At 29.1% G+C, this 57,671-nt stretch carries 53 protein-coding genes (2 of these 53 cut by a window edge); 34 read left to right on the top strand and 19 right to left on the bottom strand.

Features of this window, described 5'->3' with window-relative positions; genetic code table 11:
• The 6 genes from dnaX to BMY86_RS02630 form a co-directional block, all read left to right on the top strand.
• On the top strand, nt 1-875 hold the 3' portion of the coding sequence (dnaX, locus tag BMY86_RS02655; RefSeq protein ID WP_091464791.1) for a DNA polymerase III subunit gamma/tau. Its footprint begins 211 nt before the window's first position; 875 of the gene's 1,086 nt are visible here — the last part of the coding sequence; its start codon lies beyond the left edge, outside the window; its stop codon occupies nt 873-875.
• Nucleotides 876-1,279: 404 nt separating this feature from the next.
• Nucleotides 1,280-1,525: a hypothetical protein gene (locus BMY86_RS02650; RefSeq protein WP_091464789.1), complete on the top strand. Its 246-nt coding sequence runs from the start codon at nt 1,280-1,282 to the stop codon at nt 1,523-1,525.
• Between the two features lie 9 nt (nt 1,526-1,534).
• The gene (locus tag BMY86_RS02645; protein WP_091464787.1) at nt 1,535-3,163 is read left to right on the top strand and encodes an acyl-CoA carboxylase subunit beta; all 1,629 of its coding nucleotides are present in this window, start codon (nt 1,535-1,537) and stop codon (nt 3,161-3,163) included.
• Nucleotides 3,164-3,207: 44 nt separating this feature from the next.
• Nucleotides 3,208-3,651, top strand: a complete 444-nt coding sequence (locus BMY86_RS02640) for a DUF2059 domain-containing protein (RefSeq protein ID WP_091464784.1) — start codon at nt 3,208-3,210, stop codon at nt 3,649-3,651.
• A 64-nt stretch (nt 3,652-3,715) separates the two neighbouring features.
• The gene (locus BMY86_RS02635; RefSeq protein WP_091464782.1) at nt 3,716-5,341 is read left to right on the top strand and encodes a M1 family metallopeptidase; all 1,626 of its coding nucleotides are present in this window, start codon (nt 3,716-3,718) and stop codon (nt 5,339-5,341) included.
• A gap of 64 nt (nt 5,342-5,405) precedes the next feature.
• Entirely contained in the window at nt 5,406-5,831 is a 426-nt protein-coding gene (locus tag BMY86_RS02630; RefSeq protein ID WP_091464781.1) for a DoxX family protein, read from the top strand.
• 176 nt (nt 5,832-6,007) lie between these two features.
• Here the strand turns inward: BMY86_RS02630 and BMY86_RS02625 are convergent, their stop codons facing one another.
• Together BMY86_RS02625 and BMY86_RS02620 are read right to left on the bottom strand one after the other, a co-directional pair.
• Nucleotides 6,008-7,045, bottom strand: a complete 1,038-nt coding sequence (locus BMY86_RS02625; RefSeq protein ID WP_091464779.1) for an AMP-binding protein — start codon at nt 7,043-7,045, stop codon at nt 6,008-6,010.
• Nucleotides 7,046-7,966, bottom strand: coding sequence for a CPBP family intramembrane glutamic endopeptidase (locus BMY86_RS02620; protein ID WP_091464777.1), 921 nt, complete (start codon nt 7,964-7,966; stop codon nt 7,046-7,048).
• Between the two features lie 61 nt (nt 7,967-8,027).
• Between BMY86_RS02620 and arsC the strand changes: the two genes are divergently transcribed.
• On the top strand, nt 8,028-8,369 hold the full coding sequence (arsC, locus tag BMY86_RS02615; RefSeq protein WP_091464775.1) for an arsenate reductase (glutaredoxin): 342 nt from the start codon (nt 8,028-8,030) through the stop codon (nt 8,367-8,369).
• 78 nt (nt 8,370-8,447) lie between these two features.
• On the opposite strand, the gene BMY86_RS02610 is transcribed toward arsC, so the two are convergent.
• Nucleotides 8,448-9,506 (bottom strand): tetratricopeptide repeat protein, encoded by a 1,059-nt coding sequence (locus tag BMY86_RS02610; protein ID WP_091464772.1) that lies wholly within the window; start codon nt 9,504-9,506, stop codon nt 8,448-8,450.
• Nucleotides 9,507-9,720: 214 nt separating this feature from the next.
• Between BMY86_RS02610 and BMY86_RS02605 the strand changes: the two genes are divergently transcribed.
• Nucleotides 9,721-12,195, top strand: coding sequence for a TonB-dependent receptor (locus BMY86_RS02605; protein ID WP_091464769.1), 2,475 nt, complete (start codon nt 9,721-9,723; stop codon nt 12,193-12,195).
• A gap of 108 nt (nt 12,196-12,303) precedes the next feature.
• Here the strand turns inward: BMY86_RS02605 and BMY86_RS02600 are convergent, their stop codons facing one another.
• Nucleotides 12,304-12,474 (bottom strand): hypothetical protein, encoded by a 171-nt coding sequence (locus BMY86_RS02600; RefSeq protein ID WP_091464766.1) that lies wholly within the window; start codon nt 12,472-12,474, stop codon nt 12,304-12,306.
• Between the two features lie 144 nt (nt 12,475-12,618).
• Here BMY86_RS02600 and BMY86_RS02595 point away from each other — a divergent pair, with 144 nt between their 5' ends.
• From BMY86_RS02595 to BMY86_RS02570, 6 genes are all read left to right on the top strand, one after another.
• Complete coding sequence (locus BMY86_RS02595; RefSeq protein ID WP_091464764.1) at nt 12,619-13,974, top strand: hypothetical protein; 1,356 nt, start codon at nt 12,619-12,621, stop codon at nt 13,972-13,974.
• Between the two features lie 46 nt (nt 13,975-14,020).
• Entirely contained in the window at nt 14,021-14,791 is a 771-nt protein-coding gene (locus BMY86_RS02590) for a hypothetical protein (protein WP_091464761.1), read from the top strand.
• 100 nt (nt 14,792-14,891) lie between these two features.
• Nucleotides 14,892-15,755: a KPN_02809 family neutral zinc metallopeptidase gene (gene ypfJ / locus BMY86_RS02585; RefSeq protein ID WP_091464759.1), complete on the top strand. Its 864-nt coding sequence runs from the start codon at nt 14,892-14,894 to the stop codon at nt 15,753-15,755.
• 79 nt (nt 15,756-15,834) lie between these two features.
• The gene (locus BMY86_RS02580; RefSeq protein WP_091464757.1) at nt 15,835-16,623 is read left to right on the top strand and encodes a PhzF family phenazine biosynthesis protein; all 789 of its coding nucleotides are present in this window, start codon (nt 15,835-15,837) and stop codon (nt 16,621-16,623) included.
• Nucleotides 16,624-16,643: 20 nt separating this feature from the next.
• Nucleotides 16,644-17,318 (top strand): hypothetical protein, encoded by a 675-nt coding sequence (locus tag BMY86_RS02575; RefSeq protein WP_091464755.1) that lies wholly within the window; start codon nt 16,644-16,646, stop codon nt 17,316-17,318.
• Between the two features lie 72 nt (nt 17,319-17,390).
• Nucleotides 17,391-17,657, top strand: a complete 267-nt coding sequence (locus BMY86_RS02570; protein WP_091464752.1) for a hypothetical protein — start codon at nt 17,391-17,393, stop codon at nt 17,655-17,657.
• Nucleotides 17,658-17,709: 52 nt separating this feature from the next.
• Here the strand turns inward: BMY86_RS02570 and rho are convergent, their stop codons facing one another.
• Nucleotides 17,710-19,320, bottom strand: coding sequence for a transcription termination factor Rho (gene rho / locus BMY86_RS02565; protein WP_091464749.1), 1,611 nt, complete (start codon nt 19,318-19,320; stop codon nt 17,710-17,712).
• Between the two features lie 183 nt (nt 19,321-19,503).
• On the opposite strand from rho, the gene BMY86_RS02560 reads away from it, so the two are divergent.
• Nucleotides 19,504-19,914, top strand: a complete 411-nt coding sequence (locus BMY86_RS02560) for a DUF4293 domain-containing protein (RefSeq protein ID WP_091464746.1) — start codon at nt 19,504-19,506, stop codon at nt 19,912-19,914.
• A 159-nt stretch (nt 19,915-20,073) separates the two neighbouring features.
• On the opposite strand, the gene BMY86_RS02555 is transcribed toward BMY86_RS02560, so the two are convergent.
• On the bottom strand, nt 20,074-20,568 hold the full coding sequence (locus BMY86_RS02555; RefSeq protein ID WP_091464744.1) for a metallophosphoesterase family protein: 495 nt from the start codon (nt 20,566-20,568) through the stop codon (nt 20,074-20,076).
• Between the two features lie 149 nt (nt 20,569-20,717).
• On the opposite strand from BMY86_RS02555, the gene truA reads away from it, so the two are divergent.
• From truA to BMY86_RS02520, 7 genes are all read left to right on the top strand, one after another.
• Complete coding sequence (gene truA, locus BMY86_RS02550) at nt 20,718-21,452, top strand: tRNA pseudouridine(38-40) synthase TruA (RefSeq protein ID WP_091464741.1); 735 nt, start codon at nt 20,718-20,720, stop codon at nt 21,450-21,452.
• A gap of 22 nt (nt 21,453-21,474) precedes the next feature.
• Nucleotides 21,475-23,301 carry an ABC transporter ATP-binding protein gene (locus BMY86_RS02545; RefSeq protein WP_091464739.1) on the top strand — a complete coding sequence of 609 codons (1,827 nt, stop codon included), beginning with the start codon at nt 21,475-21,477 and terminating at the stop codon, nt 23,299-23,301.
• A 112-nt stretch (nt 23,302-23,413) separates the two neighbouring features.
• Nucleotides 23,414-24,802, top strand: a complete 1,389-nt coding sequence (gene lpdA / locus BMY86_RS02540) for a dihydrolipoyl dehydrogenase (protein ID WP_091464736.1) — start codon at nt 23,414-23,416, stop codon at nt 24,800-24,802.
• A gap of 202 nt (nt 24,803-25,004) precedes the next feature.
• Nucleotides 25,005-25,487, top strand: coding sequence for a hypothetical protein (locus BMY86_RS02535; RefSeq protein WP_091464734.1), 483 nt, complete (start codon nt 25,005-25,007; stop codon nt 25,485-25,487).
• A gap of 296 nt (nt 25,488-25,783) precedes the next feature.
• Nucleotides 25,784-27,685 carry an SPFH domain-containing protein gene (locus BMY86_RS02530; protein ID WP_091464732.1) on the top strand — a complete coding sequence of 634 codons (1,902 nt, stop codon included), beginning with the start codon at nt 25,784-25,786 and terminating at the stop codon, nt 27,683-27,685.
• A 78-nt stretch (nt 27,686-27,763) separates the two neighbouring features.
• Nucleotides 27,764-28,201, top strand: coding sequence for a VOC family protein (locus tag BMY86_RS02525; protein WP_091464730.1), 438 nt, complete (start codon nt 27,764-27,766; stop codon nt 28,199-28,201).
• Between the two features lie 6 nt (nt 28,202-28,207).
• The gene (locus tag BMY86_RS02520) at nt 28,208-28,639 is read left to right on the top strand and encodes an SRPBCC family protein (RefSeq protein WP_091464728.1); all 432 of its coding nucleotides are present in this window, start codon (nt 28,208-28,210) and stop codon (nt 28,637-28,639) included.
• Between the two features lie 32 nt (nt 28,640-28,671).
• On the opposite strand, the gene BMY86_RS02515 is transcribed toward BMY86_RS02520, so the two are convergent.
• Nucleotides 28,672-29,121 (bottom strand): hypothetical protein, encoded by a 450-nt coding sequence (locus tag BMY86_RS02515; protein ID WP_091464725.1) that lies wholly within the window; start codon nt 29,119-29,121, stop codon nt 28,672-28,674.
• Complete coding sequence (gene glmM, locus BMY86_RS02510) at nt 29,121-30,515, bottom strand: phosphoglucosamine mutase (RefSeq protein ID WP_091464723.1); 1,395 nt, start codon at nt 30,513-30,515, stop codon at nt 29,121-29,123. The genes BMY86_RS02515 and glmM overlap by 1 nt, the downstream gene beginning before the upstream one ends.
• 172 nt (nt 30,516-30,687) lie before the next feature.
• Between glmM and BMY86_RS02505 the strand changes: the two genes are divergently transcribed.
• From BMY86_RS02505 to BMY86_RS02485, 5 genes are all read left to right on the top strand, one after another.
• A complete protein-coding gene (locus BMY86_RS02505) occupies nt 30,688-31,299 on the top strand; it encodes an acyl carrier protein phosphodiesterase (RefSeq protein WP_091464720.1) in 612 nt (203 codons plus the stop codon).
• Nucleotides 31,300-31,305: 6 nt separating this feature from the next.
• The gene (locus BMY86_RS02500) at nt 31,306-31,974 is read left to right on the top strand and encodes a DNA alkylation repair protein (RefSeq protein WP_091464717.1); all 669 of its coding nucleotides are present in this window, start codon (nt 31,306-31,308) and stop codon (nt 31,972-31,974) included.
• 90 nt (nt 31,975-32,064) lie between these two features.
• Nucleotides 32,065-33,855, top strand: a complete 1,791-nt coding sequence (locus BMY86_RS02495; protein ID WP_177177120.1) for a chloride channel protein — start codon at nt 32,065-32,067, stop codon at nt 33,853-33,855.
• 20 nt (nt 33,856-33,875) lie between these two features.
• Nucleotides 33,876-34,712 carry a class I SAM-dependent methyltransferase gene (locus BMY86_RS02490; protein WP_091464712.1) on the top strand — a complete coding sequence of 279 codons (837 nt, stop codon included), beginning with the start codon at nt 33,876-33,878 and terminating at the stop codon, nt 34,710-34,712.
• A gap of 72 nt (nt 34,713-34,784) precedes the next feature.
• Nucleotides 34,785-35,402 carry a hypothetical protein gene (locus tag BMY86_RS02485; protein ID WP_091464709.1) on the top strand — a complete coding sequence of 206 codons (618 nt, stop codon included), beginning with the start codon at nt 34,785-34,787 and terminating at the stop codon, nt 35,400-35,402.
• A 5-nt stretch (nt 35,403-35,407) separates the two neighbouring features.
• Here BMY86_RS02485 and BMY86_RS02480 read toward each other — a convergent pair whose 3' ends face one another.
• From BMY86_RS02480 to BMY86_RS02445, 8 genes are all read right to left on the bottom strand, one after another.
• Nucleotides 35,408-36,172, bottom strand: coding sequence for an oxygenase MpaB family protein (locus BMY86_RS02480; protein WP_091464707.1), 765 nt, complete (start codon nt 36,170-36,172; stop codon nt 35,408-35,410).
• A gap of 206 nt (nt 36,173-36,378) precedes the next feature.
• Entirely contained in the window at nt 36,379-36,765 is a 387-nt protein-coding gene (locus tag BMY86_RS02475) for a methylglyoxal synthase (RefSeq protein WP_091464705.1), read from the bottom strand.
• Between the two features lie 15 nt (nt 36,766-36,780).
• A complete protein-coding gene (nhaD, locus tag BMY86_RS02470; protein WP_091464703.1) occupies nt 36,781-38,055 on the bottom strand; it encodes a sodium:proton antiporter NhaD in 1,275 nt (424 codons plus the stop codon).
• Nucleotides 38,052-39,323: a TIGR00341 family protein gene (locus BMY86_RS02465; protein ID WP_091464701.1), complete on the bottom strand. Its 1,272-nt coding sequence runs from the start codon at nt 39,321-39,323 to the stop codon at nt 38,052-38,054. Before BMY86_RS02465 ends, nhaD begins: the two co-directional genes overlap by 4 nt.
• Before the next feature lie 107 nt (nt 39,324-39,430).
• Complete coding sequence (locus BMY86_RS02460; protein ID WP_091464698.1) at nt 39,431-40,279, bottom strand: BadF/BadG/BcrA/BcrD ATPase family protein; 849 nt, start codon at nt 40,277-40,279, stop codon at nt 39,431-39,433.
• A gap of 106 nt (nt 40,280-40,385) precedes the next feature.
• On the bottom strand, nt 40,386-41,387 hold the full coding sequence (gene gap / locus BMY86_RS02455) for a type I glyceraldehyde-3-phosphate dehydrogenase (RefSeq protein ID WP_091464696.1): 1,002 nt from the start codon (nt 41,385-41,387) through the stop codon (nt 40,386-40,388).
• Nucleotides 41,388-41,595: 208 nt separating this feature from the next.
• Nucleotides 41,596-42,582: a 6-phosphofructokinase gene (pfkA, locus tag BMY86_RS02450; protein ID WP_091464694.1), complete on the bottom strand. Its 987-nt coding sequence runs from the start codon at nt 42,580-42,582 to the stop codon at nt 41,596-41,598.
• A gap of 131 nt (nt 42,583-42,713) precedes the next feature.
• Nucleotides 42,714-47,207, bottom strand: coding sequence for a translocation/assembly module TamB domain-containing protein (locus BMY86_RS02445; RefSeq protein WP_449404132.1), 4,494 nt, complete (start codon nt 47,205-47,207; stop codon nt 42,714-42,716).
• A 104-nt stretch (nt 47,208-47,311) separates the two neighbouring features.
• On the opposite strand from BMY86_RS02445, the gene tsaD reads away from it, so the two are divergent.
• The 7 genes from tsaD (at nt 47,312) to BMY86_RS02410 (ending at nt 53,976) form a co-directional block, all read left to right on the top strand.
• Nucleotides 47,312-48,346 (top strand): tRNA (adenosine(37)-N6)-threonylcarbamoyltransferase complex transferase subunit TsaD, encoded by a 1,035-nt coding sequence (gene tsaD, locus BMY86_RS02440; RefSeq protein ID WP_394332552.1) that lies wholly within the window; start codon nt 47,312-47,314, stop codon nt 48,344-48,346.
• 4 nt (nt 48,347-48,350) lie between these two features.
• The gene (locus tag BMY86_RS02435) at nt 48,351-49,055 is read left to right on the top strand and encodes a 16S rRNA (uracil(1498)-N(3))-methyltransferase (RefSeq protein WP_091465581.1); all 705 of its coding nucleotides are present in this window, start codon (nt 48,351-48,353) and stop codon (nt 49,053-49,055) included.
• The gene (locus tag BMY86_RS02430) at nt 49,048-49,689 is read left to right on the top strand and encodes a DUF4159 domain-containing protein (protein ID WP_091464692.1); all 642 of its coding nucleotides are present in this window, start codon (nt 49,048-49,050) and stop codon (nt 49,687-49,689) included. Before BMY86_RS02435 ends, BMY86_RS02430 begins: the two co-directional genes overlap by 8 nt.
• 400 nt (nt 49,690-50,089) lie before the next feature.
• Nucleotides 50,090-51,040, top strand: a complete 951-nt coding sequence (locus BMY86_RS02425; protein ID WP_091464690.1) for a zinc metalloprotease — start codon at nt 50,090-50,092, stop codon at nt 51,038-51,040.
• A 79-nt stretch (nt 51,041-51,119) separates the two neighbouring features.
• A complete protein-coding gene (locus BMY86_RS02420; protein ID WP_091464688.1) occupies nt 51,120-52,208 on the top strand; it encodes an AI-2E family transporter in 1,089 nt (362 codons plus the stop codon).
• Nucleotides 52,208-53,383 carry a THUMP-like domain-containing protein gene (locus BMY86_RS02415; RefSeq protein ID WP_091464686.1) on the top strand — a complete coding sequence of 392 codons (1,176 nt, stop codon included), beginning with the start codon at nt 52,208-52,210 and terminating at the stop codon, nt 53,381-53,383. The genes BMY86_RS02420 and BMY86_RS02415 overlap by 1 nt, the downstream gene beginning before the upstream one ends.
• An 8-nt stretch (nt 53,384-53,391) precedes the next feature.
• On the top strand, nt 53,392-53,976 hold the full coding sequence (locus BMY86_RS02410) for a hypothetical protein (RefSeq protein ID WP_091464684.1): 585 nt from the start codon (nt 53,392-53,394) through the stop codon (nt 53,974-53,976).
• Here the strand turns inward: BMY86_RS02410 and BMY86_RS02405 are convergent.
• The 3 genes in view from BMY86_RS02405 to ppk1 are tightly spaced (at most 6 nt apart) and all read right to left on the bottom strand, a layout consistent with a single transcriptional unit that may run on beyond the window.
• Nucleotides 53,973-54,968, bottom strand: a complete 996-nt coding sequence (locus tag BMY86_RS02405; RefSeq protein WP_091464682.1) for a hypothetical protein — start codon at nt 54,966-54,968, stop codon at nt 53,973-53,975. The two genes, BMY86_RS02410 and BMY86_RS02405, sit on opposite strands and share 4 nt — an antisense overlap.
• Entirely contained in the window at nt 54,969-55,859 is an 891-nt protein-coding gene (locus BMY86_RS02400) for a Ppx/GppA phosphatase family protein (protein ID WP_091464680.1), read from the bottom strand.
• Nucleotides 55,860-55,865: 6 nt separating this feature from the next.
• On the bottom strand, nt 55,866-57,671 hold the 3' portion of the coding sequence (gene ppk1, locus BMY86_RS02395; protein WP_091464678.1) for a polyphosphate kinase 1. It continues 291 nt past the right edge of the window; 1,806 of the gene's 2,097 nt are visible here — the last part of the coding sequence; its start codon lies off the right edge, out of view; the stop codon is at nt 55,866-55,868.

Below are 57,671 nucleotides of genomic sequence, written 5' to 3'. Positions count from 1 at the left end.
CGAATGAAGATTTTTCTTTCAATGTTTTCGAACTAGATGCTGCCTCTAATAATGGTGTAGATGATATCAGAAGTATTATCGATCAAGTTCGAATCCCACCACAAACAGGAAAATATAAAGTTTATATAATTGACGAGGTTCACATGCTTTCAACTTCTGCATTTAATGCGTTTTTGAAAACTTTAGAAGAACCACCAAAGCATGCTATTTTCATTTTAGCTACTACGGAAAAACACAAAATTCTTCCAACTATTTTATCTCGCTGTCAAATTTTCGATTTCAAAAGAATTACGATTAATGACACGAAAGAATATCTTATGGATATTGCACAAAATCAAAATGTGCAGTTCGAAGAAGAAGCGTTACGTATCATTTCTCAAAAAGCTGATGGTGCCATGCGTGATGCCTTATCAATTTTTGACCGTGTAGTTTCTTATTGTGGAAATAACTTAACACGTCAGGCTGTTGCTGAAAACTTAAACGTTTTAGATTACGATTACTACATTAAGGTAACCGATTTAATTTTGGAGAATAATATTCCAGAATTACTGTTAACCTATAATGATATTTTAGCAAAAGGATTTGACGGACATCATTTTATTGCTGGTTTAGCTTCTCATTTTAGAGATTTATTAGTTTGTAAAAACCCTGCTACTCTTTCACTTTTAGAAGTTAGCGAACAAACACAACAACAATTTTTAGTTCAAGCTCAAAAAGCATCTCAAGAGTTTTTATTAGCAGGAATTGAAATCGCAAACGAATGTGATTTAAAATATAAAGTAAGTCAAAATCAACGATTATTTGTTGAATTAACACTTATGCAATTGGCTTCATTAACACATGATGCCGAAAAAAAAAAGCTAAATACTTTATAATACCTTCTAATTTCTTTCAAAAAGGAAAAGAAATTCAGTCTGTAACACCTTCAATTCAACCCGAAATAATTTCTAATTCAGTTACAGAAACAGTAACAACTGAAACTATTCAACAAGTTGAACCAAAAATTGAAGTTGAAACAAAAATCGAACAAATCCAACAAAAGCCTACTCCTGCAATCGATTTAAGCAAAAGAGTTTCTTCGCTTTCAATTAAAGGATTAAAACAAAAAGCAGAAATTTCTAATCAATCCAAAGTTGAGCATTTACCAGTTGGTGAACATTTAGCAGATCCTTTCACTCAAGAAGATGCCGTAAAACATTGGAACGATTATATCGAAATTTTAGAAAATAAAGGTCGAAAACTTTTCGCTAGTTATATGCGATTGAGTAAACCTATATTAATGGGAACGAATATTTTGTTAGAATTCCCAAACGAAGGTTCTAAAGAAGATTTTGAAAATACCAATTCAGACTTATTAAGTTATTTAAAAACGAACCTTCGAAATTACGATATCAAAATAAAAATTACGGTTATTGAAACCTACAAACCAAAAGTAATTTATACCAACGAAGAAAAATACAAACATTTTAAGGAGTTAAATCCTACAATAGAATTATTTAGACAAACATTTGAATTAGACTTATAACATAACAACATGGACATTAATTTCAACAAAAACGAAGATCATAACAAATTATTAGTTTCAGACATGCTACAAAAATTTGCGAAAGTCAAATTAGGTGGTGGACAAAAACGTATTGATAAATTACATGCTGAAGGTAAAATGACAGCACGTGAACGTATTGATTATTTATTAGATGAAAAAGCTAACAATATTGAAATTGGTGGTTTTGTTGGAGATGGAATGTATGAAGAACACGGTGGTTGTCCTTCTGGTGGTGTTGTTGTAAAAATGGGTTACATCAAAGGAAAACAATGTATTGTTGTTGCAAATGATGCTACTGTAAAAGCAGGAGCTTGGTTTCCAATTACAGCTAAAAAGAATTTAAGAGCGCAAGAAATTGCAATGGAAAATCGTTTACCAATTATCTACTTGGTAGATTCTGCAGGTGTTTATTTACCAATGCAAGATGAAATTTTCCCTGATAAGGAACATTTCGGACGAATTTTCCGTAACAATGCCATAATGAGCAGTATGGGAATTACTCAAATTGCTGCCGTAATGGGAAGTTGTGTAGCTGGTGGTGCGTATTTACCAATTATGAGTGACGAAGCATTAATTGTAGATAAAACAGGAAGTATTTTCTTAGCAGGAAGTTATTTAGTAAAAGCTGCCATTGGTGAAACGATTGACAATGAAACTTTAGGTGGTGCCACTACACATTGTGAAATTTCTGGTGTAACGGATTTCAAAGCAAAAGACGATAAAGCAGCTTTAGATAGAATTAAAAATATTGTATCTAAAATGGGCGATTTTGACAAAGCAGGATTCAACAGAGAAAAACCAGTAAAACCAGCTTTAGAACAAAAAGATATTTACGGAATCTTACCAAAACTAAGAACTGAACAATACGACATGATGGAAATCATTAAGCGTTTAGTTGATAATTCTGAATTTGATGAATATAAAGCAGGTTACGGACAAACAATCATTACTGGTTATGCAAGAATTGATGGTTGGGCTGTTGGAATCGTAGCCAATCAACGTTTAGTTTCTAAAACTAAAAAAGGAGAAATACAGTTTGGTGGAGTAATTTATTCTGATTCTGCAGATAAAGCCACACGTTTTATTGCGAACTGTAACCAAAAGAAAATTCCATTAGTGTTTTTACAAGACGTTACCGGATTTATGGTTGGAAGTAAATCGGAACATGGTGGAATCATTAAAGATGGTGCGAAAATGGTAAATGCAGTTTCAAATTCAGTTGTGCCTAAATTTACAGTTGTTATTGGAAATTCATACGGAGCTGGAAATTATGCAATGTGTGGAAAAGCTTACGATCCACGATTAATTTTCGCATGGCCAAGTGCTGAATTAGCGGTAATGGGTGGAACTCAAGCTGCAAAAGTTTTAGCACAAATAGAAGCAGCATCTTTAAAAAGTAAAGGTGAAGTAGTTGATGAAGTAAAAGAAGCAGAATTATTCGAAAAGATAAAAGCAAAATATGATGCGCAAGTTTCTCCATATTATGCCGCATCTCGTTTATGGACAGATGCTATTATAGATCCTATAGATACAAGAACATGGATTTCAATGGGAATTGAAGCGGCAAACCACGCTCCTATTCAAAAACCATTTAATTTAGGAGTAATTCAAGTTTAATTGAAATCAATAATAGAATTTTACATTTTTAAAAAATTAAATTAATGAAAAAAATATTTTCAATTGTATTAATTGTTTTTTCAGTTTTTACATATTCTCAAAACAATACAAATACAAAAAAAGAAAAAATTAAACAACTAGTGGTGTTAACTGGATCTGGAAATTTAGGGGTTTCAATTGCCGATAACATGATTGAAATTTTTAAAAAAAATGCACCAAATATAGAAGATCAATTTTGGAATGAATTTAAAAAAGAAATCAAACCAGATGATTTAGTGAATTTAGTAGTTCCAATTTATGATAAACATTTTACAGAAAGTGAAATTGACGATTTAATCAAATTTTACAATACACCTGTTGGAAAAAAAATGATTTCAAAATTACCTGAAATCATGCAAGAATCTATGGAAGTAGGTCAAAGATGGGGTGAAGAAATTGGTGAAAAAGCATTAAAAAAACTTAAAGAAAAAGGATTATTAGAAGAATAATTTTACTTTCGTAACAAAACACAAAAATCTACTACTTATTAGTAGATTTTTTTTTTACAATTATATGAAAAAAGCACTTTTTATTGCCTCAATATTTTTTGGTTTTCAGCAAATTCAAGCTCAAAATTTTACACGTAAAGATTCTTTACAAGGTGGTTTACGTGAAGAACGTACTTGTTACGATGTTTTGAGATACGATTTAAATATCAAAATAAATCCAACTGAAAAATCAGTTGTTGGATATAATGAAATTAAATTCAAAATTGATGATGATACTCAAAAAATTCAAGTGGATTTATTCGATAATATGAAAATTGAATCTATTGTTTGGAACAATAAAAAGTTGAACTACAAAAGAGAATTTCACGCTGTATTTATTGATTTTTCTGAAGTATTAAAAAAAGGAACCACACATACAATTACTTTCAACTATTCTGGAAATCCACTAGTAGCAAAAAATGCACCTTGGGATGGTGGCTTTGTTTTCAATAAAGATAAAAAAGGAAATCCATGGATTGGAGTTGCAGTTCAAGGAACAGGCGCAAGTTTATGGTATCCTTGTAAAGATTCACAATCCGATGAACCCGACAATGGTGCTACTATAAAAGTCGCCGTTCCAAACGGATTAATGAATGTTTCTAACGGAAGATTTATAAGTTCAACCGATCTAAAAGATGGATATACGCGTTGGGATTGGGAAGTGAAAAACCCAATTAACAATTATGATATTACAGTAAATATTGCCGATTATGTTCATATTCATGATCATTATGAAGGATTGGATTTAGATTATTACGTATTGAGAGAAAATGAAGAAAAAGCGCGTAAACATTTTGATAATGATGTAAAACCAATGATGAATTGTTTTCAAAGTAAATTTGGAAAATACCCCTTTTATGAAGACGGATATAAATTAGTGGAAACTCCCTATTTAGGAATGGAACATCAAAGTGCTGTTGCATACGGAAATAAATACAAAAAAGGGTATTTAGGAATGGATTTATCGGGTACAGGTGCTGGAATGTTTTTCGATTATATTACGATTCACGAAACGGGTCACGAATGGTTTGGAAACAGTATCACCAGTAAAGATATTGCCGATATGTGGATTCATGAAGGATTTACAACCTATACTGAAACTGTTTTTATTGAATGTATGAAAGGTTACGACCAAGCTATGAAATATATAAACGGTCAAGCAAATAATGTTCGAAATGACAAACCAATAATTGCTCAATTTGGTGTAAATCGAGAAGGAAGTGGTGATATGTATTATAAAGGTTCACTCCTATTAAATACAATTCGCCATATCATAAATGATGATGTAAAATGGTGGAAATTATTATACAACTATTCTGAAACCTTTAAAAAACAAATTATTGATACTAAAACTGTTGTAGATTATTTTAATAAAGAAAGTGGAATCGATTTAACTTCTGTATTTAATCAATATTTAACAACTACAAATATTCCGCGTTTAGTATTATCTAAGTCAGGTAATAAACTAAATTATCAATGGGAAAATGTTATTCCAAATTTCAAAATGCCTATTGATATTATGATTAATGAAAAAACGATACGGTTAAATGCAACGACCTTTAAACAAGAATTAAAAGTTGAACGAAAAGTAGAATTAGAAAATGTAGAGGTTAAAACCAAACAATTTTTCGTTAGAGTTGAAAAAAAATAATTACAAAATCATCTTAATTCATTAATTTTTAGTAACTTAGACTATAATTTAAAATCTATTTTCTATGGCTACTAGTATTAAACAATTGAACAAATGGGCAAATGCTCATACTTCTTATCCTATAGATATGCTTAGAATAGCATTAGGAGTTTTTTTATTTTTAAAAGGGGTTTCATTCGTTAGCGACAGACATTATTTAAATGAAGTACTAAACACCTTCAATGGATTTGGTGGTGAAATGTTATTAATTCATTATGTAGGTTTTGCGCACATGATTGGTGGTTTTCTAATTGTGATTGGCTTTTTTACAAGATGGTCAATTTATGCACAATTACCTATAATTCTTTCAGCGGTTTTAATTAACTTTTTTGGAGAATTTAACCTCTCAAATTTCTTACAAGCCAGTATTGCATTTATGTTATGCTTGTTTTTCTCATTTTATGGAAGTGGAAAACATTCTGTTGATTATAACATGAAAATGGAACAATAAAAAAATTAAAAAAAAAATTGTGTAATTAATTTATTTTTAATAACTTAGCTTATCTTTTCGAAACAACTTATACTATTAGTTAGTTATAAAGTTATTATTGAGTGTCATTCTGGAAAAAAATCTACAAAAAGAGAATTTAATTACAACTAAGATTTTTTATTAGAGTGACACTTTTTTTATGCTCTATTTTCTAGGGTTTTCTTTCGATTTATCTTATTGGTTTCTGTTTCTGTAAATTGAGAAATAAACAGAATTTCTTTTGGAATCTCATATTTGGATAGTTCCGAAAAAATGGTTGTATCAATTTGAAATGATGATCCTTCGATTACCAAAATTACTTTTTCGCCAAACTTTTCATCCGGTAATGAACTAATAAAAAAACGATTGAAAATATGTTTGGCTAACTTCTCTTCAATTTCTTCTGGAAAAATTTTTACACCACCAGAATTAATCACATGATCAAAGCGACCTTTAAAAATAAACTCTTCATTTGAAATTAATTCTACAATATCATTAGTAATTATTTTTTCATCAGAAAGTTCTTTTGCTTCAATAACTAAACAATTTCTTTCATCTTTTGAAATAACAATATTTGGTAAAATTGAAAATGACTTCTCTCCTATTTTTTTAACGGCTATATGCGAGATGGTTTCTGTCATACCATACGTTTCATAAGCGTTACAATTTGTTTTTAAGATTTCTTTAGATAATTGATAATCAACTTTTGCTCCACCTATAATTAATGTTTTAATTTGATTCAATTTCTCTAATGATTCTTTTATTTGCATTGGAACCATCGCCACAAAATCATACGATTTATTTATTTCATTTAAAGGATTTGATGAAGGTTCTACGGTATCTAAATGCAATCCAAAAGTGATTGCCCTAACCAACATCATTTTTCCCGCAATATAATCGGCAGATAAACACAATAAAGCTGTACTTTTAGGTTGTAACTTAAAAAAGTTCACCGTTGCTTTTGCAGAAGCTATCATGGCGTCTTTTTGCAAAACAATTTGTTTTGGTTTACCTGTAGAACCAGAAGTTTTTACTAAAATAAAGGATTCGTTACTTAACCAGTCAATCAAGAATTTACCAATAGACTTTTCAAAAAGAGAACCGTTGTTTTTAAGAAATATAGCTTCTGCTAAAAGTTCTACATACGTAAAACTTTTACCATTTAATTTAAAATCTGGATGAATAATTGGTGTCATTTATTTTCCTATGGATTCAAGTTCTTCTAACTGGTAAGGTTTCACTTTTCCAAATAATTTTTCTTTCCAATTGTTCCAATTGTATTTTTTAGCAAAAATGAATAACAAAATAGGAAACACAATTAAAACTGGAATAAAAATTTGAAAACTAGCATTTGGTTCTGAAACATCTTTTAATACAGAATGTGTTTGAAAAGCCGACCAATCTGAAGTTACTAATAAAGCGCCAACTAAATTATTTGCGGCATGAAATCCTAATGCTAATTCCATCCCGTCATCCATTAAGGTTAAAATTCCTAAAAACAATCCAGTTCCTATATAATACACCATAATAATCATTCCTAGTTTTTCTACTTCCGGATTTGCAATATGCATAATACCGAATAAAATAGACGTTAAAAATAATGGAATCCATTTGGTTTTTGTCGCTAAACCTAGGCCTTGCATCATATGTCCTCGAAACAAATATTCTTCGAAACTTGTTTGAAATGGAATTAATAAAAGGGCTAAAACAAAGAAAATAATAAATTCTTTTGGTTTGAAATTCCAAACAAAATCACTTGGAGCCGAATAATAACTAATTAAAGTTGTAATAATAGTTATGATTGACCAAATAAAAAATGAAAAGAAAATTCTATTCCAATCAATTTTTGGTCGAGATGTTGTTAAAATTCTTGTGGTGTTATTTTGAATATACTTATTATAAAATAATACAATTCCGAACATTAACGCTAAAGGGGCAACCAATATAAAAAAGGCAGTATTTGCACCCATTTTAGCAATCATTTCTTCTAACATGGCATCGGTATCAGCGCCTTTTGTAGCAACGTAATTATATGCCATTAATCCTAAAAAAGCAAGAGGAATTGGCAAATAAGACAATAAGTTTAATTTATATTTTTGAAGTTGTTCGATGTACATATTCTTATTTTATTTGACTCGACTAAAGTACAATTATTACATTTGCAAAAAAAATATTTATATGATAACCATTTTACACAATAATCGTTGTTCGAAATCTAGAGAAGGACTTTGTTTTATCGAAGCTTTAAATCAGCCTTTTGAAATTATTAATTATTTAGATAAAGTTCCAACTTATAGTGAATTGGAAAGCATTATAAAAAAACTAAATATTAAACCAATTGAATTAGTGAGAATTAAAGAAAAAGATTGGACAGAAAATTTTAAAGGAAAAAATTTATCGGATAAAGAAATTATTGAAGCGATGATTAACTTTCCTAAATTAATTGAAAGACCTATTGTAATCAACGGAAATAAAGCGGTTATTGCAAGACCAACTGAAAAAATTAACGATATATTATAAAAAAAACGTGTGAAAATAAATTCACACGTTTTTTGTTTATAATTTTATTTTGAATAATTTTTATTTTTAAAAATTCAATTAATTATTCCACTTATAATTATTTGACCAATCATAAAAACTATTCAATTCTTTTTCATGACTATCCAACCAATTAATAACATATTCTTCTTCAGATGAAGCATATACTAAATATGAAAATGTTTCTATAAAATTGTTTTTTTGTAATTCAATAAAATAAGGAGCATAAAATTCCCAATAAAATCCTTTGTTTTTCTTTTTAGTTTCATTTAAAGAAGAACAAATCGTTCCTATTTTTCGAATAAACTTTTCTACTTCAGTTTTGTCTTTATATTTATCATCAAAATCTAAAGCAATATCCATAGTTGAAATTAAATCTGTTGAAGAAAAATCATTTTCAACAACTTTCCCTTTTCTTGAAGAATCTGAAACTACATTTAAATTTAAATTAATATTGATATTATTATCTCCCGTTTTTTCAACATTAGCTGTCATCAACTCTTTTAATAAACCTAAATTTTCAGCTGCTCTTTTAGATTGTGGTTCTACAACTAAAAATCTACAAAGCGCCATAATAGAAGGAATTCTTCTTTCTTTGATATTTTCAATTCTTCCAATTCCATTATGTGAACTAGCATGATTTGGATTAAAGGTTAATGCTTTTTGAAAACATACAATTGATTCATCAAATTTTTTTAAAATTGAATATGTAACTCCTTTATTAAAATACAATTGGTAATAATCTGGAAAAAGTTTCAATCCTTCATCATAAATTTCAATAGCTTCTTTGCTTTTATTTATGGCATCCAATGAATTCCCATAATTCACATAAACTGTTTTTAAAATAGTTGCTTTTGGATGTTTTTTTATGGCTAGTTTACATACTTCAATTGTTTCTTCTGACTTATTCAATGTCAATAAAGTATAAGATTTCTCTACCAAAGCAAATGCATTATCTTTATCAAGTTCTAATGCTTTATTATATTTTTCAATGGCTCCATTATATTCGCCTTTATCATGCAATTCAATACCTTCTTCAACTAATTTTTCAGCTGATTCTTTATTTTGTGAAAAAGATAGGTGACCAGAAAATAATAATAAGATTAAGATTTTTTTCATAATTATATTTAGTTAATGTTGTTACTTAATTTGATATTTTGGTAAGTTGACTCATATCTCAAATATATTAATTTTAATTTGTTTATTTAATTTGAAAGAAAATTATAACAAAAAATAAATTTTTCTCAAAAAAATCTTAAAATCATTTAACATACTTTTAATAATTAATTGGTTTCTGTAACACTACATTTGTACTGTAAAATGTTATACAATTATGTCAATAAAAAAATCTATTTTATTTTTTGCTTTTTTACTAGCAACCACAAGTGTTTTCTCACAAGCCAATTTTAAAAAAGTTAAACTTTCTGGTAAAGTTTTAGATAAGAAATCAACTGCTCCAATTGAATATGCGGTTATTACAATTTTAAAAACAGGAACAATAGAAATAGTAACTGGAGGAACTTCAGATGCTAATGGTGATTTTTCAATTGATTTAAATTCAGGGAATTATGATATAAAATTTGAATATTCTGGATATACTACTGTTGAAAAATTAAATCAAAATATTTCTTCTGATACGAATTTAGGAAATATCCTATTACAAGAAGATGCTAAAGTAATTGAAGAAGTTGTGATTCGCACAGAAAAAACAACAGTTGACATTAAACTAGACAAAAAAGTTTATAATGTTGGTCAGGATTTAATGGTAAAAGGCGGAACAGTTAGTGATGTATTAGATAACATTCCTAGTGTAGCCGTTGATGCTGAAGGAAATGTAAGTTTACGTGGAAACGAAAATGTTAGAGTTTTAATTGACGGAAAACCTTCCAATGCAATTAGTGTGGCAGATGCATTAAGAATTCTTCCTGCTGATGCTATTGATAAAGTAGAGGTAATTACCAATCCATCTGCTCGTTATGATGCTGAAGGTGGTGGTGGAATTGTAAACATCATCCTTAAAAAAGGAAAAAACAAAGGTTTAAACGGAACTGTAATTGCTACAGCTGGTGACCCAAAAAATAATGGACTTTCAGCTAATATCAATTCAAAAACAGATCATTACAATTTATTTACTACTATTGGTTATAACGATAGAAACAATCCTGGAAGAACAAAAATTAATCAAGAAAATTTTGATTCAAATGGTGATTTAGTTTCTTATGTTGAAGAAAGAAGAAATAATGATCGTTACTCTAAAGGTGTAAATGCAAACTTCGGAATGGAATTTTTCTTAAGCGAAGACAAAAAAACTACTTGGACAAACAGTCTTAATTACAGAAAAAATAACGGTAATAACTATGAAGATGTAAAGTATTTTAATTTCGATAATAATAGAGATTTTGTAAATACTAGACTTCGTGATAACAATTCTGATTCTAAAAATGAAGCAATTGAATTTAGTTCAAATTTCTTGAAAAACTTCAAAAAGAGTGGACACAAACTTACTATCGACGCTTCGATTTCATTAAATAAAGAAGATGATTTTACTAATATTTACGGAAGTATTTTGGAAACAAATTCGTTTGTATCGGATGAAAGAACTTCAAAATTAGGAAGACAAAATAGAAATTTATTCCAAACTGATTATGTGTTACCTATAAAAGAAAATACGCAATTTGAAGCGGGATACCGTGGTAGTTATACAAAGTCTTCAAGTGATTATCAAGTACAAGAAAGAGTAAATCAATTTGATCCTTATACGAATATTGCTGAGTTTACAAACAACTTCGAATACATTGAAAACGTAAGTGCTTTTTATACACAATTCGGAACAAAATTTTTTAATAAATTATCAGTTTTAGCTGGTTTACGTTTTGAAAATACAAACTTAGAAATCAACCAATTATTAACGAATGATTTCAACAAAAGAAACTATAATAATTTATTTCCAAGTTTCTTCTTAACGTATGAATTAAATGATGATGCTAATATCTCGTTAAACTATAGCAAAAGAATTAGTCGTCCAAGAGATCGTTTTATTAATCCTTTCTCTTCATACACCAGTAATATCAACTTAATGGTTGGTAATCCATATCTAAATCCTTCATTAACAGATGCATTTGATATTGGATTTTTAAGAAAATGGAAAGATGTAACTTTAAGTACTTCTGCTTATTATAATCATTCAACTGATGCATTTCAATTTGTTAGAAAAGAACGTGGAGATTTAATTAACGGAATTCCAGTTATTATCAATACGCCTTTTAACTTAGGTGAAGATAACAGATTAGGAATGGAAGTTACTGTAAACTATACTTTGAAAAAATGGTGGAAATTAAATTCTAATGTTAATTTCTTTTATAATGAAACTAAAGGTGATTACCAATACTACAACACTAGTAACAATTTAGTAGTTCAAAATTTCGATTACAAATCGAGTACTTGGACAACAAGATTAACTTCTAAAATTAATTTACCATATAAAATCGATTGGCAAACTAATGCTACTTACAATGCTGGACAAAAAACAGCCCAAGGTAAATCTAAAGGAGTTGCAAGTATGAATTTAGCTTTCAGTAGAGATATATTAAAAGAAAAAGGAACTATTTCGTTTAATGTTAATGATGTATTCAATTCTAGAAAAAGAATTCAAGATTTAAATTTACCAACAGTTAACTCTTACAGCGAAATGCAATGGAGAGTAAGACAAATCAGTTTTTCATTTACATACCGTTTCAACAAACAGAAAAACGAAAGAGAAAAACAACCAAAACGAGAACCACAAGAAGAAAATGGTGGTGAGTTCTAAAAAATAAAATCCTATTCCCCTTCTCTCTTTTGAGAAGGTTGGAATGTGGTTAAAATAAAAAAATCCCGATTAGTACTAATCGGGATTTTTTATTTACTGTTAAGAAAATTATTTTTCTTGTTCAGCCAATTTTTTTGCTTTCTTTTCTTTGATTAATTCAATGATAGAACCGCCAATCCAATATTGTACGAAACCTACCAAGAAAAACATTAACCAAAAACCAATAGTTAAAATGGTTAAGAAAAGAATAAAGCCTAAATACTGTTGAAATTCAAACATGTTTCCGGAATTTTATTTGTGAATTCTGTTCAAAGATAATTCTATTATTTATTTCTACAATAATTTGAAAGACTTTTTTACTAACTTTATGACAATAATTTTTAAATTTACTACGTTAGTTTATTAACTTCTAATCCATAAACTATGAAAAATCGAATCTATTTAACACTGACAACTTTAACTATTTCTTTATTCGGATTTTCTCAAGAACACTTTTCTGGAATTACAACTTCTAATCGAGGTGGATTGTTAAACGGAAGTATGAATCCGGCTGAACTTTCAAACATGAACATGAAGTTTGATGTTAATTTATTCAATACAAGTATTAATTATTCAAATAATAAATTAACATTTAGCGACTTAGTAAGTGGAGATAATTTAGAAGACAAATTTTTTAGCGGTACTGAATCTTCTAATGTAAGAATTGATGCCTTAATTTATGGTCCGGGTTTGGCTTATAAAAATGGAAATTGGACCTATGCAATAAGCACCGTTGCCAATATAAAAGCTAATATTATCAATGTTGATGTAGCTTTAGGAAACGCCATTCAAAATGGAAATTTAAGTGGAATTATTTCTCAAAATACAATTTCATCTACAGAAAATCAAAGAATAAATGCTACAACTTGGGGAGAAATAGATTTATCATTATCTAGAAAATTAATTGAAATATCTCGTCATCAAGTTAATGCAGGTGCAACTTTAAAACTTTTATTCCCAAGTGCTTATGCCAATTTTTCTGCCAGTAATTTACAAGGAACAATAAACAACACATTAGGTGATATTGAATTAGTAAATGCAACAGCACAAGTTAATTTAGCATATTCAGGCTTTTTAGGCAACGATTTTAATAATACATCTAACTATTCAAATTTCTTTAAACAAGGAATTAACGGTGTTGCTGCAGATATTGGAGGAACGTATACTTACAAAGAAGCAGATTCAAACAAATATATTATTACTGCTGGTTTAGCAATTAAAAATATTGGTTCTATGACTTTTAAAGAAGAAAACAATACTTCTATTGATTATAATTTAGATGTAAGTGGCTTAGAAAGTTTGGATTTAAATCAGTTTCAAAATGTTAACAGTCTAACAGAAATAGAACAAATTATTGATGATCCTGCAAATGCGGCTTTTTTTCAAAAAACAAAAACAAATCAATCTTTTAAAGTAAAATTGCCTACAACAATTAATGCCTATGCAGATATAAAAGTTAAAAACAAATTTTATGTTACAGCAAGTATACTTCAAAAAGTAGTTGATGATTCTGAAAATGATTTAGCTACAACTCAAAATACCTATTCATTAATTCCTAGAATTGCTTTCAAATCTTTTGAATTATTTGCTCCTTTAGCTTCAAATGAAATTTCTGGATTTACAAGTGGTTTCGGATTTAGAGCATTTGGATTTTATTTAGGATCGGGTTCAATTATTTCTGCAGCATTAAACAATTCAAAACAAGCAGATGTTTATTTAGGTTTTAGATTTGGAATTTAACATAAATAGTCTAAATTTGAATATAACTAAAAACTAAATAACTATTATGAGTCCAAATTTTTTTCAAAAATTTAATCAAAACATTTCACCTGATATTGGAAGAATTATAGACGAAAGTTTAGCAACTTTTAAAAAAACAGTATGGATAATGGGTGTTGGAATGATATTATTAGCCGTTGTTGGTGGTATTCTTTCTATGCTAGTTTTCAGCTTTACTTTAGGAATTACTTCTTTAGAGCAATTTGTGCAAGACAGTCCTTATTTACAACATGATACAACTTATTTATTAGTAAATGCTGGTTTAGGAATTGTTATGGCTGGATTAATGGCACCAATTACAGCAGGTTTTTATAAAATCAACCATTTAGCAAAAACTAATCAAGATTTTAGTGTAGGTACTTTATTTGATTATTATTCATCAAGTTACACTAAAGAATTAATTGTTTATGGTGTATTAGTTGCACTTATTACAAATGTAATTTCGTTAGGCTTAACATACTTAGATATGATTACAATGGCAGCTATTTTTCAATTAATCATTGGATTCTTATTGATTTTTGGAGTGCCATTAATCATTTTTGAAAATCAAAATGCTTCTGAAGCAATTAATTATAGTGCTAAAATTGCCATTAGAAATCCTGTTGCAATTATTTTATCTATGCTATTTGCTTTTTTAATTGCTGTATTAGGAATTGTAGCTATTTGTATTGGAATTATTTTTACAATTGGATATTTTTATAGTATGCTTTATACTTTATATGATAATATTATTCCAATTGAAAATAAAAATCCGTTAGATGAAATTGGATTAGAATAAAAACATACTTTATGAAATCGCCATTTGAAATTTAAATTTCTGATTTATAAATACTATAGCGATAACATATTTCTTTTAATAAACCATAAAAGTATATATTATGAAATGGAAAGATTACAGAAGAAGTGATAATGTTGATGATAGACGCGGTATGAGTGGAACTGGTAAAGCAGTTTTAGGAGGCGGTGGTCTGATTGGAATTATTGCATTTTTGTTAATGACATTTGGTGGCGAACAAGGTCAACAAATTGGTAATGTTATCAAACAAATGCAGCCAGCACAACAAGAAACACAAGTTCAAGGTGCTACAGAATTAACACCAGAACAGAAAGAAATTGGAGATTTTGCCAATGCCGTTTTTGCAATGACAGAAGATACTTGGACCAAAATTTTTCAAGAAGAAGGTTTAGGGAATTATCCAAAACCTGAAATGGTATTATTTACTGGATCTGTTGAAACAGCTTGCGGTAGCGCTACTTCTGCTTCTGGACCATTTTATTGTCCTGGTGACAAAAAAGTGTATATGGATTTAGACTTTTTTGAAGAATTAAAATCTCGTTTTGGTGCAAAAGGTGGCGATTTTGCCATTGCATATGTAATTGCTCACGAAGTAGGTCACCATGTACAAACCGTTTTAGGAACTTCTGCAAAAGTTCGTCAAAGACAACAACAATTAAGTGAAGAAGACGGAAATAAACTTTCTGTTTGCCAAGAATTACAAGCCGATTTCTATGCTGGATTATGGGCAAAATACAACCAAGATCGTATTGAAGTGGGAGATTTAGAAGAAGCAATCGATGCGGCTCATGCTGTTGGAGATGATGCTATTCAAAGTAAAATGCAAGGCTATGTACAACCGGAAAAATTTACTCACGGAACTTCAGAACAACGCAAAAAATGGTTTACTAGAGGTTTCCAAACCGGAGATTTTAAACGACATGATACGTTTGCTGAGGAATTATAATAAATATTAAATAAACATATTATAGCGCATATTATTAAAGAATATGCGCTATTTTTATATTCCTTTAATTCTTATTCTAATGAAATTAGAACTCTATCAATTAGACGCTTTCACAAATAAAATATTCAGCGGAAATCCGGCCTGTGTTGTTCCTTTAGATAGTTGGTTACCCGATGAATTACTTTTGAAAATTACAAAAGAAAATGCAGTTGCTGAAACAGCATTCTTTGTAAAAAAAGAAGATAAATTTCATTTACGTTGGTTTACTCCAGAAATTGAAATGGATTTATGTGGACATGCTACGTTGGCAACTGCTCATTGTTTGAAAACTATTTTAGGGTATGAAAACAATACAATTATTTTTGAAACGTTAAGTGGCAATTTAACTGTTATTGCAGAAAATGACTTCTATTTATTAGATTTTCCTTCAAGAATGCCTATAGAAGCAAGTTTACCTATTGAAATTTCTAAATCTTTAAATATTCAACCTAACGAAATTTATAAATCGAGAGATTATGTTTTAGTTTATAATTCAGAAGAAGAAATTAAAAATATTCAAATTAACCGTCATTTTTTCGATCAAATAAATTTAGATCCAGGAGGTGTAATTGTAACTGCAAAAGGTGAAAATTGCGATTTTGTTTCACGATTTTTCACTCCACAATCAACTATCTTAGAAGATCCAGTAACAGGCTCTGCACATTGTTCACTTATACCCTTTTGGGCAAATCGTTTGAAAAAAAATGAATTAACTGCAATGCAAATTTCAGAAAGAGTAGGACATTTAAATTGTACTAATAAAAACGAACGTGTAATTATTAGCGGACAAGCTAGAACTTATTTTATGGGCACAATTTGGATTGAGTAAATTTGATAAAAATCAGAAAAATGAAGAAAACTTTATCATTATTAATAGTAATTATTATTGTTATCGGTTGCAAAAAATCTTGCGATGAAAAAGTAATTAGTAAAGGGAAAATCAATGAAAATTGGGAATATATAAATAAAGAATTAGGTCTTAAATTACAATTACCAAAAGATTGGTTTATAGAAGTAAAAAAACTAAAAAATAAACAATTTATTTCTATGGAAAATAAAGTTCCTCAAAACATCTTTAAATATGATACCATTAAAATAAAATCAAATTTTAATTTAAGAAGAGGTTCTTTAGATATGAGTGAAATATTTACAATATATGATTCGAAACCCATAGAAGTAAATTATCCAAGTGAAATACAATTTGCAATTATTCACTCAAAATATGAAGATGAAAATAAAGATATTGAAGATATATGTAAGCAATTTGAAATGTTAATTACAAATGACAAAGAAGTAGATAATTACAATAAAAAAGGTATAAAAGTAAATACTTCTTTAAATTTTAATACTGTAAAAATACCAAGCATAAAAACATGTAACCGAAGAAGCGATGGAAAAATTGAATATATAATTGCTGCTTTAAAAAACTATGGCTGTTTTAATTTTATACTAATTTATAGATATCATAATGAAGTTGAATACAATAAAATTGTAAAAATATTGAATACAACTAAGTTAGAATAAGTTCAATATAGTGTTAATTTACTTCTTAAGTACTGCTGAAGCCTTGTGTGTAATCCGAATTAGAAAACATAAATGACTCAACTACTTTTAGATTTAGAACATTCCAATTTAAATTTAGAACATTCCGATTTAGTTATAGAACATTCCGATTTAAATTTAGAACATTCCGATTTAGATTTAGAACATTCCGATTTAGATTTAGAACATTCCAATTTAAATTTAGAACATTCCGATTTAGATATAGAACATTCCAATATAATTTTAGAACATTCCGATATAGATATAGAACTTTCCGATTTAGATTTATTATCTACTAAAAGAAAATCCTTAACTACTTAAAAACAAAAAAAGCGACAAATCTGTCGCTTTTCTTTTATTATTATATATCCACTTAATCATTCATAGAAATTAAAAACTCTTCGTTGTTTCTAGTTCGCTTAATACGAGATTCTAAAAACTCCATCGCTTCAACTGGGTTCATATCCGCTAAATATTTACGCATAATCCACATATGTTGAATGGTTTTTTCGTCTAATAATAAATCATCACGACGCGTACTTGAAGAAACCAAATCGATAGCTGGGAAAATACGTTTGTTCGCAATTTTTCTATCCAATTGTAATTCCATGTTACCTGTTCCTTTAAATTCTTCAAAGATAACTTCGTCCATTTTAGAACCTGTTTCAGTTAACGCTGTTGCGATAATACTTAATGAACCACCATTTTCAATGTTACGAGCCGCTCCAAAGAAACGTTTTGGTTTTTGTAACGCATTGGCATCTACTCCTCCACTCAACACCTTACCTGATGCTGGTTGAACTGTATTATAAGCTCTTGCTAAACGTGTAATCGAATCTAATAAAATAACTACATCATGACCACATTCTACTAAACGTTTTGCTTTTTCCAACACAATATTCGCCACTTTTACGTGTCTATCTGCTGGTTCATCAAACGTTGAAGCAATAACTTCTCCACGCACACTACGTTGCATATCGGTTACCTCTTCAGGTCTTTCATCAATTAATAATACGATTAAGTAAGCTTCAGGATGATTTGCCGCGATTGAATTAGCAATATCTTTTAATAACATTGTTTTACCCGTTTTAGGTTGTGCTACAATCATAGCACGTTGCCCTTTTCCAATTGGTGAAAACAAATCGATAATTCTTGTAGAAATAGAAGAATTTTTATCCGCAAGGTTAAATTTTTCTTCTGGGAAAAGTGGCGTTAAATGTTCAAAAGCAATTCTATCACGAATAACTTGCGGATCATGTCCGTTAATTTTCAACACTTTAACTAATGGGAAAAACTTTTCTCCTTCTTTTGGCGGGCGAACCACACCTTTTACAGTATCTCCAGTTTTCAATCCGAATAAACGAATTTGCGATTGTGATAAATAAATATCATCTGGAGACGCTAAATAATTATAATCTGAAGAACGTAAGAATCCATATCCGTCAGGCATCATTTCTAATACACCTTCACTTTCAATAATTCCATCAAATTCAAAATCCGATTCACGGAAATTTTTATTTTGGTTCTTATTAAATTTTGGATTGTTCGTATTCTTTTTGAAATTTTGGTTGGATTTATCTTGATCAGAAGTTTCAGATTTTATTTCCTCTACACTTTCAGAGATAGGCGTTTCTGTTTTTTCAATTTCAACTTCTTGAGCAACTTGAACAACATCATCAAAACTTAATGTTTCTTGAGCTGCTACTTTTTCAGGCGTACTCCCTTTTTTAATTCGAGCACGTTGAGATTTTCCCTCTTTTACAACAACTTCAGAAACCTGCTCTTCAACAACTGGTTTTTCTGCTGCTTTTTTAGAAGCTTTAGCTGCTTTAGGCTTTTCTTCAGATGATTCATTCTGCAATTCTAAAATTTGAGCAATTAAATCGTCTTTTTTTAGTGTTTTGAATTTTTGAATCTTAGCCACTTTAGCAATTTCTTGCAAATCAGAGAGTTTCATCTCCTTTAATGTAGATGTATCAAACATAAATGTTTATGGATTTTTTAATCTTAATAAAATAAAAAAACTGTGATGAGATTTTTTTGATATTCCAAAGTATCGTATAATGAAGTACTTACGATTATTCTATGCAATATTACAAATTTTTTATTATAAAACAATAGTTTTTTTTAAAAAGAAAACATATTTTTGTCACTATAAAAACTAAAGATGTTACAAAGAATTCAATCGGTATATTTATTCATCTGCGTCATTACAGCAGGTGCTTTACCTTTGTTTTTAAACTTGTGGACAAACAAAGCTAAAATTGAAGTAATGTTTACAGATTATATTGCATATGTAATATTGTTTGCTTCAAGTGCTTTATTAGCTGCAGTTAGTATTTTTAGTTACAAAAACAGACAAAATCAATTTGTGATTAACAGATTGAACATGATATTAAACTTTATTTTAATAGGATTATTTGTATATCATTCGCTAACGTTATCCGGAGAGGCGCAAGTTTCAGAGAAGGGTATTGGGATGCTTCTACCAATTTTTTCTATCGTTTTTCTTGCTCTTGCCAATAGAGCAATCAAAAGGGACGAAGATCTCGTAAAATCTGTGGATAGAATACGATAAACCTATCATCTTAGCTTATTAGTGCGTTATGAAAATCCGTTTAGTGAAAACTTTACGGATTTTTTTTTGTTTTAAGAGACTCAAACAAGAAACATTCTAAACTAATTCCTTTTATCTTTTTACTTTTTACTTTTAACTTTTGCCTTTTAACTTTTTCTCTTATTTATCTCCTATTTCTATAATTTCTAAGCTCTGAATTTTATCACCGTCAATTTCAAAACGTAACATTGTTCGTTTTTGATGAAATCCAGAAATTCCTGCCGCACCCGGATTCATATGCAAACAATTCAATTTATTATCATACATCACTTTTAAAATATGTGAATGTCCGCAAATAAATAACTTAGGTGGATTTTTAGTAATTTCTTCTCTAATTGCTGGACTATATTTTCCAGGATAACCTCCAATATGCGTAATCAAAACTTCTACATCTTCACAAAAAAATCGATTGTTTAATGGAAATTCCATTCGCGCTTCATGATTATCAATATTACCAAAAACAGCTCGTAATGGCTTTAACTTTTTAATTGTATCCGTCACTTTCAAATCGCCAATATCTCCAGCATGCCAAACTTCATCAGCCAATCTAACATATTTTAAAATCGACTCATCAATATGACTATGAGTATCGGAAAGGAGTAATATTTTTTTCATTTAATAAAGTTTCAAAGTGACTGAGTAACTAAGTTACAAAGTTGGCAAAAAAATATAGTTTATTATTTATTTTTAAGAAAACATTAAATAAAATAATTCAAATTCTTAGTAACTTTGCAACTCTTAAACATAGAAACTTAATATAACAATTGAGATACTTCATTGAATTTGCATATAACGGAAAAGATTATTTTGGGTTTCAAGTACAACCGAATGCCATTTCAATTCAGGAAACTTTAGATAAATCCTTATCTCTTTTACTTCGTGATTCAATTGAAATTGTGGGCGCAGGAAGAACAGATTCTGGCGTTCATGCCAAACAAATGTACGCTCATTTTGATACTGAAGTCGAATTTGATGTACAAGCTACAATTCAGAAATTAAACTCCTTTTTACCAAAAGATATTGCCATTTTCAGAATCATTCCAGTTCATGCTGATGCACATGCACGCTTTGATGCAACGAGCAGAACTTATGAATATCACATAACCACATTTAAAGATGTTTTTAATATAAATGGTAGTTGGAAAGTGAATCATAAATTGGATTTAGATTTAATGAATGAAGCTTGCAAAATACTTTTTGAATATATCGATTTTGAATGTTTTTCAAAAGTTCACACCGATGTAAGAACATTTAATTGTAAAATTACTGAAGCGTATTGGCAACAAAATGAAAATCAAATTATTTTCACAATTTCTGCCGATAGATTTTTAAGAAATATGGTTCGAGCAATTGTTGGAACGCTTGTTAATGTTGGTATTCACAAAACTTCATTAGAAGATTTTAGAAACATCATCGAAAGCAAAAACAGAAGTAAAGCCGGATTTTCTGTTCCCGCACACGGATTGTATCTTACAAAAGTAAAATATCCGTATATTTAGCCTTTAAAATTTTATAAGCCAAATGAGTGTTTTAAAATCATCCTCTTTTAAAAAAGTCTTACAATACGCGAAGCCATTTAAAAGCAAGCTTTTTAGCGTTGCATTTTGGGCTATTTTTTTAGCTATTGTTGCAGCACTTCGCCCGTTGGTTTTAAACATCACAATCGACAAATACTTCGTAAACTCTGGTAAAGAAACCAATGTAATTCAGGACTATTTTCTAAACTTAATGAGTTTCATATTAGAAGATGGCAACAACGCTTACAACATAAAAATATTGGTTGCTTTAATGCTTATTATCCTTATTTTAGAGGTAGTTGCACAATATTTCTTCGTATATGTTTCAAGTTGGTTAGGGCAAGATATTGTAAAAGTAATTCGTGAAAAACTATTCTCTCATTTAGCGAGTTTTAAAATGCGATATTTCGATAATGAACCTGTAGGAAAACTAATCACTCGTTGTGTTTCCGATATGGAAAACATTGCCAGTATTTTCAGTCAAGGTTTATTTATGATTGTCAGTGATTTTCTAAAAATGATTATTGTTTTGGCTTTTATGTTAATCATCAATTGGAAAATTACTTGCATTGTTTTATTGATTTTACCTTTAATATTAATTGCTACAAATATTTTCAATAAAAAAATGAAAGTAGCTTTTAATGAAGTACGAAATGAAGTTGCCAATTTAAACACGTTTATACAAGAACGATTAACAGGAATGAAGATTGTTCAATTGTTTAATCGTGAAAAAATTGAATTAGAAAAATTCAAAGAAATCAATGAAAAGCACAATAAAGCTTGGTTAAAAAACATTTTATATAACAGTATCTTCTTCCCTATTGCCGATATTATTTCCAGTATTACCTTAGGTTTAGTAGTTTATTTCGGAGCCTTATTTATTATTAATGGTGATACTCAAACAAGTGTTGGTCAATTGATTTCCTTCAATATGTACATTTCAATGTTATACAATCCATTACGTCAAATTGCTGATAAATTTAATGTCATGCAAATGGGTATTGTGGCTGCTGATAGAGTTTTTGAAATTTTAGAAACCCATGAAGAAGTTCAAGATAATGGCACCATTCATTCTGAAAAATTACAGGGTAATATTAAAATTGAAAATGTAAAATTCAGTTATATTAAAGGTGAAGAAATTTTAAAAGGACTGAATTTAGAAGTCAAACAAGGTGAAACTATTGCTATTGTTGGTGCAACTGGTGCTGGAAAATCGACGATAATTAATTTATTAAATCGTTTTTATGAAATTGACTCTGGAAGAATTTTAATTGACGATATCAATATCAATGATTATTCTTTAGAAACACTTCGAAAAGAAATAGCTATGGTTTTACAAGATGTTTTCTTGTTTGCCGATTCAATCTACAATAACATTACTCTTTTTGATGAAAACATTAAAAAAGAAGAAGTTTATGAAGCTGCCAAAAAGATTGGTATTCACGACTTTTTAATGTCTCTTCCCAATGGTTACGATTATGATGTTAAAGAACGTGGCGTTATGTTATCATCAGGTCAACGTCAGCTTATAGCCTTTTTAAGAGCATTTATTAGTAATCCAAGTATATTAATTTTAGATGAAGCTACTTCTTCTATCGATTCGTATTCGGAAGAATTAATTCAAAATGCAACTAAAAAATTAACGGAAGGAAGAACTTCAATTATTATCGCGCATCGATTAGCAACCATTGTAAATGCAGATAAAATTATAGTAATGGATAAAGGATTAATTGTAGAACAAGGAAATCATAACGAACTACTAAAATTGGAAAATGGTTTCTATAAAAAATTATACGAAGCACAATTCGAAAAACCTGAAGTTCTATCGTAAAAATAAATAAATATTTATTAATTTCGCAATCAGAAAAAAACAATACAATTTAAAAAAATGACACAAGCGTAAGCGACTGCATTTTATTCAAAAAAATAAAAAAATATATAAAATGAAATACGACGTTATAGTTTTAGGAAGTGGTCCTGGTGGTTATGTAACTGCAATTAGAGCTTCTCAATTAGGATTTAAAGTAGCTGTTATTGAAAAAGAAAATTTAGGTGGTATCTGTTTAAATTGGGGATGTATCCCAACGAAAGCATTATTAAAATCTGCTCAAGTTTTCGATTATTTAAAACATGCATCTGATTACGGATTAAAAGTTGATAATGTTGATAAAGATTTTGGTGCTGTAATTGCTCGTTCAAGAAACGTTGCAAGCGGAATGAGTAAAGGTGTTCAGTTCTTAATGAAGAAAAACAAAATTGACGTTATCGATGGTTTTGGAAAAATCAAACCAGGTAAAAAAATTGACGTTACTGCAGCAGATGGAAAAGTTACTGAATATAGTGCAGACCATATTATTATTGCAACTGGAGCTCGTTCACGTGAATTACCAAACTTACCACAAGATGGTAAAAAAGTAATTGGTTACCGTCAAGCAATGGTTTTACCAGAGCAACCAAAAAAATTAATCGTTGTTGGTTCTGGAGCAATTGGAGTGGAATTTGCACACTTCTATAACTCAATGGGTACAGATGTAACGATCGTAGAATTTATGCCAAACATTGTTCCTGTTGAAGATGAAGATGTATCAAAACAATTTGAGCGTTCTTTGAAAAAATCAGGAATTACTATCATGACTAATTCTTCTGTAGAAAAAGTAGATACTTCTGGAAATGGAGTAAAAGCTACTGTAAAAACTGCAAAAGGAGAAGAAATCTTAGAAGCTGATGTTTTACTTTCTGCAGTTGGTATCAAATCGAACATTGAAAATATTGGTTTAGAAGAAGTAGGAATTGCTACTGATAGAGATAAAATTTTAGTAAACGATTATTACCAAACTAATGTTCCAGGATATTATGCAATTGGTGACGTTGTTCCTGGTCAAGCTTTAGCGCACGTTGCTTCTGCAGAAGGAATTTTATGTGTGGAAAAAATCGCTGGTTTACATGTTGAACCATTAGATTATGGTAACATTCCAGGTTGTACATATGCAACTCCAGAAATTGCATCTGTTGGTTTAACTGAAAAAGCAGCAAAAGAAAAAGGATACGAAATTAAAGTTGGTAAATTCCCATTCTCTGCTTCAGGAAAAGCTACAGCTGGTGGAAATACTGACGGATTCGTAAAAGTTATTTTCGATGCAAAATATGGTGAATGGTTAGGATGCCACATGATTGGTGCTGGTGTAACAGATATGATTGCTGAAGCAGTTGTAGCTCGTAAATTAGAAACTACTGGTCATGAAATTTTAAAAGCAGTTCACCCTCACCCAACAATGAGTGAAGCAGTTATGGAAGCTGTTGCTGCTGCTTATGATGAAGTAATTCATATTTAGTCATTGCGAGGTACGAAGCAATCTAATAATAAATACAAAACCGCCTTGTTACAAAACTTGGCGGTTTTTTTGTTGATTTACATACTAAAAAACTAAAATTCAACGTTATAAAAACAACTTTGGAACATTTTTTGTAAAGATATTCTACAAAAAATGTTTATATTTGGATATAACCATAATTATTAACTTAAAACCAAGAGAGATGAGAGCAATCGTAAAAAAATCAATTAAGGCATTAGTTATTATTACATTAGTTGGATTATTTTTTTCACCAACAGAAATGTTTAGTCAAGGACCACCACCATGGGCACCTGCAAAAGGCTATAGAGCAAAAACACGACACATTTATTTTCCACAACACAATTTCTATTATGATATTCAAAAAAGAGTGTACTTTTATTTGAATAATGGAACTTGGTCTGTAAGTGTTTCAATTCCTGCTCCTTTTATTAGTATTAATTTAGGTGGAGCAACTCAAATTCAATTAGACTATTATGGAAATTATCCATATTATTTTAATAATGATCACTGTACTAGATATAAAGTGGTAAAAGTTAAAAAACATAAACCTAAAAAAGTTATTGTTATTGATGAACATCATCATCATAATGACAACGACAATGATCAAGGAAACGGACATGGTAATAAACATAAAGGCCATGGAAAAGGCCACGGAAAACATTAACTCAAAAAACTGCTGATATTTCAGCAGTTTTTTTTATTACCATAATCATTTCATATTCAAAACATTAAATTGATTTATAAAATATTTATTAAAAAAATTGTAACTTATTTTTTACACTTACGTATAATAATAGATTTTTATTTTAAACGAATTTCAAATGGCACATAGGTGTTAATTCTTCCTTTCAATTCATTCTTAGTTTAGAATTTTGAAACCACAAAATTACAGATTAACAACATTTAATCTCTTTTCATAATAAAAATCAAATATTTTTTAATCAACTATAATATTTTAATATGACATCAATTATCGATTTTTGGTGGGTACTTTTAATAGTATTAACCTTAGTGTTTTACAAGTTTGTATTACGTGTATTTTTTGGAATGGTTATCGTTCCAGAAGATAAAATTGGTTTAGTAACCAAAAAATTCGTGCTTTTCGGAGCCGACAAATCTTTACCCGATAGTAGAATTATTGCTACTAAAGGTGAAGCTGGTTTTCAAGCACAATCATTAGCACCTGGTTTATATTGGGGTATGTGGATTTGGCAATATTCTGTAGACATGACACCTTTCACAATTATTCCAGAAGGAAAAATTGGATTAGTGTTAAGTAAAGATGGAAAAGAAATTCCAACTGGTAGAATTTTAGCTAGAAAAGTTGAATCAGATAATTTCCAAGATGCAACTGCCTTTTTAAATAATGGTGGACAAAAAGGTCGTCAAACGGCTTTTATTACAAGTGGATCTTACCGTATCAATACGTATTTATTTGAAGTAATGATAACTGATCAAGTAAAAATATATGAAAACATGGTAGGAATTGTTACTGCTTTAGACGGTGAACCCATTACACAAGGACAAATTGCTGGTAAATATGTAGACGGTCATAATAATTTCCAAGATTTTGATAGATTCTTAGAAGATGGAGGAAATAGAGGTTTACAACCACAAGTAATGTTAGCCGGTTCATATTATATTAATACTTGGGCAATTCAAATTGAACAAAATCCTATGACAGATGTTCCAATTGGATATGTAGGTGTAGTAATTTCTTATATTGGTGAAGACGGACAAGATGTAACTGGAGAAACATTTAAACACGGAAACATTGTTTCTAAAGGTCAACGTGGAGTTTGGATGGAACCTCTTGGGCCAGGTAAATATGCTTTAAATAAATATACAACTAAATTAGAGCCTGTTCCAACTACAAACTTAGTATTAAATTGGGCAAATGCTAGAAGTGAATCTCATGATTTAGATAAAAATTTATCAACAATTACAGTTCGTTCTAAAGATGGTTTCCCATTTAATTTAGATGTAGCACAAATCATTCACGTTCCTGCCAATGAAGCACCAAAAGTAATTGCTCGTTTTGGAAGTATGACCAACTTAGTTTCACAAGTTTTAGAACCAACTATTGGTAACTATTTTAGAAACTCGGCTCAAGATAGTGATGTTATTTCATTCTTAAGTACACGTAAAGAAAGACAAGAATCAGCTAAAAACCATATTAAAACGGTTTTAGATGAATATAATGTTAATGCCGTTGACACATTAATTGGAGACATCGTTCCTCCAGATTCATTAATGAAAACATTAACGGATAGAAAAATTGCTGAAGAAGAGCAAAAAACATATCAAACACAAAAAATGGCGCAAGAACAACGTCAAGGTGTAGAGAAAGAAACAGCTATTGCAGATATGCAAAAAGAAATTGTACGTGCTTCTCAAAGTGTTGAAATTGCTCAACGTACTGCTGATGCAACCGTTAAAAAAGCTGAAGGAGATGCAACAAGTTTAAAATTAAATGTAAATGCTGAAGCAGAAGCTACTAAAATGAGAGCAAATGCGGAAGCTGAAGCTACAAAAGCAAGAGCTGGAGCACAAGCTGAAGCAACTAAATTAAATGCAAGTGCTGAAGCAGAAAAAATCTCTAAAACAGGTTTAGCTGAAGCTGAAAAAATTATGGCAATTGGTAAATCTACTGCTGAAGCATATCAATTACAAGTTTCAGCAATGGGTGGTGATAATTTTACTAAATATAAAATTACAGAAGAAATTGCTAAAGGAAAAATTAAAGTTATTCCTGATGTGTTAATCTCAGGAAACAATGGTTCTGAAGGGGGAATCAGTGGTTTATTAGGTATGAAATTAATGGAAATGATGGATACCAAAAACGAAGAGAAAAACAAATAATTTTTAATCCGGCTTTACTTTTAAAGTCGGATTTTTTTTATATTTACTATATTAACTTAAACTAAAAAATTAAATAGTATGGCAACAGTAAACACGTATCTTACCTTCAATGGTAATACAGAAGAAGCTTTTAACTTTTATAAATCAGTTTTCGGAGGTGAATTTACATACATTGGTAAATTTAAAGATATGCCTGCAGATGAAAATTGTCCACCACCAAGTGCAGAAGAAGGAGAATTAATTATGCATGTTAGTTTACCAATTAGTAAAGAAACCGTATTAATGGGTAGTGACGCAACTAGTTTTAGTGGTAAAGTAGTTCCTGGAACAAATTTCTCAATATCTATAAATGCTGAAAGCAGAGCTGAAGCTGATAAATTATTTGCTGGACTTTCAGTTGGTGGAACAGTTACAATGCCAATGGAAAATACATTTTGGGGAGCTTATTTCGGAATGTTTACCGATAAATTCGGAATCAATTGGATGGTAAATTTTGATGAAATGCCAAAAGGATAATTTAAAATGAGATATACATTATCAAATACCATTAACAAACCTATTTCTGTAGTAACTGAAAAATTTAAAGATACTGAAGGCGCTAAAGAATGGATGGAAGGTTTGCATAAAATTGAACCCGTTTCTGGAGTACCAGGTAAAAAAGGTTCAACTTGTTATTTTCATTTTTCACACAAAGGAAAAGAAATGAAATTATTAGAAACCATTTTAGAAGAAAATCTTCCTCATCAAATTAAGTTTTCATATACTAGTGGTATTGGCTACAATGAAGTGGAATTACTTTTTGAAGAAATTTCTGAAAATGTAACCAAACAAACTACTAATAATTATTTTCAACTTAAAGGTGCCATGAAAATCATGGGCTTTTTTATGTCTGGAATGTTTAAAAAACAATCCATGAAATATATGGATGGTTTTAAAAAGTTTGCAGAGAAATAAAAAAGAGCGGAATTTATTTCCGCTCTTTCATTTTAAATTCTAGGTTTAAATTTAGTATACTTATCTAGCCAAACGGGTTTAAAAATATAACTATTAAATTTATGTTTCATATTTGTTGAAACTCTTATTTCAGAATAATCTTTCAACTTAGAATATTTCGCTTTAAATCTATAAATATAACTTTCATTATAAAATAATGTCTGTGTAATTTTAAGTTCAAGCAAATTACCATATTGTTCATTTATTTCTTGACAAACTAAACGTGATTCCTTTTCATTCCATGATCTAACCAAATAGGGAGTTGCAATATCATTTGTGATTGGAACATATTTTTGTGTCATACAACATTCAAATTGCGCCTTTGCAAATTCAGTTGCTTTTTGAATATAAATTGAATCTAAAGATTCTGGAAGAACTTCTTTTTGTGATTTACATCCAATAAACAGAAATAAAAATAATAAAATTGAAAAAAGTTTATTCATTAAATACCAGCAATAACTTTCAATTCATTTACAAAACGCTCTGCTAAAACATCTGCTTCCTGTTGTGTTGGCGCTTCCGTATAAATACGAATAATTGGTTCTGTATTCGATTTTCTTAAATGAACCCATTCTGTTGCAAAATCAATTTTCACACCATCAATCGTAGAAATTTGTTCGTTTTTATACGTTTCTGTTAAGGTTGCTAAAATCGAATCAACATCAATTTGAGGCGTTAATTCAATTTTATTCTTACTCATAAAATATTGAGGATAAGAAGCTCTTAATTCGGCAACCGTTTTATCTTGACCCGCTAAATACGTTAAGAATAAAGCTACTCCAACCAAACTATCTCTTCCGTAATGTAATTCTGGATAAATAATTCCTCCATTTCCTTCCCCACCAATAATCGCATTGGTTGCTTTCATTAATTCTACCACATTCACCTCTCCTACTGCACTTGCTTGGTAACTTCCGTTATGTTTTTCAGTAATGTCACGTAAAGCACGAGACGAACTCATATTTGAAACGGTATTTCCTGGTGTTTTACTTAATACATAATCCGCAACAGCAACTAACGTATATTCTTCACCAAACATTTCACCATCGTTAGAAATAAATGCTAAACGGTCAACATCTGGATCAACTACTATTCCGAAATCGGCTTTTTCATCTACCACTAATTTACAGATATCACCTAAATGTTCTTTTAAAGGTTCTGGATTGTGAGGAAAATGTCCGTTTGGTTCGCAATATAATTTTACAACTTCTACGCCCATTTGTTCTAGTAAATTCGGGATAATAATTCCACCAGAAGAATTAACTCCGTCTACTACAACTTTATATTTTTTAGTCTTTACTAAATCGGCATCTACCAAAGGCAATTCCAATACTTCATCAATATGAATATCCATGTAAGCATGGTTTTCAGTAACTTCTCCTAAAGTATCCACATCAACAAAATCAAATGCTTCAGCTTCTGCAATTTCTAAAATTTTAGCACCATCGGCACCACTTAAAAATTCACCTTTTGCATTTAATAATTTCAAAGCATTCCATTGTTTTGGATTATGAGAAGCTGTTAAAATAATTCCTCCATCAGCTTGTTCTAAAGGAACTGCCACTTCAACAGTTGGTGTAGTTGACAAACCTAAATCGATCACATCAATTCCTAATCCAACTAATGTATTTACTACTAAATTATGAATCATTGGTCCAGAAATACGTGCATCTCTACCAATAACTACCTTTAGTTTTCTATCTGTTACTGTACTATTATTTTTCAAGAAAGTTCCGTATGCTGAAGCAAATTTTACTGCATCAACAGGAGTTAAGTTATCCCCTACTTTTCCACCGATAGTACCACGAATTCCTGAAATTGATTTTATTAAAGTCATTTATTTAATTTTTAGTTCTTTATTACAAATATAAAAAGTTAGCCTTTCTATTTCAATAAAAGAAAGAAAAGATTTTTATATATTTACGATATCAACTTTCGATTTACGATTTACGATTTTGGAATTTTGAATTGAAATTTGAAAAACAAACTAAAAACAATAAACAACGAACTTGAACTATCTCGCACACATTTATCTTTCAGATGAAGATGATCATATTAAAATTGGAAATTTTATGGCAGACGCTGTAAAAGGGAATCATTATGATCAATATTCTGTTGGAATTCAAGTCGGAATAAAATTGCATCGTTTTATTGATAGTTTTACCGATTCACATCCTGTTTACAGACAAAGCAAACACCGTTTACATGAAAAATACGGACATTATGCAGGTGTAATAATGGATATTATTTATGATCATTTTTTAGCTAAAAATTGGAGCCAATTTTCTACTATCGAATTAGAAGATTACGCAGATAATTTCTACAATTTATTACAAACTAATTATGAAATTCTAACCGAGAAAACGCAGAATTCGTTACCCTATATGATTGATAATAATTGGCTAGTATCTTATAAATCTTTAGCCGGTTTGGAATTGATTTTATTTCAAATGGATTATAGAACGCATAATCGCGTAAATATGCCAAATGCCATGGAAGATTTAAAAAAATATTATGTGGAAATTGAAAATGAATTTTTTATATTTTTCAACGAATTACAAGAAAAATCAAAACTAGAATTAGAAAAATTAAGAATTGAATTCTCTTATCCAAAAAATTAAAAATCAATGCGTTTCGTTACTACAATTAAAAAAGCTTTTGAAGCCAATCAAGATATTATTTACGGACAAAAACAAAGCGATTATTTAAAAAATAATTTTCCTTGTTATGGTATTCCAACTCAAAATAGACGAGAGATTTTAAAAAATTGTTCTGTAGAATATGCTGAAGAAATTAAAATTGATTTCAGAACTATTTGTTGGGAATTATATCAATTTCCACACAGAGAAATGCATCAAACTGCCATTGATATTTTCCTAAAAGAAATAAAGAAAGATTTCCGAATTGATGATATTGCTTTTATTGAAAAACTAATACTAAATCATTCATGGTGGGATAGTGTGGATACCTTGGCAAAATATGCTGTTGGTGGTTATTTAAAAAAATTCCCAGAAAAAACATATTCAATAATTGATGAATTTTCAAATTCAGAAAATATGTGGTTAAATAGAACAGCTATCATTTTTCAATTAGGATACAAATCTAAAACTGATTTTGAGCTTTTAGTTTCCGAATGTGAAAAGCACAAACATTCTAAAGAATTTTTTATACAAAAAGCAATTGGTTGGGCTTTACGTGAATATGGATCGGTTAATCCAAATGCAGTATTAGAATATGTTAAAACGGCAAATTTAAAACCCTTAAGTAAAAAAGAAGCGATTAGAAAATTGATTTAATTACTTAAATTCAGAATGCCAAATATCTTGTTTAGGAATTAATTTTGGTGTATTTTAGCCATTCCGATAAAAATTACTTTAGTGTTAAGAATAATACGCAACATAGCCCGAAAATTTGAAAATTATTTTGCCAAATTAAAATCCATTTTAGAACCTAGACAATTTTTATATGTTTCTAGTGTTTTAGTTGGATTATCTGCCGCTTTAGCCGTTATTGTTTTAAAAACATTTGCCCATAGTGTTTTTCGTTTTTCTCAATTTTTAGATTCAAAACTTCACTTACCATATAGTAATAGTACGTTACCTATTCTTGGAATTTTATTAACAGTATTTATTATTAAAAGAGTTTTAAGTGGAAGTATTGAAAAAGGCACATCTCAAATTATGTATGCGGTTGCCAAAAAAAGAAGTGTAATTCCGGACAAGCAAATGTATGCACAAATCTTAACCAGTTCATTAACCGTTGGTATGGGTGGTAGTGCCGGTTTGGAGTCGCCAATTACTATTACTGGTGCAGCTTTCGGAAGTAACTATGCTTTAAAATATCGTTTAAGTTATAAAGATAGAACCTTACTTTTGGCTTGTGGCGTGGCTGCAGGAATTGCAGCTGCTTTTAATGCGCCTATTGCAGGTGTTTTATTTGCTATAGAAGTTGTTTTGGCGGAAATCAGTATAACTGCATTTACACCTTTGATTATTAGCGCAGCTACTGGTTCAATTGTTTCAATGTTATTGATGAATGAAGAAGTTTTGTTTAGTTTCAAATCGATTCAAGATTTTGATTCTAAAAACCTTCCATTTTATATTTTATTAGGCGTATTATCTGGGTTTGTTTCCATCTATTATGCTAGAAGTTTTAGAAAAATTGAACACTTTTTCTCTAGAAGAAGTAAAAACATGTATCGAAAAGCTCTTTTTGGCGCCAGTATTTTAGGTATTTTAATTTTCGTTTTCCCAACACTTTTTGGTGAAGGGTATGAAAGTATTAAACTACTTGCCGATAATCAACCTGAGAAATTAGCAGAAAATACCTTATTAGAAAATTTTAGCGATAAAAAATGGATTTTATTATTATTCATTTCTGCAACATTACTAATTAAGGTTTTTGCAACGGGTATTACACTTGGTGCAGGTGGTAATGGAGGTAACTTCGCTCCTTCTCTTTTTGTTGGTTCGTATTTAGGATTTTCTACAGCTTATTTATTCAATATTTTAAAAATTACGAACTTACCGATTAGTAATTTCACATTAGTGGGTATGTCTGGAGTTTTAAGTGGATTATTTCATTCTCCTTTAACCGCAATATTCTTAATTGCTGAGATTACTGGTGGTTATAGTTTAATGGTACCACTTATGATTGTTTCTTCAATAAGTTTTGCCATTTCAAAACACTTTGAGCCGTATTCTTTTGATATTAAAAACTTAGCCGATAAAGGAGAAGTTTTTACAGACGATAAAGACAAAAATATTTTACAATCGATTGAAATCAAAAAAATAATTAACACTAATTTTAGTCCGGTTAAAGAATCTAAAACATTAGAAGCGTTAATTGAAAAAATTAAGGAATCAGACGACACCATTTTTCCGGTTTTTGATGAAAGTAATACTTTCATTGGATTAATCTATTTAGATGATATTCGACCAATTATATTTTCTTCCTTTAAAATAAAATATACATCAATTACGGAAATTGTACAACCAGTTAAAGAAAAAGATGCTGTTAATATTGATGATTCTGTAGAACATATTTTAAATACATTTGAAAGAACACATCAAGTCATTTTACCTGTTTTAAAACACAAAAAATTTATTGGTTTTATTGCTAAAGCAGACATTTTAGAAAAATATCGAGAACAATTAAAAGAATTGGTGATTGAGTAAATACTACTTAAAAAGTAACAATGATATCAAAACGAAAACTATACTACCTTTTATCTCCTTCGATGAGATACAGCATTAGAAAAATATATTATTTTCCTTCTGATTTTTGGGATTTAATTTCTGGAAAAAGAGATAAAACTATTCCGCCAAAAGGATTGATTTTTATTGGGCCTGGTGATTTCAAAAGAATTGGTGAACATTATCTTAATATTTTCAAAGAACAATGTAATTTGTTACCAAATCATCGCGTTTTAGATGTGGGCTGTGGAATTGGTAGAATTGCTATTCCTTTAACCAATTATCTCAATAAAGAAGGATCTTACGAAGGATTTGATATTGTAAAAAATGGAATTGATTGGTGTCAAAAAAACATAACCCAAAAAAATCCCAATTTTAAGTTTACCCATATTGATTTAAAAAACGATTTATACAATTTAAAAACAGAACAAACAGCTAATAATTTTGTTTTTCCTTATCAAGATTCTAGCTTTGATTTAGTGGTTTTAACTTCTGTTTTCACGCATATGATGCCTGATGATGTTGTTAATTATATCAAAGAAATCAATCGAGTATTAAAACCAAATGGAAAATGTTTGGTTACTTTTTTTATTTTGAATGAGGAAAGTAAAAACTATATGAAATCAAATTCAGATTTTAATTTTCAATACAATTTTGGCGACTATAGTTTGATGGATAAAGACGTTAAAGAAGCTAATATTGCTTTTGAAGAAAAATTTATTTTCAATTGTATCAAAGAAAATAATTTAACAATTGAAAAAACATTATATGGATTTTGGTCAGGTCGTCCTAAAAATGAATCTTTCGATTATCAGGATACGTTGATACTAACTAAGTAAAAAAAACACTATACTATTTCAATAAAATTTAAAATTATTTTATTCTTAGTTTATTAAAGTCAAAATGATTTCATGAAAATTAAAACAAGCTTATCAATTCTTATATTAATTTTAACTAGTTGTAATTTAAATAATTCAACTATACAGAATGATAATTACGATAAAATTTTAGATAAAAAAGAAAGATTACAACTTCATAAAAAATATGAAAATATTGGTACTTTAATATCTACTATTGAATTTGGAATAAAAGCAACCGGTGAAGATATAAAAGATTTTGAAGATGGTGTTATTCCGTGGATTAGTATCGAAAATCCTGAAAGTGAAATTGATAGATTAATTGGTTCTGATGAAATAGTTGTTCCATTTTCGGAAATTATTCTAAATATTGACTATCCATTAAATAATCCAGCGAGTTTTGTTTTAAAAAGTTCAACAAATGGATTTACAAAAAGAGAACTTATACTCGAAATTAGCAAGTTATACTACGAAATATATAACGTAGAAGAAAATACTTCTAATATTAAAACTATCCCAATTGAACAAAGAAAAGGTGTGATTAATAGAAATCAAACGGATGGTAAATATGGTATTTGGGGTCACGATATTGGTGATTTAGATTTAAGTTCTATTGAAGTATATAAAACCGAAAATGGTAAAATTCACATTATACTCATTGTAGAATCTTAATTAAATTATTTCCCATACACATCCAATTCTTCAATTTGAGTTTTATAATAAGAAGGCAATAATATGTTTTTAATCATTTTATCTAATTTTATCACTCTGCTGAATTTATATATTGGTACAATTGGTTGAATCGCTGAAAAACGATTGAAGTTTAATAAACGAATTACAATTTTAGGAACTACTAGTTTTTGACCTTCAATTAATACAAAGTAACGAATTGCTCCTAAATGTTTTTTATATTGTTTAAATAAATCTAAAGTAAATTCACTTTTTTGTAAATTTTCTTTTAAATGTGATTCTCGAACGGGTAACCAATCTCTATAATTATTTGGTAATTCTTTTAATCCCATTCGAATTCCAACTCGATAAAAAACATCATACACTTCTTCTTTTTCAGCTTGAGTCAATTTGTTTTCTAGTAGTTCGTATGCAGAAATCGAATAATGAATCAGCATAAATAAAACATCACGATACGCCCAATCGGGAATTAATGCTCCTCGACTTTCCTCTACTGAACCATGTATTTTTCGCAGTGTATCTATAGATTGATTGGCTTGTTCTAATGGAGCAAAAACTATCATTCTCGCATATCGAACCGTTGAAAATAATCTTCCCAAAGGATCAGAAGGCAATTTTCCAGTAAAATATAACCAATCAACTGCTTTGTTTAGTGCAAATTCGGCTGAAGCTCGAGCAAAAATAAAAAGTATGGTATCACTTTTACCCCAAATTTTTCGGACAACTGAATTTTCTTCAACAAAATATTGCATAAACTATATTACTATTTCTAAAACTTATACTTTTAAAGTCATTTAACGTATTGTATGACACGATTATTGTATTGGAATATTCAAATTTACTAGTATTGTTCTAAATTCTAATAGAAAAACACTAAACAATTGTTGGTAAGTAATAAATCCTTATAAGTAAATTCAAAAAAAAGACCTAAAAGATAAAATCTCTCAGGTCTAATTAATTAATTTTCTATTAGTAATGCATTTAATAACAATTGAGCTGTTGCTTCGTTAGTTGCTAAAGGCACATTATGAACATCACAAATACGAATTAACATATTAATATCCGGTTCGTGTGGATGACTGCTCATTGGATCTTTAAAAAACAACACCATTTTGCATTTTCCTTCGGCAACTCGTGCTGCTATTTGTGCATCACCACCTAGGGGTCCGCTTAGCATTTTCTTCACTTTTATTCCGGCCGCTTCTACTTTCCCACCCGTTGTTCCTGTTGCAATTATCTTAACGTTTTCCGTTAATAAAATATTGTGATTCTTATTTAAAAATTGAACCATATCAGCCTTTTTGCCATCGTGAGCAATTACAGCTATTTCATATTTTTTGGTCATTAATTTTGAATTTTTTTAAAAATTAAATAAATAAGATTCTCCTAAAAAGACTAGTATTCCTGCAAAAAAACCTATTAATGCTAGCCAACTTATTTTCTTTAAATACCACATAAAATCAACATTTTCGATACCCATTGCAGCAACTCCTGCAGCAGAACCAATAATTATTGCACTACCTCCTGTACCTGTTGTTAAAGCTAAAAATTCCCAAAAATGATGATCTGTTGGATATTGTTCTAAACTGAACATTCCTTGTACTGCAGCTACTAAAGGTACATTATCTACTACCGCTGATAATAATCCAAGTACTGTTCCAATTAAATATTCGTCTTTTAATGTGCTTGTTAAACTTTCAGCCATTGTCCCTAAAATTCCAAAAGATTGTAAGGAAGAAACCGCTAATAATATTCCTAAAAAGAATAAAATACTCGGACTATCCACTTTTTGTAAAGCATGTGTTACCATGTATTTATTTTTCACATCTTCAGGTTTATCTTTATGAATAATTGAAACAAAAACCCATAATATACTCAAAGCTAACATGACACCCATAAATGGAGGTAAATGTGTAATCATTTTAAAAATTGGAACAAATAATAACATTGCAATTCCAACAATTAAAACCAAATTTGCTTCTTTTTCATTAAAATTATCATCTTTTACATTTTCAAATATAAAGGTCTGTTTTCTAAACTTATACGATAAAATTAAAAGTGGAATTAAACATACAAAAATACTTGGGATGAATAATTCTTTAATAATATTTAATGCTGTTATTTGATTTCCAATCCATAACATAGTTGTTGTTACATCTCCTAATGGTGAAAATGCTCCACCAGCATTAGCTGCTATAATGATTAAACCAACAAACCATAAACGATCTTCTTTTTCTTTTAATAACTTAGTAATCAAAGAAGTCATAACAATTGCCGTTGTCAAGTTATCTAATAAAGCGGATAAGAAGAAAGTAATTATTGCTATAATCCACAACAATCTTGACTTACTTCTCGTTTTAATTTTGTTAGTAATAATTTTAAATCCATCATGACTATCAATTAATTCTACAATTGTCATAGCACCAAGTAAGAAAAATAATATTGAGGCTATTTCACCTAAATGATGTAATAACTCTTCTACAACAACTTCTTTTTGAGTTTGCGAAAAAATATAGATTGTCCAACATAAAACACCTGTTAATAATGCAGAAGCTGCTTTGTTAAGTTTTAAAGGATGTTCAAAAGCAATTAATAAATAGCCTATAATAAAAATGGCGAGTACTAAAATTGTCATAATATAATAAATTTAATGTTTTCGATTTTGTAGGAAGTTTTAATCCAGTCTTGGAATTTTTCTTCTGAAAAGGATGATTTTGGTTCTTTTTCCAATTGAATGATGCAAAGATACAAATTTTCATAATTTTCTTTATTATAACTATCTCCTGTTGTCATTACAAAAGAAGTTATTTCAGGAAATAATACTTTTATTTGTTTAAATACTTCCTCATTTTTAATTTTAAAATTTTCTTCTTCGTTTAATTTATTTTGATATTCATTTATTATAGCATCTTGAGAATTATTTGTTTTATTATCTATAACATCTGAAAATGAAAATCCTTCTTTGATTAATAAATTAGTTTCATCCAAATTGTAGGATTTTAAACTTTTCTTTAATGCATTTATTTCAACTGAATCTACTTTTTTACCACCAATTACCAATTCAATTGTTTTATCTTTATATTCAACTTTTTTTGAAATAATAAAGTTATTTTTCAAATTCACTTGTTCGGTAATAAACTTATTAGCTTGGGTTTTAAATTTCATTTCTTTAATGAATTCGTATCCAAAATAAATACTAGGAACTAAAGTTAGAACAACAATGAATCCCACCCAATTATGTACCCTCTTTTTAGTTTTAACATCAATAATTTCTTTATTTGGAAAACGTAAAAAACGAACCGTTACAAAAGTGGATAAAGCAATAAAAACAGTATTAATCAAAAACAAATAAATAGCTCCAGAAAAAAATTGCAAATTACCACTTGCTAATCCATAACCTGCAGTACATAATGGCGGCATTAAAGCGGTTGCAATAGCAACACCTGGTATTACATTTCCTTTTAATTTACTTGAAGTTGCTAAAATTCCGGCTAAACCACCAAAAAATGCAATTAATACATCATAAATATTTGGAGTTGTTCGTGCTAAAATTTCAGAATGGGCTTCATTTAAAGGTGAAATATAAAAATAGAACGTAGAAGTAAATAAACTTACTCCAACTGCAAAAAGGAAATTTTTAGCAGATTTTTTTAATAAAATCAAGTCGTTTATTCCCATCGCTAAACCAATTCCCATAATTGGACCCATTAATGGCGATACAAGCATGGCACCAATAATAACTGCTGTTGAATTGACATTTAAACCAAGTGAAGCAATAAAAATGGCAAATATTAAAATCCATAAGTTGGTACCTTTAAAAACTACTCCTTGATCAATCGTTTCGATTACTTTGTCATAATCTTCTTTTTCTTTTTGTATACTAAATCTTTCAAAAAACTCCATTCTAAATATTTTTTTATTTTTTTCAAATTACGAAAAAAAGACCGATTATGCAAATTCGACTAACAAAAAACCCTGTTAAATTAAGGTTAACAGGGTTTTTAGTAATATTAAGCTTGCATATGAAATTCGATTAAACCATCTATTGGTCTGCGTAATACATTTCCAATTTGTATTCCGTATTCTTTTAAAATTGCTTCTAATTCATCTCTTAAATAAAAAGCAATAGAACCAATAAAATGAACTGGAACTTCTTTACAATTTTCAAACTGCATGATATAATTTTCCACAAAAGCTACCATTTCTTCACGAATAAATTCTTGACAAATTTGTTCGTCTTTATTCTTAATTAAAAATTCAGCAAAGGTTGCTAAATAAGCATTTGGATTAGGTTCTTTATAAAAATTTTGCTTGATAACATCAGCATCTAAATCGTATTCTTTTTCAAAAGCTTCCGATAAATGTTTCGGCATTTTATTGAAATAATACGCTCTAATTAAATGACGACCAAATCGATTCCCACTAGCATCATCCATAGCAATATATCCTAACGATTGTACTTTTTGATGCAATATAGTTCCGTCAAAATAACTGCAATTTGAACCTGTTCCTAAAATACAAACGATAGCCTTTTCGTTTTTTGGAGTAGTTGCAAAAACAGCTGCATACGTATCTTCATGAACTGTAATGGCTGCATTAGTAAAATATTCTTTAAAGATATTGGCTAGAAAAATTTTCATTCTATCAGTACCACATCCTGCACCGTAAAAAAATAAATGAGAAGCTTTATCTTTATTTTGAGAAATATCGAATTTATCGTTTAAACGATTGATAATTTCTTCTTTTGTTAATACTTCCGGATTTAAACCTAAAGATTGAGTTGTAAAAAGAATTTTACCATTATCATCAATGGCAATCCAATCGGCTTTAGTAGAACCGCTATCAACTAGTAATTTCATTTTTGTTGGTTTGTAGTAATTAGTTTTCGAAAGTACTTCTATTTTTCAACATTCGAAAATGAAAAATAAAAAAAAGCATCCAAAAAATGAATGCTTTTAAGTCTTTTTATTTTACAGAATTGATATGTACGGCTAAATCAATTAATTTACTTGAATAACCATATTCGTTATCATACCAAGAAACTAGTTTGAAGAATGTAGAGTTCAAACCAATTCCAGCTTTAGCATCAATAATAGATGTGTGTGTATCCGATACAAAATCTTGAGAAACCACATCATCTTCTGTAAAGCCTACAATACCTTTCATTGAAGTTTCAGAAGCATTTTTAAGTACTTTCATAATTTCTTCATAAGTCGTTTCTTTAGCCACTTTAACTGTTAAATCAACTACAGAAACATCGGCAACTGGTACTCTCATTGACATACCTGTTAATCTACCTTTCAATTCCGGAATTACTTTTGTAACCGCTACCGCCGCACCCGTTGAAGATGGAATAATATTGTTTAAAGCCGAACGACCTCCACGAAAATCTTTTTTCGAAGGTCCGTCTACTGTTAATTGTGTAGCCGTTGTAGCATGAATTGTGGTCATTAAACCTTCTACAATTCCGAAATTATCGTGTATTACTTTTGCTAAAGGTGCTAAACAATTTGTAGTACATGAGGCATTTGAAACAATGGTATCTGCTGGTGTTACTTTATCATGATTAACACCCATAACAAACATTGGTGCATCTGCTGATGGAGCAGAAATTACTACCTTTTTAGCACCGCCTTTAATGTGAGCATTTGCCGTTTCTAAAGTGGTAAAAATACCTGTACATTCTGCAACAACATCAACGTCAACTTCTGCATCATCCCATTTAATTAATGTTGGGTCTTTTTCGGCTGTAACACGAATATATTTATCGTTTACAAATAATTTTCCGTCTTTAACGTCTACTTTACCATTAAAACGACCATGAACCGAATCATATTTAAGCAAATAAGCTAAATGATCTACCGATAACAAATCGTTAATGGCAACTACTTCTACATTTTCTCGGTTGAAAGTTTCTCTAAATACAATTCTTCCAATTCTTCCGAATCCATTAATTCCTAATTTCATTTTTAATTTACATTTTTCTACTAACTTTTAACAGCGTGTTAAAAGCACTTATTATTACTCTATTTATATACTTTTTTAAATGTGTCATTCGACACTTCAAGCGAAAAGATTGAGAATTTCAAAGACACTTTATCCAAAATCCTTTTCCGTTAACCCTTATGTCTTTTGCCTTTTGCCTTATCCCTTTTAACTTTCAACTTGGCTCTTATTAAGAAGAAACGATATCAGAAACTTTTACTAATTCCATATCCATTTTGCTACTACCTTTAATTGCTTGTTCTAGTGGTGTTAATGCAATTTTATCTTCAATTAATCCTACCATAAAATTGGATTTTCCTTCTAATAAACTTTCAACAGCTTTTACTCCTAAACGAGAAGCTAAAACCCTATCGAAACATGAAGGCGAACCACCACGTTGCATGTGTCCTAAAACCGAAACACGTACATCATATTCAGGCATGTTCTCTTCAACATAATCTTTTAATTCGAAAACATTTTTACCTATTTTATCTCCTTCAGAAACGACAACAATACTAGATGTTTTTCCAGATTCTTTACTCCTATTTAAAGATTCAACCAATCGATCTAATCCAAAAGCTTCTTCAGGAATAAGAATTTCTTCGGCACCAGCACCAATACCAGCATTTAATGCGATATGACCTGCATCTCTACCCATAACTTCTACAAAAAATAAGCGATTATGTGAATTGGCTGTATCTCTAATTTTATCGATGGCATCAACTACAGTATTTAATGCTGTATCGTACCCTAAAGTATTTGTGGTTCCGAAAATATCATTATCAATAGTTCCAGGAATTCCAATTACAGGGAAATTAAATTCTGCATTAAAAATTTCAGCACCTGTAAATGTTCCATCGCCACCAATTAAGACTAATGCATCTACTCCACTATTTTTTAAATTATGAAAGGATTTTTCACGACCTTCTTTGGTCATGAAGTCTTTTGAACGTGCCGATTTTAAAATCGTACCACCTTTATTAATTATATTTTTAACATCACGAGGACCCATTGCTTTGAAGTCGCCTTCAATCATTCCTTGATATCCTCTATAAATTCCAACACATTCTACATTATAATACGAACAAGCACGAACTACGGCTCTAATGGCTGCATTCATACCTGGCGAATCTCCACCAGAAGTTAAAACCCCTATTTTCTTTATGGTTGATGACATATTTTACGTTATATTAATTTGTATTTTAAATAGGAAAAAACCAGCCTGCTAAAAAACGAGTTATTTTCCGAATATGCAAAAGATTTTGCAATTTCTTTACTAATTTAACAGATAAACAAACAGAAGCTTTACTAATCTTCTATTTGTGGAACACGTTGTTTTGGTTCTTTTCTTTCCTCTTTAACTTGACGTTTTTTAGTTTCTTCTATGAAGTCGAATAATTCTGGATTAATCTCAGAATCAGGAATTTCGTCAATAGGATTATTGTTTAAATCTTTAGCTTTTTGTGCTTTGAAAAGTTTATGGAATAACTCTTTAAAATCGTCAAAATCGACACTATACGACAATCCGACACCTTGAGTATAACCGATATTTTGGCCCAAAGTATTGTAATTTACATCGTTTTCTTTATTGAAAACATGAGCAGTAAGTGTTCCGTCAGAATTTAATTTCATTTCCACTTCAACATTACCAACAACATACGATTGATTGACACCACCAACAGGAACTCCAACATTTCCATTGATACTGATTTTATCATTAATTTGAGTTGTTAAAGTAACTAATGCGCGATCTGAAATATCATTTTTACTATCTCCAATTTGGTAATCTAAACCTAATTGTAATTTATTTTCACCATCCGATAATACTTCACCAAATAAACTTCCCGCTTTCTCAAATAAAGATCCATACCAAGCAGAATTTGTTGGTGTAACAAAACTACCAGTTGCCATTAAAGCAAATGCTTGTCTTTGTCTGAAATCTTTATCTTGTAAACGATAATCGATATCACTTTTTAAAACAGAACTAACCGTTGGGAAATTAATATTAAAATCCGATTGAGGTGCGTTTAATTCTCCAGTAATTGCAATAGCAACTTCAGTTTGCACCTTTTTATTAAAAGTTGCATTATCCAATAAAATACCTGGATTTGTTTGCGTATTATAAACTGCTTCTAAATTTAACTTAGCTCCAAGAGGATCGCCATCCCAGTCGATTGTTCCACCCTTTTTAACTAAGAATTTTTTATCTATTAAACTTCCGTATCTAAATAAATATTCACCTTTATCAACAATGTAATTTCCATTCATTTGGAATTTACCTAAAGTATTAATATTCATAAACATCGAACCATTTCCAGTTCCTTTCATAGAATGCCCAGTTTCTCTGTTAAGAATAACTTCTATTTCAGCATTTGGAGTAATATCAAAATCGAAATTTAAGTCAATTCCTTGATAGGTTTTTGTTTGTTTCGTATCTTTTTTAGTGGTTCCGTATTTTTCTTCTGGTGTAACAAAATGTACCGAATTATTATCACCAACCGTTTCAGAATCATTAACTGGAATTTTAATTGAAGTTCCATTTGCAGATTTTCCAACGGCATTAACAACTAGTGCTTCAACTGGACCTTCAATAGTTGCATATCCATCAAAATAAGCTTTTCCAAAATAATAAGCATCGTCACTATCTTTAGTATCTAAAACTAACAATCTATCAGAAGTTACTTTTAAATCCATTTCCCAATTACCTAATTTTTCATGAGAAATACTTCCGCTTAAAATACCTTTTGTTTTTTCGTTTACATCTGAAATATCAATATTTCTAAAAATGAATTTTTCTTCCGTTAAATCTAAAATCGAATTTTTATCAAAATTATAATCCACATTAATATATGGAATTTTTAAACCTGCCTCATTTAAATATAATACACCATCAATTTCTGGATTTTCTAATGGTCCAACAATATGTGCTCTTCCAGAAGCAAAACCTCTAACATTATCAATTATACCTGTTAAAAATCCACCTACTGGTTTGATATTAAATTTTTCAAAACCAGCATCAAGCGTTAAAATTGGTTTTTGATTTACAAATTCTACAATTCCAGCAGTAAAGAAAGTTTCATCATCATCTTGTGATATAGTTGCATCAACATTGAATTTTCTAAAACTTTGATCTCCTGAAACATCTAATTTCAATAATCCTAAATCGATTGAATTTACTTGTAAACCATCAATAGTCAAACTAGTTGAAGGCTCATAAATATCTTTATCTTGTTTGTATTTTATTTCACCATTTAATTTTCCACCTAAAGTTAGATTTTTGACTTCTGGTGTAACTTTAGAAATATCAACATCATTAAATTTAAAATTAAAATCTTTATACGTTGAACCATTCATGACACCATTAAAATCGATAAATTGCTCGTTATGAGATAATTTCAACTGATTAAAATTGAAATTTTTAAAACCTTTATCAAATACAATCGTATTACCAGCGGTTTCATTTTCATTAATATACCATTGATAATTTTTAAACGTAATATCCGATTTTTTAAACCCAACAACCGATTGTTTGTCTTTATCAATAGTGTGAAACAAGTTTAAATCGAATGTATCTTCACCTTTTTTCCCTCCTTTAAACTCCGTTCTAGCAAAAAGTGTATCATTTAATGTAAGATTAATTAAACTAAATTCTTGAACCTTATAATTTTTGGTATTGATACTATCCAATTCGATATATGCATTATATAAAGGATTTTTATTATCAATATCTATTTTAATTCCGCTAAATCTATTTTCAAAAGCATTTACTAAAGGAGAATTAAAATCGAATTGAAACAAACCTTCATCTGCATTAATTTTTCCTTTTGCGTGAGTGTTTTCAGCAATTGAAACATCCGGATAAAATACTTCTAAAATTTTATTATAAATAGTAAAATCGAAATCTAAAAACTGATTTTTAGATAATTTATGCGGAGAATAATTAGCATATAAACTACCAACAGCGTTTTCTAAAATTTTTCTAATTTGTTTCGTTTGATATTTTCCAACTACCTTACCATCAATCATGTCTGATGAATTTAAAGTAATTGTACGAACATTATCCGCATCAAAAGATGAAGTTATATAAGCATTATCAAAATAATAATCGTCTTTTTGATTAGAATAAGAAATGTTTTCCAAATCGACAACTCCTGCTAAATCATCTAAAGTATTTCCTTTAGCTTTCATTTTTATACTTCCTGACAAAATAGATTTAGCATCTTTAGTGTATAGATTTATTTTTCTCAGATTTGCATATTCAATTTGCGCATCAAAATCGTATTCTTTTTTCTTTTTACTTAAGTCGACTAATCCATCAAACGTCATTTTTAAATTAGGATCATTACTATCAAAAAAACCTTTAAAATAGGGCATTTTCATAGTTCCATCTACTAAAACGTTTTGGTAAGTATATCCATTATATCTGAATTGCTGGATAGAACCTTTCATTTTTGTATTCAGATATTTTTTAGAAAATCCGGTTCCATCGATATCCATTGAAACTGTTGACTTTCCTAAATCTTTTTCATCTAAAAAGGCTCCTAAATCAAATTGATCCAATTGGAAATTTCCAACATAAGTTGCTCGATCAATATTATCGATTTTATCCATTTTAAAATCGGCAATAACATGACCTAATTTAGAGAACATGTCTACATCAGCAATAATCCATTTTTGAGTTAATTCTACATCACCTTTTAAATCAACGCGACCTAATTTCTGCAATTGCTTTGGTAAATTTTTACCTAATAGATTAGGAAGTACTTTACTTACACTTGCTTGACTAGCCGTTAAATGATCGAAATTTCCTTTCATGTAAAACTTTTGATCACCTTTACCGAAAAGATTTTTCAATTGTAATTTACCTACAACTTCATTATCATTTAAATCATTAAATTTTAAATTATTAAACTTTAAATCGTTTAATGTTCCAATGATGTGAGAATCGATATAGAATTTTTGATTTTTTCCGAATTCAGGATAAAAGAAATTTAAATCATTACTTGATATTTTTCCTTCTTTAATATCTAAATCGAAAACTACTTTATTATTAAAATCTTTGAAGTCTTTTCTATCGTAACGTAATTCTGTTTTTCCTTTGAAAGAAGAATTAGTCGTTTCTAAAACCAATTCATTAAGAAGAATATTCTTTTTAGTATACGTGAAATCAGAAGTCAGATTTTTCATTTCCAAACCTCTATGGTCTTTAAACGACATTTTATAAACGTAGGCGTATACATTTGAACCTTTAACATAAAAATCGTCTAATTGTCCGTTTAAATTTGTAAAATCTAATAATCTCGGATTTTTTAAATTTTCATCGATATATCTGAATCTACTATTTTTTAAAGCAATTGAATTGATTTTCAATCTAAATTTACCCGAAGATTTTTTCCCATCATCAAAAGCAGCAACAAACTTATCCAGATTAGTTTCCTTTTCGCCTTTATAATGTCTGATTTTTAAATTTAATTCATCTGCTTGTAAATCACCAAAATACGGATGTCCATTTTCGTATAATTTTTTGAAACTTAAAATCGAAGTATTTATTCTATTAAAATGAACTAAAGTATCTTGATGATGATCTCGAACTAAAATTCCTTTCAGTTTTACACCACCAAACGGATTTACAGCAACTTGTTCAACAGTAATATCTACACCAAATTCTTTCTTCAGTTCATCTGTAGCATATTTCCCAAGTTTTGTTTGTACGAAAGGTAAGGCCAATAGTATGGCTACTATAAGCAACAAAAGTAGTATTCCGATTAAGGAACGAACTAATATTTTCTTTACCGATTTAATAGGCGTAGTTATTTAATTTTAAAACAAAATGTAAAATTATTTGCTTATAGAAACAAAAATAAGCAATTTTGTAGGACATTTACAATAGTTACACACCAAATTTCATGCCTAATATTATGAAAACCACAAATATTTACACTTTAGCGATAGAAAGCTCTTGCGACGATACTTCTGCAGCAGTTTTATGCAACGATAAAGTATTGTCAAATATTGTTGCTGGACAAAAAGTTCATGAAGAATATGGTGGTGTTGTTCCTGAGTTAGCTTCAAGAGCACATCAACAAAATATTGTTCCTGTTGTGGAAATGGCAATTAAAAAAGCTGGAATTTCTAAAAGTGATTTATCAAATATTGCATTTACTCAAGGCCCTGGTTTAATGGGTTCATTATTAGTAGGTGGCAGTTTTGCAAAATCGTTGAGCTTAGGTTTAAATATTCCATTGATTGCAGTGAATCATATGAAAGCGCATGTTTTAGCACATTTCATTGATGAAGAAGGTTACGATAAACCAACTTTTCCTTTTATTGCTTTAACTATTTCAGGTGGTCATACACAAATTATTAAAGTTTCGAGTTTTTTTGATTTAGAAATTATTGGAGAAACTACCGATGATGCAGTTGGTGAAGCTTTTGATAAAAGTGCTAAAATATTAGGACTTCCCTATCCTGGCGGGCCACTAATTGACAAATATGCACAATTAGGAAATCCGAAAGCCTTTCCATTTACCAAACCAAAAGTGGATGGGTTGAATTTTAGTTTTAGCGGATTAAAAACGCAAATTTTATATTTTATTCAGAAAAATGTAGCTGAGAATCCGAATTTCATTGAAGAAAACATTAATGATATTTGTGCTTCGATACAATATACCATTATTCAAATTTTAATGGATAAATTGAAGTTAGCTGTTGCTGAAACAGGAATTAAACAAATAACAATTGGAGGTGGTGTTTCTGCCAATTCTGGTATTCGAAATACATTGAAAGAAGCCGAAACAAAATACGGATGGAAAACATATATTCCTAAATTCGAATACACCACAGACAACGCAGCAATGATTGGTATTGTTGGATATTATAACTTTTTAGAGAAAAATTTCAGTACATCTGAAGTGGTTTCTAAAGCACGAATTGAATTTTAATACTATGCAATTATTCTATAATTCTGACATAAAATCTGGAGATAAATCGTTTACTTTTGATAAAGAAGAAAGCAAACATATAATTAAAGTATTACGTAAACAAGAAGGTGATAAAATTCACATTACAAATGGTATAGGTTATTTATTTGTTTCCGAAATTTCATTGGCTTTAGAAAAGAAATGTGAAGTTAAAATTATAGATGAACAATTTTTTGAACCAAACACTTTCAGAACTCATATTGTGGTTGCACCCACTAAAATGAATGATCGTTTAGAATGGTTTTTAGAAAAAGCTACTGAAATTGGACTTCATGAAATCACACCTATTATATGTGATCATTCAGAACGAAAAGTATATAAAATAGATCGTGCTGAAAAAATTATTCAATCGGCAGTAAAACAATCGAATCAATATTATTTACCAATCATAAATGAACCCATACATTTTTCAGAATTCGTAAAGAGAAATAGAACTGGACAGAAATTCATTGCACATTGTGAAGAAACAGATAAAAAATCTTTTTCAAATGAAATTCAAAAAAATGAAGCGGTTACTATATTAATTGGTCCGGAAGGCGATTTTTCTTCAAAAGAAATTAAATTAGCATTAGAAAATGGATTTATTCCTGTAACTTTGGGTAACACAAGATTAAGAACAGAAACAGCTGCATTAGTTGCTTGCCATACAATCGTACTAAAAAATGAATAAACTTAAAGTCATTATTTTTTTATTGATTTTCAATTTTGGATTTAGCCAAGAAATTGCTGTGTTGAAATATTCAGGCGGTGGCGATTGGTATGCCAATCCAACTTCATTACCTAATTTGGTTAAATTTTGTAATCAGAATATCAATACTAAATTAAACACTAAAGTAAATTCGGTTGATGTGGGAAGCGCTGAATTATTCTTGTACCCATTTGTACACATGACCGGACATGGAAATGTTATTTTCAATAATAATGATGTACAAAATTTAAGAAATTATTTAAACGCTGGTGGATTTTTACATATTGATGATAATTACGGTATGGATGAATACATAAGAAAAGAGATTAAAAAATTATATCCTGATAATGAATTAGTTGAAATTCCAAAAACACATCAGATATTTCAAACTCCGTATTCTTTTCCAAATGGATTACCAAAAATCCATGAACACGATAATAAACAACCTCAAGCCTTTGGAATTTTTATCGAAAATAGATTAGCGCTTTTATATACTTATGAATGTGATTTAGGTGATGGTTGGGAAAGTCCTGAAGTTCACAATGATCCATTAGCTGTTAGAGAAAAAGCACTTAAAATGGGAGCAAATATTATCAACTACGTTTTCTCTAATTAATCTTACAAAAATTAAATTGTTTTTAGTTCTAAAAATACAATTTAACTAAAACCTTAAAAATCAATCATTTTTTGTTTTTTTTAGCTAATTATTAAAAAATAGCGTTTTATTTTGATGATTTATCAATTTACAATTACAAATAATGCTGCATTTTCATTTCTACAAATGTTAAAGTTTTGTTAAAATTTAATAATTTTCAGACTTATCAATACTTACAAAAAATAAAAAATAAATTCATCAAAAGCCTATAAATAAAGACTTTATTAAATAAAGAAAATAAAAAAGAATATGACAAATAATAATATATTTTTGTAACAAATAGTCAACGAAATGTTTAAAATTTTAAAATATCAATAAAAATATATAATATTGCATCACTAACCAACAAACATTTTTATTTATGAAAAAAATCATTTTATCACTTGCAATTGTAAGTTTATTATTTTCTTGTAACAAACAAGAAGACGCTACTACAGAATTAACTACAAGTGAAGTTGCTGGAAAAAGAGGTTGCTACTCTGACGAACATTTAAAAGAACAATTAGCAGCAGACCCTTCTTTAGCAAGAAGAATGGAAGATTTTGAATTAAAAGCGGCTCAAGCTATTGAGCAAGGTAGAATTGTAAATGGAGTTTTAGAAATTCCAGTTGTATTTAATGTATTATATAGAACTACAGCTGAAAACATTTCATTAGCTCAATTACAATCTCAAATTGATGTATTAAACAAAGATTTTAATGCTCAAAACTCAGATTATAATACAGCAAACAACCCTTACAGCAGTGTAAGAGCTAATGTTGGAATTCGTTTCGTATTAGACCAAGTAATCAGAAAATCTACTACTAAGACTTCTTGGGGAACTAATGACGCAATGAAAAAATCAACTCAAGGAGGATTAAATCCTACTTCTCCAACTACTAAATTAAACTTATGGGTTTGTACAATTGGAGGTGGAATTTTAGGATATGCTCAATTCCCTGGTGGTTCATCTGCAACTGATGGTGTTGTAATTGATTCTAAGTATTTAGGAACAACTGGTACTGCAACTTATCCATTTAACTTAGGTAGAACAGCTACTCACGAAGTTGGACACTGGATGAACTTACGTCACATTTGGGGAGATGCTACTTGTGGTTCAGATTTAGTTTCTGATACACCAGTACACAATACTGCAAACTATGGAGTTCCAGCTGTTGGACACAGAAGTACTTGTTCAGGTACACCACTTGAAATGTATATGAACTACATGGATTACACAGACGATAGAGGTATGTATATGTTCTCAAACGGACAAAAATCTAGAATGTTAGCAATTTTTGCTGTTGGAGGTTCTAGAGCTTCTTTCAGATAATTGAATAAATAAATAATTAAATTAATCCCGAATAGTTGAAAAGCTTTTCGGGATTTTTTATATTTGTTAAAAATAGACTATGCAAACTAAAGAAATTTCAAACGCATTACTTAGAACAATTTTTATACTTTTAAGTATTGCTGTTAGTGGTTATTTACTTTATTCCATTTCTACTATAATTATATATGTAGTTTGTGCAGTATTATTAAGTTTCATGGCAGAACCAATTTCTAATTTTCTACAAAAAAAATTAAAAATAAAACCTATTTTAGCTATAATAATTTCTTTATCCTTTTTTATTTTATTGGCTTTTGGAATAATTATGTTATTTATTCCATTGCTTTTAAATCAAAGTAAAAATCTTTCTTTATTGGATGTAAATTCATTAGAATCAAATTATATTTTATTTGTTAATAATGTTGATACTTGGCTGCAAGGTCATAATATCAATTATAGAAACTATATTAATATTGAAAAAATATCTAAATCGTTAAATTTTAATTTCATTGCCGATATAGTAAACACCATAATTAGTTCCATTGGTAATTTCGGAATGGCATTTTTCTCTGTGTTTTTTATATGCTTCTTTTTATTAAAAGATCAAAAATTAGTAACACAAAATTTAAAATCAGTTTTACCAGCTAAGCAAAAATGGAGAATATTAGCTTCTTTATTAAGAATAAAAAGCATGTTAGCTAAATATACAATTGGGTTATTTTTGCAATTACTAACAGTTTTTATTTTATACTTAGTAGTTTTATTAATATTTGGAGTTGAAAATGCATTTGTTATTGCATTATTGGGTGCAATATTAAACATCATTCCTTATGTAGGTCCAATAATCGCTTGTATCATGACTGCTTTTTTAACAATGTTAGGACATATCAATCAAGATTTTCAAACCGTAATTTTACCAACAACTTTATATGTAATAGTTGGTTACTTAATTGTGCAAGCTATTGACAATAATATTAGTCAGCCCATAATTTTTTCAAAAAGCACCAATTCACATCCTTTAGAAATTTTCTTAGTTACTATTATTTCAGGTACTTTATTAGGAATTGTAGGTATGATTATAGCCATTCCACTTTATACTTCTATAAAGGTAATTTTAAAAGAATTTTATCCTAAAAATAAATTCATTCAGGTTTTAACTAGAAGTTTATAATGAATCTATCTATACTAAATAAAGAAATACAGGAATTTATAGATAATTCATTGCAAGCTAATATTTCAAAATTAGCCTTGTCGAAAAACCCTTTTCCTGATGTAGATTGGAAAGAAATCATCAATCAAATTGTTTCAAAAAATAAATCGAAAAGTAAACTCCCAACTTGGTTTACTACAGAACAAATTTATTACCCACCAAGTATTTCAATTGAACAAACTTCATCTGAAATTACCGCAAAATATAAAGCTGATTTAATTTCAGGCAAATCAATTATTGATTTAACTGGAGGATTTGGAGTAGATTGTTATTATTTTTCCAAAAATTTTGAAAACGTCACGCATTGTGAAAAAAGTGCTGAACTTTCAGAAATTGTAAAATATAATTACGAAAAACTAAATGTCAATAATATTAATTGTATTGATAAAAACAGTACTGAATATTTAGAAAATAACGATACTTTTTTTGATTGGATATATATCGATCCGAGTCGAAGAAGTGATGTGAAAGGAAAAGTATTTTTATTAAAAGATTGTTTACCAAATGTTCCAGCAAACATAGATTTCTATTTTACAAAAAGTAACAATATTTTAATTAAAACTGCTCCAATTCTGGACATCACAGCTGGAATTAATGAATTAAAATACATCAAATCGATTCATATTGTAGCCATTGAAAATGAAGTAAAAGAACTTTTATGGATATTAGAAAAGAATTATTCAGGAAATATTGAAATTATTTCTTCTAATATTCAAAAAGAAAAAACAGATACTAATAGTTTTATTTTAGGAAATCATTTACCTGCAACTTTTGGTTTACCAGAATTATTTCTTTACGAACCTAATGCCGCTATTTTAAAATCGGGGTTAGTTGATACGTTAAGTAATAGCTTAAAAATAAACAAACTACATCCCCATTCTCATTTGTTTACCAATAACAAATTGATATCCTTTTCTGGAAGACGTTTTTTAATTGAAACTTCTATTCCATTTAAAAAAGAGGAGTTGAAAAAACACATAGAAGGTAAAAAAATGAATGTAACCACTCGAAATTTCCCATTAAGTGTTGAAGAAATTAGAAAGAAATACAAAATTTCTGAAGGAGGAAACGTTTATACTTTTTTTACAACAAACAGTAATGATGAAAAAATTGTTTTAATTTGCACCAAAATATAAAAATCAAAATGAATAAATTCCTTAAACTCGTTGCATTACTTTTTATTTCAAATATTGCATTTTCACAAGATAAAAATTGCGATTATGAAGTAAACGAATCAAAAAACGACACAACATATACTATAATTACAAAAGAACGAGTAGTTGATGAAATGATTTTTGGAAATACAACTTCAGCCTTAACATTCAAATTATTTAGTGTAAACGGTCAATTTGGTTTGTTTTTTCAATATTTGCAAAAAAGCAAAGATTTAATTACTCCAAGTTGTATTGATAAAGACACAAAAATGTACTTAGATTTATCAAGTGGAAAACAAGTTAAATTGATTAACTCTCAAGACATTGAAGTTTGTAATGAAATTTTATATGATGAAGTAAATAAAAATAACATTAGAATTTTAGATGGTTACTTCTATTTTACTCCTGAAAATTTCGATTTATTAAAAACAGAAAAAGTGTATTTAATAAAAATTACAGCTAGCACAGGTGATATCAATTTTGTAATAAAACCACAATTAGAATCTGAAATTTTTAAAACAAAAACAACTCCAGATACTTATTTTATGGATACCATTAAGTGTTTTGGGTTTTAGAATATTATTGTAATTTCTTTAATAATTTCATTTTCAATTATAAATTCAATTTTTCTTATGCTATCTGGATTGTTGGAAGTTATAGTACTATTAAAATTTACAAATACTGAATAAGATTTATCATCATTTATAAAGTATTTTTTATTTTCATATAAATATTTTGTTGAATTTGGATATTTCTCAATTAATATACTTTCGTTATCTCCAATTTTAATACCTTGAATTGAAAATTCATCAGAATAAATTTGCTCTTCTTCATTGCCAACATATTTTTCTTTTACTTCTAACAATGAAGCTTTTTCATCTGAATCAAATCCAATTGTATAAAAATAATCCCCTAAAAATTCAGCTTTATACTCTGGTTTGAAAAAATTATATTTATCCTTAACAATTGTTATAAATTCAAATCCATTAAATACTTTTGAAAGTTCATCGAAAGTTTTATTCTGAATTATATTTCCTAAAATTTTTACATCAAAATTATTAATAGAATCATTTTTAGTGTTCGAACAATCACTATATACCTTTCTATGTGGAAAATTATAAAAATCTATAATATCTTTTTGTGAAGTAATCGTTTTTAATATTTGATTTTCTTTATCAGTAAAAACAAAATATTCTTTCAGATTAAAAATTTCAGCACTGTTATCTTCATAAACATTAAAATAAATAGAATCTTTAAAACCATTAATTTGATATACTATTTTATTTTCAATTTCACCACAACCAATTCTTCCTGGCACACAACATGTTTCTTTTTTTTTCCATTTTAAAGATTTTTCTTTAAATTCGATAAGTTTAAAAACAAAATCATCACAATTTTTAATATTTTTTTCTACAATCATGCCCAATTTATCTTCAAATGGATTACATGGTCCATCATCATAACTATCAAATAATTTGAAATAAGTTACAGAAGAAATATTTGGAATTTTAGTTTGAGAAAATCCAAAAGAAAAGTAAAAAAGAAAAATTAGAAAACTATATTTCATTTATATCCTATCGTAATACATCGCTTTTACGATACCATCTGATAATCCAATTTTTGGAACATAAATATTTTTCGCACCACTCCATCTCATTGCTCTCAAATATATAGTTAGTGCTGGAATGATTACATCGGCACGGTCGGTATTTAAAGCTAATTCTGCAATACGTTGTTCATACGTTAACGCGTTTAATTTATCAAATTGACCTTTTAAATATTTATACGAAAGCGGTTTATCTTGCGATTTTCCGGTAAGTTTAAAGGTTTTATTAATGTTTCCACCCGAACCAATCATGATAATATCTTCTAATCCTTCGGTATTCGTTTTAATCCATTTTTCAATTTCATGCCAAACTATATCATTTACCATATTATTTAATAAACGAACTGTTCCGTTTTTGAAAGATTTTGAAGCAATCATTTTTCCATCAGAAAACAATGAAAACTCGGTGCTACCACCACCAACATCTACATAAAGATAATTTTCATTGGTTCTTATAAATTGATGTAAGTCGGACGAAGCAATAATTGCCGCTTCTTTTTTACCATCAATAATGTCAATTTTAATATCTGCTTTTTTCTTAATGATTTCAGTAACTTCTTTTCCGTTATAGGCTTCACGCATAGCAGAAGTAGCACAAGCCATGTATTTTTCAATTTTATAAACCTTCATTAATAATTTGAATGCTTTCATGGCATCAATCATTCGGTCTATATTTTCTTCAGAAATTTCACCAACAGTAAAGACATCCTGTCCTAAACGAATAGGTACACGAATTAAGGCACTTTTATTAAATTGGGCTTCTTTTCCTTTTTGCTCAATAATATTCATGATTAACAAACGCATGGCATTTGAACCAATATCTATTGCAGCATATTTTTTAATTTGAATCATTCTGGTTTATATAATTTCAGTAACTACTTCTAGTTTATTCTGGTAATATTTATACATTTCTTGTTGCGCTCTAAATGGTTTTTCATTACCATTTTTTCTGTAAACATTTTCAAAAGTATTAGAATGTAAACGAGCTTTTACATTTGCTTTCCAAGAAATTTCAAACGTTTCCATTAATTCTTGTTTTATTCCATCATCATATATTGGACAAGTCACTTCTACACGAGCATCTAAATTACGCGTCATAAAATCGGCTGAAGAAATAAAAACTTCTGGTTCATTATCATTACAGAAAATATACAAACGAGAATGCTCTAAATAATTATCAACAATACTAATTGCTTCAATATTTTCACTTAGTTTTTTCACTCCAGGAATTAAACAACAAATACCACGAACCACTAATTGAATTTTTACTCCTGCTCTACTCGCTTCATATAGCTTATCGATCATTTTGTAATCCGACATACTATTCATTTTTAACTTAATGTAAGCAGGTTTGCCATCTAAAGCATTTTTAATTTCTCTATCAATTAATTTTACAAAACGAGATCGTGTGTAATGTGGCGACACAATTAAATGCTTGTATCTGTGCACTCTATAGTTAACTTCAAAAAATTCGAAAACTTTAGATGTATCTTTTAAAATTCTTGAATCACTTGTAAATAATGTCAAATCAGTATAAACTTTAGCAGAAGATTCACTGAAATTTCCAGTAGAAATAAATCCGTAACGAACTACTTCTTCATTTTCAACACGTTCCACAACACAAATTTTACTGTGGACTTTCAATCCTTTTACACCGAAAATCAAATTCACACCTTCTTCCTGCATTTGCTCGGCATAAGAAATGTTACTGGCTTCATCGAATCGTGCTTGTAATTCAATTTGAACCGTAACTTTTTTTCCGTTTTTAGCAGCATTGATTAAGGAACTTACAATTTGTGAGTTTTTGGATAATCTATAAAGCGTAATTTTTATCGATTGAACATTCGGATCTAAAGCGGCTTCACGTAAAAAACGTATGATATAAGAAAAAGATTGATATGGTGCATGTAACAAATAATCCTTCTCTTTAATACTTGAAAGCATACTTCCGTCGAATTTTAATCCGGAAATTGGTAAAGGTGAATTTTGTTTATATAACAAATCATATCTACCTAAATTCGGAAAATCCATATAATCTCTTCGATTATGGTAACGTCCACCTGGAATTATTGAATCTGTACTATCAATTTTCATTCTGTTCAAGAAAAACTCTAAAGTATCTTTATCAATAGCTTGATCATAAACAAAACGAACTGGCTCACCTACTCTACGTTCTTTAACACTGTAGGAAATTTTTTCGATAAAACTTTTACTTAAATCAGAATCAAATTCTAACTGTGCATCACGAGTAATTTTAACCATGTGAGCCGAAATACTTTCATAATCGAAAATATTGAAAATGTTATCTAAATTATAGCGAATAACATCATCTAATAATATTATGTGTTGTTTTTCTGAATTGGAAGGAAGCACTACAAATCGGTTCACCGTTTTTGGAATTTCTACAATTGCGTAACGAATTTCTTTATCGTTTAATATTTTAGAAATAATTCCCGATTTGTTTTTTTTCATGATTAGCTTCACTGCTAAATAACCTGAAGTGTCTTTAATTAATGGAAATTCTACCAAGTCATCTAACATGATAGTTACCAATTCTGGACTTACTTTCTGTATGAAAAAATCTTTAATAAAAGTTTTTTGATCTTTATTTAATTCTTTCTCATTGATAATGAAAATTCCTTCTTTTTCAAGTCGTTTTTCAAT

Source organism: Flavobacterium urocaniciphilum (genome assembly GCF_900110615.1).
GTDB lineage: Bacteria > Bacteroidota > Bacteroidia > Flavobacteriales > Flavobacteriaceae > Flavobacterium > Flavobacterium urocaniciphilum.
Note: the sequence above shows the minus strand (reverse complement) of the source record. Positions and strands in the feature narration are given on the sequence as shown.

Bases quoted from the DNA above. Each gene is read 5' to 3' on its own strand.
- BMY86_RS02650 (WP_091464789.1), top strand. From the start codon at position 1,280: ATGGGAACGAATATTTTGTTAGAATTCCCAAACGAAGGTTCTAAAGAA.
- BMY86_RS02645 (WP_091464787.1), top strand. From the start codon at position 1,535: ATGGACATTAATTTCAACAAAAACGAAGATCATAACAAATTATTAGTT.
- BMY86_RS02640 (WP_091464784.1), top strand. From the start codon at position 3,208: ATGAAAAAAATATTTTCAATTGTATTAATTGTTTTTTCAGTTTTTACA.
- BMY86_RS02635 (WP_091464782.1), top strand. From the start codon at position 3,716: ATGAAAAAAGCACTTTTTATTGCCTCAATATTTTTTGGTTTTCAGCAA.
- BMY86_RS02630 (WP_091464781.1), top strand. From the start codon at position 5,406: ATGGCTACTAGTATTAAACAATTGAACAAATGGGCAAATGCTCATACT.
- BMY86_RS02625 (WP_091464779.1), bottom strand. From the start codon at position 7,045: ATGACACCAATTATTCATCCAGATTTTAAATTAAATGGTAAAAGTTTT.
- BMY86_RS02620 (WP_091464777.1), bottom strand. From the start codon at position 7,966: ATGTACATCGAACAACTTCAAAAATATAAATTAAACTTATTGTCTTAT.
- arsC (WP_091464775.1), top strand. From the start codon at position 8,028: ATGATAACCATTTTACACAATAATCGTTGTTCGAAATCTAGAGAAGGA.
- BMY86_RS02610 (WP_091464772.1), bottom strand. From the start codon at position 9,506: ATGAAAAAAATCTTAATCTTATTATTATTTTCTGGTCACCTATCTTTT.
- BMY86_RS02605 (WP_091464769.1), top strand. From the start codon at position 9,721: ATGTCAATAAAAAAATCTATTTTATTTTTTGCTTTTTTACTAGCAACC.
- BMY86_RS02600 (WP_091464766.1), bottom strand. From the start codon at position 12,474: ATGTTTGAATTTCAACAGTATTTAGGCTTTATTCTTTTCTTAACCATT.
- BMY86_RS02595 (WP_091464764.1), top strand. From the start codon at position 12,619: ATGAAAAATCGAATCTATTTAACACTGACAACTTTAACTATTTCTTTA.
- BMY86_RS02590 (WP_091464761.1), top strand. From the start codon at position 14,021: ATGAGTCCAAATTTTTTTCAAAAATTTAATCAAAACATTTCACCTGAT.
- ypfJ (WP_091464759.1), top strand. From the start codon at position 14,892: ATGAAATGGAAAGATTACAGAAGAAGTGATAATGTTGATGATAGACGC.
- BMY86_RS02580 (WP_091464757.1), top strand. From the start codon at position 15,835: ATGAAATTAGAACTCTATCAATTAGACGCTTTCACAAATAAAATATTC.
- BMY86_RS02575 (WP_091464755.1), top strand. From the start codon at position 16,644: ATGAAGAAAACTTTATCATTATTAATAGTAATTATTATTGTTATCGGT.
- BMY86_RS02570 (WP_091464752.1), top strand. From the start codon at position 17,391: ATGACTCAACTACTTTTAGATTTAGAACATTCCAATTTAAATTTAGAA.
- rho (WP_091464749.1), bottom strand. From the start codon at position 19,320: ATGTTTGATACATCTACATTAAAGGAGATGAAACTCTCTGATTTGCAA.
- BMY86_RS02560 (WP_091464746.1), top strand. From the start codon at position 19,504: ATGTTACAAAGAATTCAATCGGTATATTTATTCATCTGCGTCATTACA.
- BMY86_RS02555 (WP_091464744.1), bottom strand. From the start codon at position 20,568: ATGAAAAAAATATTACTCCTTTCCGATACTCATAGTCATATTGATGAG.
- BMY86_RS02545 (WP_091464739.1), top strand. From the start codon at position 21,475: ATGAGTGTTTTAAAATCATCCTCTTTTAAAAAAGTCTTACAATACGCG.
- lpdA (WP_091464736.1), top strand. From the start codon at position 23,414: ATGAAATACGACGTTATAGTTTTAGGAAGTGGTCCTGGTGGTTATGTA.
- BMY86_RS02535 (WP_091464734.1), top strand. From the start codon at position 25,005: ATGAGAGCAATCGTAAAAAAATCAATTAAGGCATTAGTTATTATTACA.
- BMY86_RS02530 (WP_091464732.1), top strand. From the start codon at position 25,784: ATGACATCAATTATCGATTTTTGGTGGGTACTTTTAATAGTATTAACC.
- BMY86_RS02525 (WP_091464730.1), top strand. From the start codon at position 27,764: ATGGCAACAGTAAACACGTATCTTACCTTCAATGGTAATACAGAAGAA.
- BMY86_RS02520 (WP_091464728.1), top strand. From the start codon at position 28,208: ATGAGATATACATTATCAAATACCATTAACAAACCTATTTCTGTAGTA.
- BMY86_RS02515 (WP_091464725.1), bottom strand. From the start codon at position 29,121: ATGAATAAACTTTTTTCAATTTTATTATTTTTATTTCTGTTTATTGGA.
- glmM (WP_091464723.1), bottom strand. From the start codon at position 30,515: ATGACTTTAATAAAATCAATTTCAGGAATTCGTGGTACTATCGGTGGA.
- BMY86_RS02500 (WP_091464717.1), top strand. From the start codon at position 31,306: ATGCGTTTCGTTACTACAATTAAAAAAGCTTTTGAAGCCAATCAAGAT.
- BMY86_RS02490 (WP_091464712.1), top strand. From the start codon at position 33,876: ATGATATCAAAACGAAAACTATACTACCTTTTATCTCCTTCGATGAGA.
- BMY86_RS02485 (WP_091464709.1), top strand. From the start codon at position 34,785: ATGAAAATTAAAACAAGCTTATCAATTCTTATATTAATTTTAACTAGT.
- BMY86_RS02480 (WP_091464707.1), bottom strand. From the start codon at position 36,172: ATGCAATATTTTGTTGAAGAAAATTCAGTTGTCCGAAAAATTTGGGGT.
- BMY86_RS02475 (WP_091464705.1), bottom strand. From the start codon at position 36,765: ATGACCAAAAAATATGAAATAGCTGTAATTGCTCACGATGGCAAAAAG.
- nhaD (WP_091464703.1), bottom strand. From the start codon at position 38,055: ATGACAATTTTAGTACTCGCCATTTTTATTATAGGCTATTTATTAATT.
- BMY86_RS02465 (WP_091464701.1), bottom strand. From the start codon at position 39,323: ATGGAGTTTTTTGAAAGATTTAGTATACAAAAAGAAAAAGAAGATTAT.
- BMY86_RS02460 (WP_091464698.1), bottom strand. From the start codon at position 40,279: ATGAAATTACTAGTTGATAGCGGTTCTACTAAAGCCGATTGGATTGCC.
- gap (WP_091464696.1), bottom strand. From the start codon at position 41,387: ATGAAATTAGGAATTAATGGATTCGGAAGAATTGGAAGAATTGTATTT.
- pfkA (WP_091464694.1), bottom strand. From the start codon at position 42,582: ATGTCATCAACCATAAAGAAAATAGGGGTTTTAACTTCTGGTGGAGAT.
- tsaD (WP_394332552.1), top strand. From the start codon at position 47,312: ATGCCTAATATTATGAAAACCACAAATATTTACACTTTAGCGATAGAA.
- BMY86_RS02435 (WP_091465581.1), top strand. From the start codon at position 48,351: ATGCAATTATTCTATAATTCTGACATAAAATCTGGAGATAAATCGTTT.
- BMY86_RS02430 (WP_091464692.1), top strand. From the start codon at position 49,048: ATGAATAAACTTAAAGTCATTATTTTTTTATTGATTTTCAATTTTGGA.
- BMY86_RS02425 (WP_091464690.1), top strand. From the start codon at position 50,090: ATGAAAAAAATCATTTTATCACTTGCAATTGTAAGTTTATTATTTTCT.
- BMY86_RS02420 (WP_091464688.1), top strand. From the start codon at position 51,120: ATGCAAACTAAAGAAATTTCAAACGCATTACTTAGAACAATTTTTATA.
- BMY86_RS02415 (WP_091464686.1), top strand. From the start codon at position 52,208: ATGAATCTATCTATACTAAATAAAGAAATACAGGAATTTATAGATAAT.
- BMY86_RS02410 (WP_091464684.1), top strand. From the start codon at position 53,392: ATGAATAAATTCCTTAAACTCGTTGCATTACTTTTTATTTCAAATATT.
- BMY86_RS02405 (WP_091464682.1), bottom strand. From the start codon at position 54,968: ATGAAATATAGTTTTCTAATTTTTCTTTTTTACTTTTCTTTTGGATTT.
- BMY86_RS02400 (WP_091464680.1), bottom strand. From the start codon at position 55,859: ATGATTCAAATTAAAAAATATGCTGCAATAGATATTGGTTCAAATGCC.